This is a genomic window from Skermanella aerolata KACC 11604, from assembly GCF_000936425.1.
Classification (GTDB): Bacteria; Pseudomonadota; Alphaproteobacteria; order Azospirillales; family Azospirillaceae; genus Skermanella; species Skermanella aerolata.
Genome location: NZ_AVFK01000030.1, coordinates 55,942 through 102,666, shown reverse-complemented (window position 1 = coordinate 102,666; position 46,725 = coordinate 55,942). Strand labels below are relative to the sequence as shown.

Sequence of the window (46,725 nt, the reverse complement as noted above, 5' to 3'; positions counted from 1 at the left end):
CCTGAACTTCCCTCAGAAGCTGTGCACACAAAAGAACGAAGAACCCAATCTTTGATGCCGCTGGTATCAGACCAGTGAGTAGACGGCGCCGACCGCGACGAAGGCGAGGCAGATGACGGACCGCATCAGAAGCCCGGTCTTCAGGTAACTGGTGGATTTGTGCTCGCTGGTTACCCGGCCGGCCTTGGGCTGGGAGTGGCTTGCGCCGACATGATCGAGATATTCGCTATAGACTGACATTTGTCCGCTCCACAAAACTTAAGGGGCGGCGCTTCCTTCCCTCGACACCGACAATGCCGGGCTCGAACCCGGTTCATTGTGCGGTGCAGCATAGTAACATTAGTATCGTTACTAACTCGTGAATTGGAAGCCACACCAGCGCATGGCTCGCATGCGTCCGATGTGCAAAAGGACGACCGCCGTCAGGCGGCGAACTCCGTCTTGGGAACGCCGACGATCTTGGCTAGCTGCTTCATGCGTGCCTGGACCGCCTCGCTGTCCGGAATGTCGTCGGCGCCCTCCGCGACTTCCAGCCGCACGGCATCCGTCGTGATGCGGAGGCGTGCGGAATCAAGAATGGCCGGAACGCTGCCCGAGAAGCGATGGCCAAGCTGAAGGGCACGGCCAAGGATCTGGGCGCGCCGGTGAATGCTTGGCGTTATCAGCGCCAGTTCCTTCTGGATCGCCGGATCGTCCGGCTTACCGGCATGCCGGGCGTGCAGAGCGGCGCCGATGAAGACGCGTTCGGGATGGGTAAGGCCGATGAATGGGAAATGAACGATCCGCCGGAAACATTCCTGCGCCTTGACGTCGGCATGATCGGCCCAGGCTATGTCGGACAGCGCGCAGGTCGCCTCCCGCAGTCGCCTTTCCTCACCGGTTTCGTCCGGGAACAGTTGGTCGGTCCAACGTACCAGGGCGGCGGCGAAGCCGGGTACCCGCGCCATCGGCAGGCCGAACGCCTGGGCGCCTTCGATCAGCGGATCGCGATACTGTTCCTCCGGCGTCAGCTGTGAGTACAGCCAGCCTTCCCGCAGCCCCAGGGCGGAGAAGACGACCCGCTCCGGCCGCAGGTTCTTGAGCAGCCTGTCCATCACCAGAGCCGCCGCCGCGATGGTCGACGACCGCCGCGACGAGATGCCGGGCAGAGCGGCCAGCTTTTCCGGCGACATCTTCCAGACCGACTTGGCGAAGTTCCGCAGCTCTCCGGCATCCACGTCGTATCCGTGGGCCACCTTCAGCGGCGCGTCGGTCGCTTCCATATGCGCACGGGCCAGCGCACGCCATCCGCCGCCGACGGCATGGAAGACCGGTTTGGTCAGCAGCGGCGGCAGTTGCTCCTTCATGATCTCGTCGATCCGGCGCTTGGCGCCTTCGCCCAGTTCCGCCAGCATCGATTCGACCGGCAGGGCTCCAAGCGGCAGGCTGACCGACCGTTCCCCGACATGGTCTTCCAGCGCTTCGGCAACCTCAAGGCTGCCGCCGCCCATGTCGCCGACCAGACCTTTCGGCCGGTAGAACCCTGAGATCACGCCGAGCGTCGCGTAGTGCGCTTCTTCCGATCCGCTCAGGATCTGGATGTCCCTGCCGCTTCGTTTCTTGATCTCTTCGATCAGATCCTTGCCGTTGCTGGCACGGCGGACAGCTTCCGTCGCGATGATGTCGAGGCGACTGACGCCCATCGCATCGGCGATGGCGCAGAAGCGGTGAACCGCCCTGGCGGTACACGCCATCGGCCCGGGCGCCAGCTCTCCCGTCCGGTCCAGCCCCGTGCCCAGGGCACAAAGGGATTTCTCGTTAAACCGTGGCAGCGGCGCGCGGCTCAGATCGTTGTAGACGACCAGGCGGACGGAATTGGACCCGATATCGATCACGCCGTAGTGGGTGTGGTTTGCAGCAAGTACCCGTTCCGGATCGAGCATCGTTCCCTCCGAATTCATGACTGGCCCCAAATCTCGACTGCATAGACCACCCATCAACTCTGGAAGCGCAGGTTTGCTCCGTAACCCGGCGTTATTTGCCACGGCACCACTTTTCCGCGCCGCCCGCCGCGCACGCCTAGCTGGACTCAGACATGGCTCAGGTTCAAGTCGCGCAACACCGCGACCTCGCTGGCCTGCTCGTCCAGCCGGGCCTTGACCGCGTCGCCGATGGACACGACGCCGACCAGTTCGCCCGATGCATCGACGACCGGCACATGGCGATGACGACGCAACGTCATCATCTTCATCAGATCCTTGACCGGCTCCGACGGCTGGCAGGTCCTGACCTCCTTCGTCATCATGTCCTCGACGCGCATCGCCAAGGCCGCCGTCAGACCCCTGTCGGCTATTGCCCTGACGATGTCGCGTTCGGACAGGATGCCGGAAAGCTTGCCCCGGCGGTCGAGCACCACCACGGCGCCGATCCGTTTTTCCGTCAGCAGGCGCGCGGCGTTCTCCAAGCTCTCGGAGGGCGTGATGGAGACGATGGTATGGCCTTTGTGTTTCAGTAGGTCGGAAACGCTGGTCATGTCTTCCCCCATTGGCGTTGATACCGCGATGTGCGGCTAACGGCACTTCTTGGTTGGTTCGACTTCTAGAGCAGCAGATTTCAAGACGTATCAGGCGGCCTTGTACAGGCCGTACTCGGGTCGGTGGACTTGACGCCGCCGGATACCAAGCTGGGCGACGTGCGACGAATTAACCCATTTGAGAACTTTATCATCGTCATGCGCCCTCCGGCAATCGCCTTTATTGCCGGCAAGCCTACGCGGGCGACTGGATATTACCTCGCCCAGCCGTTCTCCTCACGCTGCGGCGGCTTATTCACCGTGACGGATGGGATGGAAGCTGTTCTGCTGCCGGGCGGGCACTGACCTAACGATACATATACTATTTAAAGAAATCGGATTCATTTATGCTCGCGAATGCGCAATGCTTTTTCGAAGCCTGGAGTCCGAAATGCATCCCTTTCCATTCATGGCCGATCCAGTGCGGAGCTTCATGGTCGCCACCCTTGAGGAGTTCGAGAAGATCCTGGGCAAGGGCGTCACCGGTGAACCGATCACGATCGGCGCCACCACCGTCATTCCCGTCTTCGTCACGACCTTCGGCGTCGGTGCCGGTGGCGGATCCGCCTTCGGGGAGTCGGTTTACGGCGGCGGTGGCGGCGGAGTCGTTCCCTGCGGAATGATCGTGATCGGCCCTGATGGAGTCGAGTACAAGCCTCTTCAGCAGGATTTCGTCACGAACGCGGCTGCCTCTCACGCCCAGTTGGCGTCGAGCCTAGGCAACCAGCGCCGCACCGAGAAGACGGACGTCGCCGCGACGCCGGTGGCGGCACCGGCAGCACCGGCAACCGCCGCTCAGCCACCGGCGGCCATGACGACCGAGGTCGCGACGGTTTCCGCTTGATCCTACTTCGTGGTGCCGCCGAGATTGGCGGCGGTCTGGCCGAACATGATCTTCTTGGCTTCTTCGGTCATGGTCGGCTGGGAGTTGATCTCGGCTGCGCGCGCATAGGCCCGCTCGACCGCCGGACGTGCCCGGATGCTTTCGAACCAGCGCTTCAAGTTGGGGAAGTCGTCCAGGTTCTGCTGCTGGCGCTCATAGGGAACGATCCAGGGATAGGCCGCCATGTCCGCGATCGAGTACTCGCCCGCCACGAAAGGCCGGTCGGCCAGCCGCCGGTCCAGCACGCCGTAGAGCCGGTTGGTTTCCTTGACGTAGCGTTCCATCGCATAGGGGATACGTTCCGGAGCGTACTGGACGAAGTGGTGGTTCTGCCCCGCCATGGGTCCGAGGCCGCCCATCTGCCACATCAGCCATTGCAGCGTGTCGGCCCGTGCCCGCAGGGCGGTGGGAAGGAACTTGCCGGTCTTCTCGCCGAGATAGATCAGGATTGCTCCTGATTCGAAGATGGAGACAGGTTCGCCGCCGTCGGACGGCGCCTGATCGACGATCGCCGGGATACGGTTGTTCGGCGCGATCTTCAGGAAGTCCGGCTTGAACTGCTCGCCCGAACTGATGTTCACGGGAATGATCCGGTAGGGGAGGCCGGCTTCTTCCAGGAAGATCGTGACTTTATGCCCGTTGGGCGTCGTCCAGTAATGAAGATCGATCATGTCGGCTGCCTCCTGCGATGGAACCGGGGTGAGTTATGGACCGATCATTCCATAACACGCTCCCTCTCCACCGGCAACCACCGTGGCTGCGATCCGTTCCGCCGCTCAGGCGGCGAGCCCCCGGTCGAACAGCGCCATGACCTTGTTGTGGGTCTGCTCGTCGAAGAGGAATTGCACCCGCATCGCACCGCTTCCGGCCTCCACGATCCGGCTCGGAAGGTTGACCCCGTGGATTGCGACGGTCGCCTGCATTCCGACCCGCCAGTTGCCCTCTATCTTCAGCGACGCTCCTCCGTCGGAGATGTCGACCATGCGCCCGCTCACCGACTTGCCCTCGATCTTCAGGATCACAGGCGCATCATGGCTCCGGCGTTCGAAACTCCGGCGCTCGCCGGCCTTGGTCATGGCGGCAAGGAACTGGTCCACTTCACCGCGCAGCGTTTCCGCCTGGAGCGACAGGTCGGAAGCCGCTGCCAGAAGTTGCGAGGCGGCGACTTTCGTGAAGTCGGTGGTTTCGCGGACCAGACCGATGTTCTCGGACGCATGGGTCGTCTTCTCCGCCGCTTCCTGCACATTCCGGCTGATCTCGGAGGTGGAGGCGCTCTGCTCGGTGACGGCCGATGCGATCGTTCCGGAATTGCCGTCGATCGCCTGGATCGTCCGCGAGACCTCCGCGATCAGGGAGGCGACGGCGTTGGCGGCCGTTACGACCGCATCGACCTTGGCCGTGACTTCCTCCGTCGCCTTCGACGTCTGCGTCGCGAGGTTTTTGACCTCGTTGGCCACGACGGCGAATCCCTTGCCGGCTTCACCGGCCCGTGCCGCCTCGATCGTGGCGTTGAGCGCAAGCAGGTTGGTCTGAGATGCGATGTCCTGGATGAACTGGACGATCTGGGTGACGCCGGCGGCGACATCCGTCAATTCATGGGTGACGCCCTGCGCCCGGTTGGCCTGCTCCACCGCGACGCGTGTCGTGATGGTCGTCTTCTCCACCTGCGAGCCGATTTCGTTGCTGGCGCCGGACAGTTCCTCCGCGGCGGTCGCCACGAGATCGGCGTTGCGGCTTGCCGCCTCCGCGCTCTCCGCCGCGAGGCTGGCTTGCTCCGAAGCGCGTTCGGCCTCGGAGTTCAGCGCTCCGGCGGTTGCCTGAAGTTCGGTCGCGGCGGCGGCCACGGCGCGAAGCTGGCCGGAGATCGCAGCCTGGAAGTCCTGGGTCAATGTCTCCAGGGCTTCATGGCGGCGCATCCGGTTGGCGTTCATCCGCTCCTGATCCGCCTCCAATTCCCTGTTGCGGTGGGCGGCATCGCGGAAAATCGCGGTGGCGGCGGCCATGGCGCCGATCTCGTCGCGCCGGTCGACGCCGGAAATGGCACTTTCCAGGTCGCCAGCGGCGAGCCGTTTCATCGCCTCCGTCAGTCCGAGCAACGGGTTGAGCACGCCGCGCCGCACGACCAGAAGCACCACGCCGGAGGCGCCGACGAACAGCAATGCCGTTATCAGCAAGGTCCAGAACTGGGACGACTTGAAGCCGCTGACCCGGTTGTCCAGCAGGCGTTCCAGGTCGGCCGACGTTGCATCGTACATCGCCGTCAGCTTGCCGAGCAGGGCGGTTACGGTGGAAGCGCCGGGCGCTCCCTGCTCGATCGAGGAAATCAGCTTGCCGAGATCGGCCGCCAGCTTGGTTGCCGGGACGTCCAGGCTGGCCTTGACCGACCCGTCGGCGCTGCCGCTGTAGGCGGACGCCAGCGACGCCGCGATCCCGTCGGTTACGGCCTTCAGACCGCCCAGCTCGACGTAGAACGCCACTTTTTCCTCGGCGTCCATAACGCTGTCGGCGAAGGTGCTGCGCGCCAGTGCTACCATGGAAACCGTCCGGTCAAGCGCTTCCGGCAGCTTCACCAGCATGATGTCCATCACGTAGAAGCTGTCGAGATCGGGATCCAGGATCAGGTTGCTCTTGTCGCCGACCCGCAAGATCAGGGCGCGGAGCGCCGCCCGCGCTTCGTCGCCGCCTGCTCCGTCCTGCTTGACGGCGCGCACGGCCGATGCCGCCGCCTTGGCCATCTCGGCGCTTTCCATGCCGTCGCCGAATTCACGTTCCGCCGTCTCTATGATGCCGGCGCCCCCGGTGCCCGCCGTCGTGCCATTGCCAAGGGCAATGCCGGCCAGTTCCGCATGTACCTTGGCCAGCTGCCGCAGATACAGGGTGCCGGTGCGTTCCTTGTCGCTGAAAGCGATCGTCGTATTCTGATTTCCGACAAGGGCTACCAGGACGTAACCGACAGGGGCCAGGAACAGCAGTGCGGCAACCGCAAGCTTCTGCGCGATGCCCAGAGCACGGAACATGAGACTCTCCAGCGGCTTCTATAATATATATCCAAAAGAAGTAACACATAGGGTTAGTAAATTGAAGCGCGCCGGTTGCGACATAATATAGACCGCAGACCGCACTGTTATCCAAGCTGATGGTATCCAACGTAAATGCCGGTCCCTTTCGGGACCGGCATTTACGTTGGCTCTCAGGCCTTCCGGCGGGTAAGTGCGGTATCCAGCGCCAGCATGACCAGCAGCGACGCACCGACCAGCGGGAACACGATGCCACCCACCGCAAGGATGCCGACGACGCCGCGAAGGACGCGCCGATCCGACGGCGCCGGCGGGACGCCGAAACTACCGCGAGGCCGCCGCTTCCACCACATGACGCCGGCCGATACCGACATCAGGACGATCGCGGCGCAGACCGCGAGCATGACCAGCTGGTTGGCCAGCCCGTATTCCTGACCCATGTGGACATTGATGCCCCATTCCAGGCCTTTGCCGAGCGGCCCGTAGTCGGCGAAACTCATGTCGATCAGCGGCTTGCCCGAATACTGGTCGAGATGGACGACACGCTGCTGCGACAGGTCGTCCGGATAGACCGAGCCACTATAGACGCCGGTCGGACCGCCGGGGAGAGCGATGGCGTAACCCTTGGCCAGACCCAGCCGGTCGAAGACGGCGACCGCGGCATCCAGTCCGATGGGACCGCCGCCAGCACTGGCGAGACCGGATTCCGGCATGCGGGCCTGTTCCAGCGACCAGGTCGTCGGGCCGGTATGGGCCAGATGCTCGTCCGACATGGGGACGGCCACGCGGACGCCGGCCGGATAGCCGAAGTTGGAGCCGTTGGCCCACTCGTTGACGTATTTGCCCCAGACGATCGACCAGGGCATGCCGGTGACGGCCAGGAACAGGATGAAGAAGCCGGCGAACAGCCCCGTGACCGCATGGACGTCCCGCCACCACATCCGGCGCTTCGGCGTGCCGCGTACGGTCACCACGCCGCCTGCCTGTCCGCGTGGCCACCACAGGTAGATGCCGGTGGCGACCAGCAGGATGGCCCAGCCGGCGGCGATCTCGATCAGGCCGTTGGCGATCGGGCCGAAGAAGGCCAGGCTGTGGATCTGGCGGACGATCCCTATGACCGTTCCCTTGTCGGGGATGTCTCCCAGGACCCGCCCGTCATAGGGGTTGACGAAAACAGACAGCTTAGACCCAGCCGAGGTCTTGACCACGACTTCGGCGGAAGCGTCCGGAGACGCCGGCGGCAGGTACTTTGCCGCCGTGCCCGGATAGGCGTTCAGCGCCGCGGCGACCATGGCGGATGGAGCGGTCTGCGCCGTCGCCTGGGCTTCGACGCGCTTGAGGTCGGCATGGATTAGCCCGTCGATTTCGTCGCGAAATAGATAAAGTGCTCCCGTGACCGCGAGGACGATCAGGAAGGGCAGGGCGAAAAGACCGGCGTAGAAATGCCAGCGCCAGACCGCCCGGTAGAGGCTGGAAGTCGTCCCCGCCGCCGATGCGGCGCGCGACGAGGTCGGAACGGTGATGTCCGTCATGATATGCGGTCCTGATGGGGGCCGGTCGCACGCGCGTCAGCGCGGCGGCCGCAAGGCTCCGTGTGCCAAAGGAATCGATCGATTGGGAAATCAGGCCGTGACGGGTGGCGCCCTTGCTCCGACCGGCAGCCAGGCGGGTGTTTGGGGCAGGAACTGAACGTTGAAGATCCGAAGTGCTGCATCGCCCCGCGTGATCGGCGGCAAGGCCGCGACGCCGGGAAGCAGCGCCGGGCCGGTCAGGCACCCCAGACCGCAGAGCAGCGTGCAGCAGAGATCGTGCCCGCTGCGCTCGTTGTGCCGCTCATGCTCGTCCGAAGGGGCGGAAACGGGCATCGCCGCCATGTCGTCGTGCAGGCACATCGACGCCATGGCGTCGAAGGACTGTGCATCGGCGGCGGCAGTCGGAACCACCAACTGAAGAGCCGGAGAGACGCCGGAGTGGCTCTGGGCGATCAGGACGCAGGCCAGCAGCGCCGCGATACACGCGCGCTTCAAACCCGTCAAACCTGACCATCTCAGTGCCATGGCCGCTAAGCTCATCCAGTTCGGTCCGACCGTCAACAAACTTTCGACATTTGCTGGACGGATCAGTCCGGCCATTATTCCCCAAGCCGCCGATCCAAATCCGGAACCGCCGTCACGGTCGCCGTGTTCGTCCGGAAAGCCCCCCGGAGGAGATCCACCATGCCGCTACGCACCATCCCCTTTGGCGACGGAGAAGTCCCGACATTGGGTCAGGGAACCTGGTTCATGGGTGAAGACCGCGACGAGCGCGCGGGCGAGGTCCGTGCCCTGCAATTGGGTCTGGACCTCGGCATGACGCTGATCGACACGGCGGAGATGTATGCCGACGGCGGCGCCGAGGAAGTCGTGGGCGAGGCGATCAAGGGCCGGCGGGACGATTGCTTCCTGGTCAGCAAGGCCTATCCGCAGAATGCCGGCCGCCGCAGTGCGATCCAGGCGTGCGAACGCAGCCTGAAGCGGATCGGGACCGACTATCTCGACGTCTACCTGCTGCACTGGCGCGGCGGCATCCCGCTGTCGGAAACCGTCGAGGCGTTCGAGACACTGCGGCAGCAGGGCAAGATCCGCCGCTGGGGCGTCAGCAACCTCGACACCGACGATATGAAGGAGCTTCTGGCCGTTCCCGGTGGAGATGCCTGCGCCACCGATCAGGTGCTCTACAACCTGACCCGGCGCGGGCCGGAGTGGGACCTGCTGCCCTGGTGCCGCGACAAGGGCATTCCGGTCATGGCTTACAGCCCGATCGAGCAGGGCCGCATTCCGGCGAAAGGCGCCCTTCGCACGGTCGCGAACCGGCTGGATGCGACGCCGTTCCAGGTGGCCCTGGCCTGGGTGCTGGCTCAGGAAGGCGTCGTGGCGATCCCGAAGGCCAGCGATCCCGAGCACGTCAAGGCCAACCGCGCTGCCACCGACCTCGTCCTGACGCCGGAGGACTTGGCGGAGTTGGACCGGGACTTCCCGCCGCCCAAGGGACCGCGCCCCCTGGAAATGCTTTGATACACCGCGTCGGTGTTGGGCCACGGCCCAACCTACAGGCTCCTGCTGCGTAGGTTGGGCCGTAGCCCAACAACTCCATCATGGCGGAAGGTCGCACGACATTATGCGGCCTTGCGGCCGCCGCCGATGGCTATGACGGTCACGATGATGACGCCGGTGGCGATCAGGCGCACTCCGGCGCTGAGGCCGAAGGTGTTCAGCATCGTGACGATCAGGAACAGCAGCAGGGCCGCTCCCCAGATTCCGAGCGGCTCCGCACGCCCTCCCGCGACGCTGGTGCCGCCGATTACAGTGACCGCGATGGAGGCGAGCAGGTATTCCTCCCCCATGTTGAGGGACGACCCGCCCGAGAACCCCGCCAGCAGGACACCGCACAGCCCGGCGAACCCAGCCGAGACGACGGAGGTGGTCAGCCGGGCGCGCGACACCGGTGTTCCGGCCAGCCGTGCCGCCCGCTGGTTCTGCCCCAGCGCCAGCAGCGTCCGGCCATAGACAGTACGGGCGAGCACCAGCAGGACGATCGCCGTCAGAACAGCCGCGACCAGCGCCAGGTTGGAGACGCCCAGTGTGCGTCCGGTGCAGAAGTCGGCAAAGGCCGGCGGCGGCTTGATCTTCAGCCCGCGCCCATAGGCGATGGCGATGGACTGCACGATCAGCGCACTCGACAGCGTAGCGATGATCGGCGGGATCCGGAGCAGCCGGATCAGCAGGTAGTTGGCGACGCCGAGCGCCATCGCGGCGCCGAGCGCTGCCGCAAGCCCTGCCACGATCATCCCGTTGGAGCCGTCCATCACCTTCATGGCGATGGCGCCGGCCAGCGATATCGCCGCCGGGATCGACAAGTCCACGTTGCCGGGACCCGACGTGATCACCAGCATCTGTCCCAGCCCGACGATGACGAACAGGGCGGAGAACGTCACCGCCGCCGACATGATGTCAGCAGCGCCCCGCCCGCCCGAATAAATCAATGTCATGGCGAGCACGACAGCAGCGGCCAGCAGCGGCCATACCCAGACCGGCAGCACCAGGGTGCGGCGCGCCGGCGCCACGTCGGCGGGGGAGGGAAGGTCGTTGGTGATCATCGTTCCTCCGCCCGGTTGAGCACGGCGCGTAGCGCCAGCACGATGATGAGGATCGCGCCCTGCGCTCCTATCTGCCAGTCCGGCGGTATGTGCATAAAGGTCAGGAAGGAGCCGGCCAGCGTCAGCGTCATGGCCCCAAGCACCGCGCCGACCGGGTTGACCCTGCCGCCAGTGAACTCGCCGCCGCCCAGGATCACGCCGGCGATCGACAGAAGGGTGTAGCGAAGCGCCATGTTGGCGTCGCCCGATGTCGTAAGCCCCACCAGCGCCAGCCCCGACAGGGCGCCCAGCGTCCCCGCCATCAGGTAAAGCGTCACGCGTGCCCGCAGCAGCGACCAGCCGGCATTCGCCAGCGCCTTGGGGTTCCCGCCGGCTCCGCGCAGGATCGTGCCGAGGGAGGAGCGCATCAGCAGGTGCATTCCCAGTCCCAGGATCACGGCGTAGAGGATCGGCAGCGGGACGAAAGCGGGCTTCCACTTCATGACGGTGGTCAGGAACTCCGGCGCACGTCCTCCCGGCGTCGGCAGGATCAGCACGGCCAGTCCCATCCAGATGAACGACAGCCCCAGCGTCACGACGATGGACGGCAGCGCCCGCCAATGGATCAGCGCCCCGACCAGACCGTAAACGCCGACGGCGGCGACCAGCGCCGCCACGCCCAGCAGGGGCGTATCCTTCAGCAGCGTCGCGGCGATGCAGGCGCACAATCCCACGAAGCTGCCGATGCTCAGGTCCAGGTCGTTGATCGCGATGATGCAGAGCTGCGACAGCGTCGCCAGGATCACCGGCACCGCGAGGTTGAGCAGCAAGGTCAGCCCGACATAGCTCATGGCGCGTGGCTGCTGCGAGAAGATCACCGCCAGCATCAGCGACAGGGCTATCGCCGGCAGCAGCATCCGCAGCAAGCGGACGGCGTCGAAGCGGGCGGGGCCACGAGCGTTCAGGGATGCGGCGGTCATGCGACCTCCCCGGACGCGTCGGCGTAGGAGGCTCGTAGAATGGCGGCTTCCGTCATCTGTCCCCGGTGAAGATGGGCGACGATCCGACCCTGGTGGAAGACGTAGACCCGGTCGCAGTGGAACAGTTCTTCCATCTCGGTCGAATACCACAGGAAGGTCCGGCCCCGCTCCGCCTCCGCCCGGATGAAGCGGTAGACCTCCGCCTTGGTCGAGATGTCGACGCCGCGCATGGGATCGTCCATCAGGATGATCCCGGCTTCCGACGCCAGCGCGCGGGCAAACAGCGCCTTCTGCTGGTTGCCGCCGGACAGCGACAGGATGCCGTTGTCCATGTCAGGCGTGCGGATGCCGATCCGTTCCCGCCACGTCGCGGCAAGGTCCTTTTCCCGCCCCGGATCGATCAGGCCGAACCTCCGCAGGCTGCCGAGCGAGCGGACCGATATGTTGCGGGAGATCGACCACAGCGGAAAGACGCCGTCGGACTGCCGGTCGCCGGGGACCAGCGCCACCGGAGCCGCCACCTGCGTCGCCGGATCGCGCTTTCCCCAGGCATCGAACAGTCGGATCAGCATGGTCGACTGGCCATGCCCGGCCAGCCCGGCCAGCCCGACGATATCGCCCCGGCAGGCGGACAGCTCCATCCCCCCGGTCGCGGCCAGCGGCGTCGCCAGCACCTGCCGGGGTCGGTCCGCCGTGGTGTCCGTCACCCTCGCCGAACTCTCCGCCTCCGACAGTTCCTCGTCAGCCGCTCCCATGCTGCGGACGATGATCCGCCGCGTCAGTTCCGAAGCCCTGCCGTCCAGCACGATCCGACCCTCCCGCATCACCACGACCCGCTCGGCGGCGCTCAGCACCTCCGGCAGGATGTGGGAGATGAAGACGCTGGCGACTCCGCCCAGGTTCGCCCGGTGCAGGTAGGACAGCAGCTGTTCGGCGGCGGTCGCGTCCAGCGACGATGTCGGCTCGTCCAGGATGACCAGCCGGATCGGCGTGTCGGTCACGGTGAAGGCGCGGGCGATCTCCACCATCTGCCGCCGGCCGAGCGACAGGTCGGCGACGATGGTTTTCGGATCGATCCCATGGCCGGGAAAGATCGCGTCGAGCTGTTCCAGGATCAGCCCCTCCGCCCGCTTCCGCCAGCCCCAGCCGCGTAGGCCGGGGTGGAGGACGCGAGCGTTCTCGCCGACCGTCAGGTTGGGGCAGAGCGAGAGTTCCTGGAATACGCAGCGCACGCCGAGCCTGCCGGCCGCCGCCGTATCGTAGTCGGCGACCTGTCGGCCGCCATCGGCGCTGATGGTTCCGCCATCGGGCTTGAGCACGCCCGCAAGGACATGCATCAGCGTCGACTTGCCGGCGCCGTTGTGACCCACCAGCCCCAGCCGTTCACCCCGCCCGACGCGCAGGGTGACACCGGCCAAGGCGCGAACCGCGCCGAAGCTTTTGCGGACATCGTCTAGAAGAAGGGCGGTCTCGTCGGAAACCATCACGCGTGCCTGACTTGATCTTGCTTGCCTTGAGCTTACCTGGCTTGCCACCGTTACTTCTTGCCCCCGATGACGGCCTGAGCATCGCTGAGGGAGTATTCGACGTTGGTCACTCCGCCCTTTTCGGTCTGGTTCAGGCGTTCCTCAAGGTTGCCCTGTTCGACCGACAGGAACGGCACGATCAGGTCCTTCGGCACGTCCTTGCCGTCGAGGATCTGCTGAGCGACCCAGAAGGCCAGCGTGCCGACGCCGGGCGCGATCGAGACCGACATGGTCTCGTAGCCGTTGGCGTCCTTCTGCTCCTTCCACCACAGCAACTCATCCTGCCGGTTGCCCATGATGATGGTCGGGACCGGCCGGCCGGCGCCCTTGAACGCCTGTGCTGCGCCATAGCCGTCTCCGCCCTGGGTCACGACGCCCCGGATCTCCGGCAAGGTCGGGAGCACGCCGGCAACCGCCTTCTGCGCAACTTCCTGGGTCCAGTCGCCATGGACGGACGATACGATCTTGAAGTTCGTGTGCTTCTTGACGCCGTCCTCGATCCCCTTGTGGATCTCGTCATCGACGAACACGCCGGCCAGTCCTCGGATCTCCAGCAGGTTGCCGCCCTGCGGATAGCGCTGCGCCAGGTAATCCACCTGGATCTCGCCCATCTTGCGGAAGTCCACCGCGACCCGCCATGCACACGGCTCCGTCACGATGCCGTCGAACGACACCACCGTAACGCCGGCATCGCAGGCTTCCTTGACCGCGCCATTCAGTGCCGTAGGGGAAGCGGCATTGACGACGATCGCGTCGTAGCCTTGGAGGATCAGGTTCTGGATCTGAGCCGCCTGCTCGGTCGCCTGGTTCTCCGCCGTCGTGAAGGCGGAGGCGTCGGCGACGACCTTGTCGGCCACCGCCTTGGAGGTGACCGTGCCCCAGCTCTTCAGCATGGCCTGGCGCCACGAGTTGCCGGCGTAGTTGTTGGATAGCGCTATCTTTTTCGACGACGTGTCGGCAACCGCTGCACCGGAAAGGCAGGTTGCGGCCACGGCCACGGCTAGGGCGACCCTGATCTTCATTGAGGTTTCCTCACTGGATGTTTCTTGTTTTCCGCTCGCCGCAAGAACAGGCGATAGTTTTATCTGTGATAATTAAGATGTTTAATAAACGCTATTCGCATTCGGGAACAGCGTCAAGCCGGCTCCCTCGGTCTTCCAAAGCCGTACCCCCGAAGTATCCGTCAAGTGCATGCGGATAAGCGTAAAGTGCTAGGACTCAGGATTCTTGGTACTCGGACGCAAAGCGCATTTGACTATCGGCGCAATTAGATCGAGGATCGAACCGACTCCGGTCATGCGCAGCAGCCATGCCGTATCTCAGAAAAAGCCGGTCGAAAATACGGCTGTCCAAAAGGGGAGGAAACAGTGAGAGCATTCACGTCTGTCGTTGCGGCTGTAACGCTTGGCCTTTTCACGCTGGCGCCTCAGGCGTTCGCTCAGGACAAGGGTACTGTCGGCATTTCGATGCCGACGAAATCTTCCGCGCGCTGGATCGCCGATGGCGACAACATGGCCCGGTACTTCAAGGAAAAGGGCTACCAGACCGACCTCCAATACGCCGAAGACGAGATCCCGAACCAGCTCGCCCAGATCGAGAACATGCTGACCAAGGGCGCTAAGGTCCTGGTGATCGCCGCCATCGATGGGACTACCCTGTCCGATGTACTGGCCCAGGCCGCCAGCCAGGGTACCAAGATCATTGCCTACGACCGGCTGATCCGCGGTTCGGGGAACGTCGATTACTACGCCACCTTCGACAATTTCCAGGTCGGCGTTCTCCAGGGCGGCTACATCGTGGATAAGCTGGGCCTGAAGGAAGGCAAGGGGCCGTTCAATATCGAGCTGTTCGGCGGTTCGCCCGACGACAACAACGCCTTCTTTTTCTACAACGGCGCTATGTCCGTCCTTCAGCCCTATATCGACACCGGCAAGCTGGTGGTCGCCAGCGGCCAGACCGGCATGGACAAGGTTTCCACCCTGCGCTGGGACGGCGCCGTCGCTCAGTCGCGCATGGACAACCTGTTGAGCGCCTACTACACCGATAAGAAGGTGGACGCCGTACTGTCGCCCTATGACGGGCTGAGCATCGGCATCATCTCCTCGCTCAAGGGTGTCGGCTACGGCAGCGGCAGCCAGAAGATGCCGATCGTCACCGGCCAGGACGCCGAGGTTCCCTCGATCAAGTCGATCCTCGCGAACGAGCAGACCTCGACCGTCTTCAAGGACACCCGCGAATTGGCCAAGGTCACCGTCGGCATGGTCGAGTCGGTGCTGAGCGGCAAGATCCCCGATATCAACGACGCCAAGACCTATGACAACGGCGTCAAGATCGTCCCCGCCTACCTGCTGAAGCCGGTCAGCGTCGATGCTTCCAACTGGAAGAGCACCCTGGTCGACAGCGGATACTACAAGGAAAGCGAGTTCCGCTGACGCGATTGAGCCTGCGGGAGGGCGTCTGATCCGTCCTTCCGTAAATCGAAGGCAATGCAAGGTGTTCGATGACTGCGATCCTTGAAATGCGGGGGATCACCAAGACGTTTCCGGGCGTCAATGCGCTCGAGAACGTCAATCTGCGCGTGGAAAGCGGCGAGATCCATGCGCTGGTGGGCGAGAACGGAGCCGGCAAATCGACGCTGATGAAGGTCCTGAGCGGCGTCTATCCGCACGGCTCCTACTCCGGCGAGATCTGGTTCCAGGGCGAGGAACGGCGCTTCACCGGCATAGCGGACAGCGAAAAGGCCGGCATCGTCATCATCCACCAGGAACTGGCGCTGGTGCCGCTGCTGTCCATCGCCGAAAACATCTTCCTCGGCAACGAGCAGGCCAAGTACGGCGTGATAGACTGGTCTGCCGTGACGCTGCGGACGCGCGACCTGCTGCGGATGGTAGGCCTCAGCGAATCCCCGGCCACCCTGATCACCGACATCGGCGTCGGCAAGCAGCAACTGGTGGAGATCGCCAAGGCGCTGTCCAAGGAAGTGAAGCTGCTGATCCTGGACGAGCCGACCGCCAGCCTGAACGAGAGCGACAGCGACGCCCTGCTGAACCTGCTGCTGGAGTTCAAGAAACGAGGCATTTCCTCGATCCTGATCTCCCACAAGCTCAACGAGATCTCCAAGGTCGCCGATTCGATCACGGTGCTGCGGGATGGCTGCACGGTCGAGACGCTGGACTGCCGGAGCGAACCCGTCAGCGAGGACAGGATCATCCGGGGCATGGTCGGCCGCCCGCTGGCCGACCGCTACCCGAAGCGCGATCCCAAGATCGGCGAGATGCTGTTCGAGGTGAAGGACTGGAACGTCCATCACCAGATCCACGCCGACCGGCTCCAGATCAAGAACGTCAGCATGAATGTCCGGCGCGGAGAGATCGTCGGCATCGCCGGCTTGATGGGGGCCGGACGGACCGAGTTCGCCATGAGCGTGTTCGGCCGTTCCTACGGCCGGCGCATCACCGGCAAAGCTTTCCTGAACGGCAAGGAAATCGACGTCAGCACGATCCGGCGCGCGGTGGACAGCGGCTTGGCCTATGTCACGGAGGATCGCAAGCATTACGGCCTCGTCCTCAACGACACCATCATGCACAACATCTCGCTTGCCAACCTCGGCGGGATTTCGCGCGGCACTGTTCTGGACGACATGGAGGAACTGTCGGTCGCCAACACCTATCGGCGGCGCCTGAACATCCGCAGTTCCAGCGTGCTCCAGCAGGTCGTCAACCTGTCCGGCGGCAACCAGCAGAAGGTCGTGCTCAGCAAGTGGCTCTTCTCCAAGCCGGAAGTGCTGATCCTGGACGAGCCGACGCGTGGCATCGATGTCGGCGCCAAGTACGAAATCTACACCATCATCAACCAGCTGGCCGACGAGGGTAAGGGCGTCATCATGATCTCGTCCGAGATGCCCGAGCTGCTCGGCGTCTGCGACCGGATCTACGTGATGAACGAGGGCTGCTTCGTCGCCGAGTTGCCGGCAGCCGATGCCAGCCAGGAAAAGATCATGCGCGCGATCATGCGGGGCAGGGAAGCGCCCGCGGATGAGCAGGCACCCAGGGAGAAGATAGCATGAGCACCGAAACAGTCCTTGCACCGGGCAGTGGCGGTGGCGGCGAGCCGCTGCGGGTCTTCATCAAGCGGCACCTGCGCGAATACGGCATGCTGCTGTCGCTGATCGCGATCATGATCTTCTTCCAGTTCATGACCAACGGCACGCTGCTGAAGCCGCTCAACCTGACCAACCTGATCCTTCAGAACAGCTACATCATCATCATGGCGCTGGGCATGCTGCTGGTGATCGTGGCGGGCCACATCGACTTGTCGGTCGGATCGGTGGTCGGGTTCATCGGCGCGCTCGCCGCCGTCATGATGGTCCAGTTCAAGATCCATTACATCCCGACCACGATCATCTGCCTTGCGGTCGGCGGTCTGATCGGTGCCGCACAGGGCTACTGGGTGGCGTTCTTCAAGATACCGTCCTTCATCGTGACTCTTGCCGGCATGCTGGTCTTCAAGGGCCTAAGCTTGGCCCTGCTCGCCGGCCAGTCCGTCGGCCCGTTCCCGCCGGAGTTCCAGAAGCTCAGTTCCGGCTTCATCCCGGACATCTTCGGCGGCATGGCGCTGGACGGCTCGACGACGGTCCATGTCACCTCCGTTCTGCTCGGCATCGCGGTTCCGCTGATCCTGATCGGCCTGAACTACCGCAACCGCCTCAACCGACAGAAGCACGGGGTGGAGGAAGAGCCGCTGCTGTTCTTCGTGGCGAAGAACGCGGTCATCGCCCTGGTCGTGATGTATTTGGGCTTCCTGCTGGCATCCTATAAGGGCCTGCCCAACGTCCTGATCGTCATGGCGACGCTGATCATGCTCTATACCTTCGTCACGATGCGGACGACGATCGGGCGGCGGATCTACGCAATCGGCGGCAACGAGAAGGCGGCGAAGCTGTCGGGCATCAACACCGAGCGCGTCACTTTCTACACCTTCATCAACATGGGCGTGCTGGCCGCACTCGCCGGCCTGATCTTCGCGGCGCGGCTCAACACGGCGACCCCCAAGGCCGGCGTGTCGTTCGAGCTGGACGTGATCGCGGCGTGCTTCATCGGCGGCGCGTCGGCTTCCGGCGGCGTCGGCCGGGTGACCGGCGCCGTGATCGGCGCCTTCATCATGGGTGTCATGAACAACGGCATGTCGATCATCGGCGTCGGCATCGACTGGCAGCAGGTCATTAAGGGCCTCGTGCTGCTCGCCGCCGTATTCCTCGACGTCTACTACAAGAACAAAGCCTGAGAAGCCGTTGGGAGAGCCTCAGTGCCGCGCGCTGAGGCTCTCCAGCAACCCCTTCAACTGTTCGTATTGCTGCCCCTGAAGCCGCTCCAGCAGCCGGCTTTGCTGATCGGCGGCGATCCCCCGTATCCGTTCATAGGTCGCCTTGCCACGCGGGGTCATGAAGATCAGGATACGCCGGCGGTCCTTGGCGTCGGGTGAACGATAGACCAGCGAGTTGGTCACCATCCGGTCCACGATCTTGGTCAGCGTCGGCCCTTCGACCAGGACGATGGTCGCCAGATCGCCCATCGGAAGCCCGGCGCCGTCTGCGAGCGCCGTCAGGATGCGCATCTGCTCGATCGGCATGCCTTCCGCCCGCAACTGGTCGGCCAACTCTTCCTCAAGACGGCGGTTCACGCTGGCGATCAGGTAAGCCAACTGGTCCTGCATTCTCGTGGACACGATATTCGCCCCCGTCAATCTCTCAACTTTCAATATCTGCACTTTCCATCAGCCCGGTATCCGCTGTCGAGCGGGTATTTGGGCCATGAAGCCTTGTGCGAATGGGAAGCTCGAAGGAGACACATTTGTGGAAACAAGTCGGGCATTTGCACAAACAAGAAGCAGATTCCGGTGTTAAGCTTAGAAAGCTATCTTGCACGGCCGTGGATTATCACTATTGCATGTTTCTTGCAAATATCCGGTACCCGAACATTCGCGATGAAGGTTGGCCCGATGTCCGAATTGAAGATCGGCTTGCTGATCCCCTTGAGCGGCCCGGCCGGGATCTGGGCGCCTTCGTCGGAAGCCTGCGCCCTGCTGGCCGCCGCCGAGATAAACGCGGCGGGCGGCATCCTGGACCGGCCGGTCAGGATCATCATTGGCAACGCCGGCTTCGGCGGGTCGCAGGCCGCCGAGGAGGCGGCGTCTCTGGTCGAACTGGAAGGTGTTTCCGCCGTCGTCGGCATGCATCCGAGCGATGCTCGAGCCTCCGTGATCTCCGCCATCCGCGGGCGCGTCCCCTATGTCTACACGCCGCAATACGAGGGTGGCGAAAACGATCTGGACGTGCTGGCGATCGGCGAGACAGCCGATGAATTGATGCAGCCGGCCATCCCGTGGCTGATCGGGAACCGAAATGCGCGCCGCTTCTTCCTGGTCGGCAACGACTATATCTGGCCGGAGGTTGCCCACCGCGCCGCCCGTCGGATCATCCGGAGCAGCGGGGCGGAGGTCGTCGGCGATGTACTGCTGCCGTTCGGGCTGACCGATCACTCCCGTACCTTCGACATGATCCGGAAGGCCAAGCCGGACGTGGTGCTGATGTATCTGCTGGGCCAGGAAGCGGTCGATTTCAACCGCGCCTTCTGCGAAGCGGGACTGGACCGCCACCATATCCGCTATTCGACCGCGACGGACGAGACGGTGATTTACGGCATCGGGCCGGACAATCTGGACAACTTCTACGTCTCGTCCTGTTATCTCGCCAATCTGAGCTACCGGGAAAACGACAGCTTCCTGGAAAACTACCGCACGAGCTTCGGCACCTATGCGCCGATGCCCAACGCATTCGGCGAGTCCTGCTACGAAGGCGTCCATTACTTCGCACAGATGGCGGCCAGTTATGGAAGCCTCGCCATGACGGACGTGCGGAGATCGCGGAGCGACCGGATGGGTTTCCGCGGACGCCGCAGGACTTCTCGGCGGGTGTCGGACTGCGGACGCAAGCTGATCCACATTGCCAGAGCCGACGGAGTCGACCTGGAACACCTTGCCACCTTCTGAGTTTCACCCCCTGGATTGCCGCCCTGCGGAAACCACATCATGGGACAAACCCGGGCCATGGCTGTTACCATGGTATTCCGGTGAATGCATATTCACGGCAAATAAGGGAGGTTACCACATGCCAGTAGATGTAAAATATACCGCCGAAGCCACCGCGACCGGCGGCCGTGATGGCCGCGCTTCCACCACCGACGGCACGTTCGACGTCAAGCTCGCGACGCCGAAAGAACTTGGCGGAGCCGGCGGCGAAGGCAACAACCCCGAGCAGCTTTTCGCTGCCGGCTATGCCGCCTGCTTCATCGGTGCCCTGAAGGCCGCCGGCGCGCAGGAGAAGGTCAAGATTCCGGCCGACACCTCAATCACCGCGAATGTCGGCATTGGTCCGCGATCGGAAGGCGGCTTCGGGTTGGATGTCGCTCTGCGGATCTCGCTTCCGGGTATGGATAAGGCGCAGGCCGAGGCCATCGTCGATAAGGCCCATCACATCTGCCCGTATAGCAACGCTACGCGCGGCAACGTCGATGTCCGCCTGACTGTCGTCTAAGCGGCGGTCGTCAGAGATACCGGTGTTGGGCTTCGGCCCAACACCTCTTTCCTATCCGAAGTTCAGTGCGGCACGCCGGCTTCGTCGGACCGCAGCGCCCTGACGAGAGAGCTGGCGCCACTCGTCCGCAGCACCATGAACGGCTTGTCCAATCGTTGACATAGCCGTTTCACCCGCAGACAGGCGGAGTGGCTGATGCAATCGAGCGGACAGAACACCATGTCCGCCTGTGTGACCAAAGTTTCCAGGATCTTCGGAGCCTGCTCCAGACCGCCGTCATGGTGAAGCAGACGACCCTGTCGCCGTTCGATTGCCGAGCGGATATGCGGCACCAGCGCTTGACGTCCTCCGACATAAAGCACGCATTGTCCTGCGACATCGACCACGGGCCGCTGAGCCGGGGCAGGGGTCTCGGCGCTTTGACTCGGCCGCTCCATCGGCACATCCAAATCCAGCAGTTGAAGCTGCTCCAGCCGGGTTTCCGCCGCGCGGCGACGTTCCCGCTCCGCCGATATCCGCTGTTCGGCGCGTGCCAGCCTTTCCTTCAGCCTGATCGTTTCCCGAGTGTCCACGGTAACGCTGATATTCGATCGACCACTCGCCCGAAGGCGGCATAGCTCATTCTCCAGCTCGCAGATCCGCTTTTCCTTGGCGCGCTCCAGTTCCAGCTTGGCCGACAGGGCGGCGTCGCGGTGGCGGGTTAGGTCGGCGACTTGCTTCTCCGCAGCCGCAAGACGCTGAATGGCGTTGCGGTTGTAGCCGCCCAGCACGTGCGACAGCATGTGGACCTGACCGTAGACGCTGGTCACAAGTTCCGACGGCGCGCATCGCAGGCTGAGAACCGCCCAGTAGGCGCCGGCCACCCTGCCATTGTCCATCGCCTTTTCCCACAAGGCTTCGATCGCGGCTGCATCGCTCGCTACCGCCGAGAAGCGCTTGATGTCGACGGCGTGCTTATCGTCCAGCATCTTGTGAAGCATGCGGGCCAGCTTGGTTTCCGTTCCCGCTTCTCGGACGAAGTAGCTATGGACGCAGTAGTCCGTCGCGTCGTCCGAGATCCGCATGCCGCCCTTGCGCGTCAGCTTGCGCAGGTCGTCCATGGACAGGCAGGTGCCGATGACCGAGCAATGCAGATGGGATGGGACCTCCCACAGCTTGCGGCGGCTCCTGGCCGATTTCGACAATACCGAATGTTCGGCTTCGCACTGCTCGCACATACGACCTCACCAGAAAAGAGACGGCCGCATGATACCAGTCGCGACTGATAATGCAAATGATTCGCAATATCGCATTCGACGTCGTCACATGTGAAAATATGTGAAATTTGGCTTGTGAACTTGAAGATTTGTGATAATTAGTCAGCCAAGCAAACATTCTGCCGTAAGCAAACAACCCCGGAGGGACCGTCGTGGCGTCAGTCAGCGCTTTCCACGTCTGCGTCGTCGGGCTTGGCTCCATGGGCATGGGGGCTGCGAAGTCCTGTGTCCGGGCCGGCCTTCAGACCTATGGTATCGACCTGAACGAAGCCGCCCGCGCCGAACTCAAACAGGCCGGCGCCGCTGATGTCGCGGCCGATGCCGCCGGTTTCGCGGAAAAGCTCGATGCCGTCCTGCTCCTGGTCGTCAACGCGGCGCAGTGTAAGGCCGTGCTGTTCGGCGACAACGCCCTGGCTCCCAAGCTGAAGCCCGGTACCGCCGTCATGGTGTCGGCGACGATCTCCGCCGAAGAGGCCCGCTCGATCGAAGCCGGTCTCAAGGAACACGGCTTGCTGATGCTGGACGCCCCCGTGTCCGGCGGTGCCGCAAAGGCGGCGGCCGGCGACATGACCGTGATGGCGGCAGGCTCCGCCGAGACCTTCGCCAAGCTCCGCCCCTTGCTCGACGCCGTCGCCGGCAAGGTCTACGAGATCGGGGTCGAGATTGGCCTGGGCGCCACCGTCAAGATCATCCACCAGCTCCTCGCCGGCGTCCACATCGCGGCGGGAGCGGAAGCAATGGCGCTCGCGGCCCGCGCTGGCATTCCGCTCGACCTGATGTACGACGTCGTGACCAACGCGGCCGGCAATTCCTGGATGTTCGAGAACCGGATGAAGCACGTGGTGGACGGCGACTATTCACCGAAATCCGCCGTGGACATCTTCGTCAAGGACCTGGGGCTGGTGACCGAAACCGGCCGAACCCTTAAGTTCCCGCTGCCGCTGGCCTCCACCGCCTACACGATGTTCGCCAACGCCAGCAATGCCGGATACGGCAAGCTGGACGACAGCGCCGTCATCAAGACCTTTGCCGGCATCGACCTTCCTGACCGGAGCAAGTCATGATGCGCCTCGGGATCATCGCCGACGACTTCACCGGGGCGACCGACATCGCGGGCTTCCTGGTCGCCAACGGCCTAAGCACGATCCAGCTCAACGGCGTGCCCGACAAGGAGCTTCAGGTCGAAGCCGACGCTGTCGTCATCAGCCTCAAGTCGCGTTCCTGCCCGGTCGACGAAGCGATCTCCATGAGCCTCCAGGCTCTTGATTGGCTGGTCGCACGAGACTGCGAACAGTTCTTCTTCAAATATTGCTCGACCTTCGACAGCACGGCCAAGGGCAATATCGGTCCGGTGACCGACGCGCTGCTCGACGCGCTGGGTGAAGACTTCACGGTCGTCTGCCCGGCCCTGCCGGTCAACGGCCGGACCATCTACAACGGCTATCTCTTCGTCAACGGCGTGCCGCTGAACGAGTCCGGCATGCGCCACCATCCGGTGACGCCGATGCTCGACGCCAACCTGATGCGCTTGATGGAAGCCCAGTCCAAGGGCAAGTGCGGCAACGTCAAGAGCGACGACGTCGACTTGGGAGTCGAAGGCGTCCGCGCAGCACTCGACAAGCTGCGGGCCGACGGCAACCGCTACGCCGTGCTCGACGTTCTGAACTCCGCCCATGTCGAAACGGTCGGCCGCGCCGTCGCCGGCATGAAGCTGGTGACCGGCGGCTCGGGCCTCGCCGACGGCATGGCGAAGGCCTGGACCGAACGCCTGTCCGATCCGGAGCAGGCGGCTGTCGCCGGCAAGCCCTCGGGCAAGCGCGCCGTCGTGCTGTCCGGTTCGTGCTCGCAGATGACCAACGCTCAGGTCGCCCTCTACAAGCAGTCTGCCCCGTCGCAAGCCGTCGATGTCGTGCGCTGCATGAACGACGCCGGCTACGCCGATGAGCTGTTCGCCTGGATCACGTCCCAGCCCGCCGGCGACCTCGCCCCGCTGGTCTACGCCACGACCGATCCAGCCAACCTCAGCGAGATCCAGAAGAAGTTCGGCGCCGATCAGGCCAGCGCTGCGGTCGAGCGCATCTTCGGCAAGCTGGCGACTCTTCTGGCAGGCGAGGGCTTCGACACCTTCATCGTGGCCGGCGGTGAGACGTCCGGCATCGTCGTGCAGTCGCTGGGCGTCACCGGCTTCCATATCGGGCCGCAGATAGCGCCGGGAGTGCCCTGGGTCCGCGCGGTGGACCGTCCGATCTCGCTGGCGCTCAAGTCCGGCAATTTCGGTAAGGAACGCTTCTTCTTCGACGCCCAGCAGGCCATCGGCTGAAAAGCCAGCATTTCAGGAGACTGCACATGCCCCGGTTCGCCGCCAACCTGACCTTGATGTTCACGGAGGTTCCCTTCCTCGACCGCTTCGGCAAAGCCGCCGAAGCCGGGTTCGAGGCCGTGGAATTCCTCTTCCCCTACGACTTCGACCGCAACGAGATCGCCGAGCGCCTGAAGCACTACAATCTCACCCAGGCCCTGTTCAACATGCCGCCCGGCAACTGGGCGGCGGGCGAGCGCGGCATGGCGGCGATCCCCGGCCGCGAGGAGGAGTTCCGCAAGAACCTCCAGACCGCCCGCGACTATGCCCTGACCCTCAAGGTGCCGGTTCTCCATGCGATGGCCGGCATCACCCGCGATCTCGACCGCGCGGCGTGCGAGGAAACCTTCGTCGCCAACATGCGCCACGCCGCCGACACTCTGGCCGGCGACGACATCACCGTCCTGATCGAGCCGCTGAACAGCCGTGACATCCCCGGCTATTTCGTCGCCCATCAGATGGACGCGGTCGGCTGGGTCGAGAAGATCGACCGCCCCAACGTCGCGGTACAGCTCGACCTGTACCACGCGCAGATCATGGACGGCGACCTGACCCGCCTGATCGAGCGGATGGGCGAGCGCATCGGCCACGTCCAGATCGCTTCCGTCCCGCTCCGCAACGAACCGGACGGGGGGGAGACCAACTACCCGCACCTCTACGAGACGCTGCACAGGGTCGGCTACAAGGGCTGGATCGGCTGCGAGTACAATCCGCGCAACGGCACGGAAGCCGGTCTCGGCTGGTTCCAGCCCTATCGCCGACGGAGCTGAGCGGACGGCGATGGCCAAGGCGCCGATGATACCGGCGGAGCGGCAGAGCTTCATCGCGTCCCGTCTGGTCGGGCGGGGCGTGATCAGCATCGCCGAACTAACCGACATGCTGGGCGTGTCGCACATGACGGTGCGGCGCGACATCCAGCAGTTGGAGCGGGAAGGGCAGGTCATGACGGTGACCGGCGGCATCTGCCTGCCGGAACGGATCTCCAACGAGCCGTCGCACCTAGTCAAGGCCCGCCTTCAGCACGCCGAAAAGGCCGCCATCGGCCGCGTCGCCGCCGGGCTGATCCCGGCGGACGCCGTCGTCTACCTGGACGCCGGCACGACCACGCTGGAAATCGCCAAACTTCTCGCCGACCGGGATGATATCAAGGTCGTCACCAACGACTTCGTCGTCGCCGCCTTCCTGGCCAAGAATTCCGCCTGCCGGCTCTACCATACCGGCGGGGAGGTCGAGCGCGAGAACCAGTCCTGCGTCGGCGACACCGCCGCCCAGGCCATCCGCCGCTTCAACTTCGACATCGCCTTCCTCTCGACGTCGAGTTGGGGCATGCGCGGCGTCTCGACCCCGGCGGAAAACAAGGTTCCGGTCAAGCAGGCGATTGTGCAGAGCGCCGTCCGCGCCGTGCTGGTCACCGACAGCAGCAAATACGGCAAGGTCGGCACCTTCAACGCCGTCCCGCTGGAAGCGCTAAGCGCCATCGTCACCGACGCCGGTCTCGCCGACAGCGTCCGCGAAGCGATCTGCAAGACCGGCATAGCGGTGCATATCGCGGAGTGATCTCCGCCACACCACCATAATCAATTCCACCGCATTGGGAAGTTCACCCATGAAACTCGTCGTCACCGGCGGCGCCGGCTTCCTCGGCGCCCGCCTGATCTCCACCTTACTCTCCGATCAGCCGCCCGCCGGGTTCCCACAGTTCTCCTCGATCGTCTCGGTCGATCTGGCGGCTTGCCCGGTCGATGACACCCGCGTCCAGTCCGTCATCGGCAACATCGCCGACGCCGCCTTCGTCAATTCCGTCATCACACCCGACGTCACCGCGATCTACCATCTCGCGGCCGTCGTCAGCGGGCAGGCGGAAGCCGAGTTCGACGTCGGCATGGCCGTCAACCTCGACGGCACCCGGACGTTGCTGGAAGCCGCCCGCAAACTGCCCAATGCTCCCCACTTCGTCTTCGCAAGCTCGCTCGCCGTGTTTGGCGGCAAGCTGCCCGACGTGGTGCCGGAAGACATCGCCGTCCTGCCGCAGTCGTCCTACGGTGCGCAGAAGGCAATGGGCGAGCTGATGGTCAACGACTTTTCCCGGAAGGGCTTCATTGACGGCCGGGTCTGCCGCCTGCCGACCATCGTAGTGCGTCCGGGCAAGCCCAACGCCGCCGCGTCTTCGTTCGCCAGCGGCATCATCCGCGAGCCGCTGGCCGGCATCGACAGCGTCTGCCCGGTGCCGACCGGCACCCGCCTGTGGCTGTCCTCCCCCGCCACCGTCATCCGGAACCTGATCCATGCCGGCGCCGTGGACGGCGACAAGCTTGAAGGCCGCCGCACGCTCAACCTGCCCGGCATCTGCGTGACCGTCGCCGAAATGCTCGCCAGCCTGGAGCGGATCGGCGGCGCGGAAACCCGCGCGCACGTCACCCTGGCGGAAGACGAGCGGATCAAGAAGATCGTGCTGAGCTGGCCCGGCGACTTCGACGTGTCGCGGCCCCTGTCCTTGGGTTTCACCCGGGACCAAGATTTCGACAGCGTCGTCCAAAGCTACCGGCAGGACCAATTGCGCTGACCCAACAGCGTTCGCGCTTAAGCAATCAATAAGTAAAGCCCAAGGAAGTACGTCATGAACGACGCGGTATCCGCAGTCGGTCCAACGGCCATCTATGGCCTTGCCTTCGCAATCTTCATCCTGATCGTGCTGGTGCTGCGCACCAAGATCCACCCCGTCCTGGCTCTGGTCATCGCGGCGTCGATCTCCGGCATGTCCGCCGGCATGGCGCCCGATGCGGTCGTCAAGTCGATCACGACAGGCTTCGGCGCCACCCTCTCGACCATCGGACTGGTCATCGGCTTCGGCGTCATGATGGGCCGCATCCTGGAGATTTCCGGCGCTGCGGAACGCATGGCGCTCAGCTTCGTCCGCTTCCTCGGCGAGAAGCGGGAGGAATGGGCGATGACGGCGACCGGCTACATCGTGTCGATCCCGATCTTCTGCGACAGCGCCTTCGTGATCCTCAGCCCGCTCGTCCGCGCTCTTTCCCAGAACACCGGCAAGTCGCTGCTGACGCTCGGCATCGCCCTGGCCGGCGGCCTGATGCTGACCCACCACGCGGTTCCGCCGACTCCCGGCCCGCTCGGCGTCGCCGGTATCTTCGGGATCGACATCGGCCTGATGATCTTCTGGGGCGTCGTGCTGACCCTGCCCAGCACCTTCGTCCTGATCTGGTACGCCCGCTTCATGGGGCCGCGCATCGAGGCGATGATCCAGCGCGACACCGGCGAGACCCTCAGCGTCGCCTACCAGCAGTTCGCCGAGGCCGAAAAGGCCCGTTCGCCGGAACTGCCGCCGCTGTGGCTGTCGGTCATGCCGATCGTCGTCCCGATTGTCCTGATCTTCGTCAACACCCTGATCGGCGGCATCGTCAAGGCCAGCGGCGATACCGCGCTGGCATCGGCCGCCTGGGTCCAGATCGTCGCCTTCGTCGGCAACCCGGTCATCGCCGTCGGCCTTGGCGTCGTCGTAGCGGTCTACGGTCTGGCGAACCGCCGTCCCCGCAGCGAAGTCATCGCGGAGATGGAAAAGGGCGTCGAGAGCGCCGGCATCATCCTGCTGGTCACCGGCGCAGGCGGCGCGCTGGGTGCGGTGCTCCGCGACAGCGGCACCGGCCAGTACATGGGCGAGCTGGTCGCGACCTTGCCGCTGCCGGCTGTGCTGATCCCGTTCGTGATCTCCTCCCTGGTCCGGCTGATCCAGGGCAGTGGCACCGTCGCGATGATCACGGGGGCGTCGATCTCCGCGCCGATCCTGATGCAGATCCCTGACGTCAACATGGTGTTCGCGGCCCAGGCGGCGGCAATCGGCTCGATGGTTTTCGGTTACTTCAACGACAGCTATTTCTGGGTCGTCAACCGCATGCTCGGTGTTAAGAATGCCAAGCATCAGATGCTGACATGGTCGGTCCCGACCACGCTCTGCTGGGGCACCGCCATGGTCACGCTGCTGATCGCCGACGCCGTCTTCGGCTGAGAATTCCAAGGGAGGAGAGAACCGGATGATGAGGGAAAACCAAGCCCGTGAAGTGCTGTGCCGGATGGGCGACCTTTTGTACCGGCGCGGTCTCGTTCACGGATCGTCGGGCAACCTCAGCGTCCGGCTCGACGACGGCTGGCTGGTGACGCCGACCAACAGTTCGCTGGGGACGCTAGACCCAGCCACCATTTCCCGTCTGGACGCGGAAGGCCGCCACGTCGGCGGCGACCCGCCATCGAAGGAAGCCTTCCTCCACACCTGCGTTTATGATGTCCGCCCGGATGCCGGCGCCATCGTCCACACCCACTCGACGCACTCCGTCGCCGTGTCGTGCCTGGACCACAAGCCGGGCGCTCCGGTAATCCCGCCGCTGACGGCGTACTATGTGATGCGGGTCGGCGACCTCGCCCTGGTCCCATACTACCGCCCCGGTGACCAGCGCCTCGCCCTGGCGGTGCGGGATGTCGCGGTCAAGCACGCGGCAGTCCTGCTGGCGAACCACGGTCCCGTGATCGCCGGCAAGACCCTCAACGACGCGCTCTACGCTCTGGAGGAACTGGAGGAGACGGCCAAGCTGCATTTCCTGCTGCATGGCCACCACACCAGACCGTTGACGCCCGAACAGGTCGCCGAACTCGGCGTCGTCTTCAAGAGCTGATCACTCGGTCCTGAAGACCGGCTCGACCACGATGGGGAAGTTGACAGAGTTGGCGATGAAGCATTTCTCGTGGGCTTCATGATGCGCCTTCAGCACCGCCGCCTCGTCGCTTCCCGGCGCCAGCGTCACCTCGGGACGCAGCGTGACGCCGGCGAACCGGCCGCCGCCCTCGGCGTCCTCGACCATCGTGCCCTCGGCATGATCGACATATCCCGTCACGACGATACCGCCTGCGGAACACAGGTGCAGGTACCAGAGCATGTGGCAGGCCGACACCGATCCGACCAGCAGGTCTTCCGGATTGTAGCGCGCCGGGTCGCCCCGGAACGACGGATCGGAGGAGCCGGGGATGACCGGCTTGCCTTCCGCGACGATGGTATGAGCCCGCTGATACGTCCGGTAGCCGGAGGTTCCCGATCCTGTGTTGCCGGTCCACTCCACCGTCGTCGCATAGGAATGCTCTTTACCGGACATGCCGCCCTCCAGCGCCTTCAGTCTCGGCGCGCAGAGTAGTTCCGGAACATATCGAAGTCCACGTCGCAGCGGACGCTTATCAAACCGGCATCGGCCATCGCTCGCTCGATGATCTCGGGCGGGACGCACCGGTCGATGGTTTCCCAGTAATACCGCATCAGCCGCATGCCGTCCGACCCGCCGCCGGATACCCTGGAAATCAGCGGCACCAGCCCACCCAGATAGGCGTGGACGGCGTGCCGGACCATCGGGCGGGTAGGGCGCGCGATCTCGAGCAGCAGGACGGTGCCGCCGGGCCGAAGCACGCGCCGGAACTCGCGGAACGTCCCGGTCAAGTCGGAAACGTGGCGCAGCGCGTAGCCCATCGTGACGAAATCGACGCTGGCGTCGGCCAACGGCAGGGACTCGGCGGTCCCTTGCACCAGCGGGATGTCCAGTGTCCGGCGTGCTTCCCGCAGCATGCCTTCGCTCAGGTCGAGACCGATGACGAGGCCCTGGGGGCCGGTGATCGCGGCGGCCTGCCGCGCCACCAGACCCGTGCCGACCGCGACGTCCAGCACGCGATGACCCGGCACCAAGCCGGCGCGCACCAGGGAGTGCTTCCGGTACCAGTTGCCGGATCCGATGGAGAACAGGCCGTTGATGCGGTCGTAATGATGGGCGGTATCGTTGAAGAGCGAGCGGACGAAGCCGGCCCGTGCGTCCTTTTCGCCGTAGAACTCCGTCATGACAGGATGCGGCTCGACCGGCGCCCTTCTCAGGGTCTTCTCTTCAGCGTCCAAGACCAGTGACTCCATGATCCGCCGCCAGAACGCGCCGGACTATTCGACTGCCTCAAAGTGCGATGCGCATTGTGGGTGGCTAGTAATCGGCGATCAAGCCGATTCCCAACTTCTCGATCCGCTTACCCTCCTCGGATATTCGAGGTTCCGAACGGCTCGATAGTACCTATTATGACTTTCGGTTAGTTTATAGGCCTAACGGGATTGACCGGATTTTGCTTCTGGTCGCTTCTCGGGCAGTTTTGGTAAAAGCTGCACCTATCCAAGCCTTCACGGGTCAAAGCCCTCGCGGGCCGGCGGCAAACTGGAAAGCGGTCAAACTGATGGTATCGACAAATCAGCAATTCGATTGCGACGTTCTGGTCGTCGGCGGCGGGCCTGCCGGATCGACCGCTTCGGCTCTGCTGGCGGGGAAGGGCCACAAGGTCATCCTGCTGGAGAAGGAGCGGCATCCCCGCTTCCACATCGGCGAATCGTTGTTGCCGCTCAATCTCCCGTTGCTGGAACAGCTCGGCGTGCTGGAAGAGGTCGAGCGGGTCGGCATGCTGAAATACGGTGCCGAGTTCGTCTCGCCCTACCACAACAAGGCGGTTACCTTCGACTTCGCCAAGGCTTGGGACAAGGGCAAGCCCTACGCCTTCCAGGTTCGCCGGTCGGAATTCGACCATATCCTGATCCGCAACGCCGCCGCCAAGGGCGCTACCGTCGTGGAAGGCTGCAAGGTCACCGGGGTCGAGTTCCCGGAAACCGGCGGCGCCGTCGCGACCGCCCGGGACGAGGACGGCGGGACCCGTACCGTCCGTGCCCGATTCCTTGTCGATGCCTCCGGTCGCGATACGCTGCTGGCGTCGCGCTTCGGCATCAAGAAGCGCAACCGCAAGCACAACAGCGCCGCGATGTTCGGCCACTTCACGGGCGCGCACCGGCTGCCTGGCAAGGCGGAGGGCAATATCACCGTCTTCTGGTTCGACCACGGCTGGTTCTGGTTCATCCCGCTGGCGGACGGCACGACCAGCGTCGGGGCGGTCTGCTGGCCTTATTACATCAAGTCGCGCAAGACCGACCAGACGACATTCTTCAAGGACACGATAGCCTTGTGCCCGGCGCTGGCGGAGCGGCTGAAGGACGCCGAGCTGACCGGACAGGTGACAGGGACCGGCAACTTCTCCTATCAGGCCGACCGCATGACCGGGCCTGACTACCTGATGCTGGGCGACGCCTTCGCCTTTATCGATCCCGTCTTCTCGACCGGCGTCTATCTCGCGATGAACAGCGCCTTCCGGGGGGCTGACGCCGTCGATACCTGCCTGCGCCATCCAGAAAAGGCGGAACTTGCGCTGAAGAACTTCGACTCCGAGATCCGGCGCGGCATCGGCACCTTCTCCTGGTACATCTACCGGGTGACGACGCCGGCGATGCGCAACCTGTTCATGGGGCCGCGCAACGTCTTCCGGGTGGAGGAAGCGCTGCTGTCGCTGCTGGCCGGCGACGTCTTCCGCCCGTCTCCCATCCGCTCCAGGCTGCGTATATTCAAGGCGATCTACTACATGAACGCGGCGCTCGACCTGAAGGCCAATGTCCGCGCGTGGCTCCGGCGCCGCCGCAACGTCCGCGTCGCAACGGGTGAGGTCACATGACGATGCGGGACGGCGCGGCTGAGCGGGCCGGCTGGACAGCCGCCCGCCCGGCCGGGCCGGTCCGCATGGTCTGGGAATACGTCCTGTTCTACGGGCTGCTGCTGTTTTTCGGCATCGTGTGTCTGGCCTGGAACTTGCCGGCTACCGTGCTGGACGCGGTCCTGCCGCGCCGATACGGGCGTCCCCTCAGCCGCTTCATGATCCGCCTCGGTTTCCGCACCTACCTGAATGCCATGAAGGCTTGCGGCATCCTGAAATGCGACCTCGGTGCGCTCGATGCGCTGCGGGGCGAAGGCGGGCTGGTGATCTGTCCCAACCATCCATCCCTGCTGGATGCGGTGTTCGTGCTCTCGCATCTGCCCAAGACAGTCTGCATCGCCAAGGCCAACGTCTACGACAACCTGTTTCTCGGCAGCGGCGCCCGGATGGCGGGTTATATCCGCAACGACGCGGCGACGGCGCTGGTGAAATCGGCAGCCCGCGAGGTCGGGGACGGACACCAGCTCCTGATCTTCCCCGAGGGAACCCGGACGGTATCCGCGCCGGTCAATCCGTTGAAGGGCGGCTTCGCCTTGATCGCCCGGCATGCCGGCGTGCCGGTCCAGACCGTGCTGATCGAACCTAACTCCCGGTTCCTCGGCAAGGGCTGGAACTTCTTCCACAAGCCCGAGTTTCCGCTGGTCTACACCGTGCGGCTCGGACGCCGGTTCGAGCCCGAGGCCGATGTCCGCGCCATGGTGCGTAAAGTCGAAGACCACTACCGGGCCGAGCTCCGTTCATGACGCCCTCCAAGACGCATATCGTCCTGATCCCCAGCTACAACACCGGCGCTAAGGTTTTCGAGACGGTACAGGCGGCGCGCAGCCAATGGGACCCCGTCTGGGTCGTGGTCGATGGCAGCACCGACGGCACCGGCGAAGCGTTGCTGCGCATGGCAGAGAACGATTCCGGCCTGCGCGTGCTGGTCCTGCCGGAGAACCAGGGAAAAGGCTCCGCCGTCCTTCACGGTCTTCGGCAGGCCGAAGCACAGGGCTTCAGCCATGCCCTGACGATGGACTCCGACGGACAACACCCGGCGGACCTGATTCGGCGCTTCCAGCGAACTTCCCAGGACAATCCCGATGCGCTGGTGCTGGGAGTTCCGGTCTTCGCCGCCGATGCGCCGCGCCTTCGGGTCGGCGGCCGCAAGATCTCCAACTGGTGGGCCAATTTGGAAACTCTGTGGGGCGGCATCGGCGACAGCCTGTTCGGCTTCCGCGTCTATCCCATCGCGGAACTTCGCGCAGCCATGGAAGCCAACCACTGGATGCGCCGCTTCGACTTCGACCCGGAAGCCGCCGTCCGGCTGTGCTGGAAGGGCCTGCGCCCGATCAACGTCCCGGCTCCCGTCCGCTACTTCCGTCCGGAAGAAGGCGGAGTCTCCCACTTCAACTACTACCGCGACAACGCGCTGCTGACCTGGATGCACACCCGCCTGATGCTCGGCTTCATCGCCCGCCTGCCGCTGCTGACATGGCGGCGGGTGAAGGGAAGCCGGCTCAGATCATCGCCCCGTTGATCGAGATCACCTGTCCAGAGATATAAGCCGCGTTATCGGACGCCAGGAAGCCGACCAGATCGGCGACCTCTTCCGGCTTGCCCGCCCGCTTCATCGGGACCATCCGCTTGACCGTTTCCGCGTCGAACGCCTCCGCCGCCATAGGGGAGGCGATGATGCCGGGAGCCACGGCGTTGACGGTGATGCCTCGTGGCGCCAACTCCAGCGCCAGCGACTTCGTGGCGCCGTGCAGGCCGGCCTTGGCCGCCGCATAGTTGGTCTGCCCCCTGTTGCCAGCCACGGCGGCCACGGAAGACAGGTTGACGATCCGCCCCCAGCGCGTCCCGATCATCGGCATCAGCAGCGGCTGCGTTACGTTGAAGAAGCCGTTGAGCGACACGTCGATCACCCGTGTCCATTGCTCGCGTCGCATGCCCGGCATGACGGCGTCGTCGTGGATGCCGGCGTTGTTGACCAGCACCTGGATCGGTCCGGCTTCCAGCAGCATCTCCAGCGCCGCCGCCGACGCGTCCGCGTCGGTCACGTCGAATGCGACCGCTTCGGCCGAGCCGCCGCCGGCGGCGATTTCCCGCGCCAACGCCTCGCCCTGGGCGATGCCGTGGTTGGCATGAACCACCACATGACAGCCGCCGACCGCAAGCCTGCGGCAGATCGCCGAACCGATCGCGCCGCTGCCGCCCGTCACCAGAGCCCGCCTCACGGCACGCCCGCGTCGATCACGACCGCCGCACGCCCGCTCAGCAGCTCGCGGCCGCCGGCGCGGACCATGAAGCTATAAATCACGCTGCTTCCTTCGCCCATCAGCCTGTCCGCTTCGATAATCAGGTCTTCGGCCACATCATCCAGCCGACCGACATGGCAGGTCAGGTCGCGCACGCTAGCCAGATAACCCGCCGCCGGACGCTTGCCGCCGCCGGCGAGGCCGCCATGCACCGCCATCGCCTGAGCGGCATACTCGACGCCGCACACGGCGGCGAGACGCCCGCCGTCCAGCAAGGGATTATCCGGGGCGCGGTGGCTGATCGCCGTGCAGCGGATCGACGCGTCATCCCAGGCCACGACGCCATCGAGCAGGCACATGGTACCGGCATGCGGGATCAGCCGCGCGATGTCCGCCTTGGTCAGCGGCATGACGGCGTCACTTCCACGGTGATACGGCTGCGCGGGCTGAGTTCCAACTCGACCGAAGCAGCACGCTCGCCGGCCAGCGCCGCCAGCAGCGGCAGCCCCCTGCCAGCGGGGTTGCCGGTCCGCAGAACCTCAAGCTCGGGATCGGCCATGCGGGTCGGCTCGGCCGTCCCCCGGCTCAGCGCGATATTGAGCTCCGCGATCGTCCGTTCCGTTGGCTCCGGCGTCAAGACAAGCGCGATCCCAAGCGGCGCCACGATCCGGCGGACTGCGGCCAGCGGCTCCGGATAGGGTAGGTCGTAGGCGATCAGCGCCACGACCCGTTGATCGACCACGACCTGCGTGACAGCCTCCAGTAGCCCCGCCTGGAAGCTCTCGTCGTCGCGGCACAGGCTGGTAGACGGCTCCCGGCAGCCGGTCGCGATGCTCCAGTAACCGGCGGGCGCGTTATGGACGGAGTTGTGGAACCGCGTCGGCGACAGTTCGCGATCGGTAGAGGCCAGCGTCTCCAGTATGTTATGCAGCGTGTCGGGATCGCCGCTGGACGAGGTAAAAACCGTGGCGACCCCAGTGGGATCGCGCCCCGCACCTGCAATCGCTTCCGCACCAACCGCCATGGCAAGCCTGACCGTGGGCACACACCGGCGGCGTTCCGCCGGCGGGAGCAGGGCACTGGCGGTCAGGGCAGCCGGCGACGGGACATAAGGCGACCGACCCGCCAGCACGCTCCGGCCAGCATTCCAGCCGCATAACCCCGGCCCGAGCAGACCCACGGCCTCGACGAAGACGCGCATCAGGCCGCCCACCCGAAGATCAGGCTGCAATTGGTTCCGCCGAAGCCGAAGGAGTTGGTCATGACCCTGTCCATCGCGGCGCTCTCGTTCACCAGCAGGTAGCGGCTCCGCAGTGCCGGATCGAGCGTCCGGGTCTGCGCGCTGCCCGGCATGAACCCCGACTGAAGGCTCAGGATCGAAATGACCGCTTCGACGATCCCGGCAGCGCCCAGCGTATGCCCCGTATAGCCCTTGGTCGAACTGCACGGCGTATCGGCGCCGAACAGTTCGGTGATCGCCCGGTCCTCGGAAGCATCGCCGTAAGGCGTCGCCGTCCCGTGCAGGTTGACGTAGCCGATATCGTTGGCTCGCAGCCCGGCGGCCCTCAGCGCGCCTTCCATGGCAAGCCGGGCGCCCAAGCCTTCCGGATGAGGCGTGGACATGTGATAGGCGTCGTTGCTTTCACCGACCCCCAGCAGCCGGATGTCGTCCCGGCGGTCGTCCGGCCCAGCCCGCTCCAGCAGGGCGAAGCCGGCGGCTTCCCCCAGCGACACGCCGTCCCGGTCGATGTCGAACGGCGCGCAGGGCCGCTTCGACACCAGTTCAAGCGAATGGAAGCCGTACAACGTCGTCAGGCACAGCGAGTCGGCGCCGCCGACAACGGCGGCGTCGCAGACGCCCGCCTGGATCATCCGCGCCGCATTGCCGAACACCTTCGCCGTGGTCGAGCAGGCGGAGGATACGACGAACGCCGGCCCCTCCAGCCCCAGATATCGTCCGACGAAATCGGCCAGCGACGACGTGCTGTGCGTCGCCGCGAAATCGTACGAAGCGGGCAGGGCGCCGGTCTGTGGATCGCGATGCCGGTAGGCCTGTTCGGAACTCAAGATGCCGGATGTGCTGGTGCCCAGGAACAGGCCGATCCGGTGCGCGCCGTACTTCTGGACGGCACACTCCACCGCCGCCGTGAAGCCGTCGCTGAGCAGCGCCATATGCGCCAGCCGGTTGTTCCGGCAGTCGAAGTTCGCCAGCCGCTCCGGAATTACGGCATCGTCCACACCCGGCACCTCGCCGACAAACGTATCCAGATCGACCGTCTCGAACGTGCAGGGTCTCAGTCCGCTGCGCCCGGCCCGCAGAGCCTCCAGCGTCGCATCCCGCCCGATGCCGAGGCTGTTCACGACAGTCGCATGTCTTACTGTAAGTGGCTGCAAGTCCAGAATCTTCACGGCTGCGAGAGAGGGGGCGGGTCCACCGGACCGCGACGGTTAAAGAGCGAAATGGTCCGGATGGCAAGCCGTTCAATGGAAGGGTTCCACAGGCGAAGCCGGCGCTACCGGCGTAGCGCCACGAACAGGACGTTGCCGAACGGCGTTCCCTCGCTCATCGGGCGGGCTTCCACCGTGAAGCCCACCGCCTCCAGCAAAGCCTGCCATTCCCGCGCGTGCCGGTACCTGAGGGATTGCCTGATCTGGCCGCGCGACCAGCACGCCAGCTTTTCCGCCCAGCGGGTGACTTGGAAGGGCAATCCGGCTCCGGCATCCGCCTCCCGCAGCACCAGTACGCCGCCGGGGCCGAGCGCCTCGGCGCACCGCGCCAGCACATGGCGCTGGTCCGCGTCGTCCAGGTAAAGCAGCACGTCCAGGATCACGATGGCAGCACAAGCGGGAAGCGGCGCATGGCGTATATCGCCCCTCTCCACCACCGCGCCGCCGTCCAGCGCTTGTCCTGCCACCTCGGCCCGCCGCCGGCTCAATTCGACGCCGTGCAGCTTCAGCGATGAGGGCGGCGCCGGCCACTCCCCCGGCCAGTCGCCGCGCGCGTGGCAGGCACCGGCCGCCCGAAGCAGCGCCATCAGCACGCCCTGCCCGCAGCCCAGGTCGAACAGCACGCCGGCGGAAGGCAGCACGCCGCTGCTCAGCAGGAACCGGAACACCGGATCGCCCCACAGCTTGCCGCGCGCGAAGTGCCAGGCATAGCGCCCGCTTCGCCGGTACGGTTCCGCCGCCGCCTCGACAAGTGCCGCGAACTCCCGGTCAGTCATCGGCCACCGCCTCCAGCGACACCGCCGTCAGGCCGCGTTCGGCCAAAGCCTCGAGCAGCACTGGCAGGACCGCGAGGACGACGGGAACACCCTCGGCCGTCCGCGCCGCCGACCCGTCGTGAAGCATCAGCAGGTCGCCGGCGGCGAGGCCCCGAGTCAGACGGCCAGCCACTGCCGCCGGGCTTCGCCACACCGTGTCGAAACCGCGCCGCGTCCAGGTGGTCAGCCGCAGCCCTTCGCGGCACAGAACGGGTTCCAGCAGCGGATTGCGCAGACCGGCCGGAGCCTTGAAGAACCGAGGCCGCCTGCCGGAGAGCTCCCCGATCACTTGTTGCGACTTGGTCACTTCCCTCCGGAGCGCCCGCACCCCGAAGGTCGAGAACGCCGGAGAATGCCGCCACGTGTGGTTCTCGACCGTGTGTCCGCCCGCCACGATGTCCCGGACAAGACCGGGATGCCGGGATGCCCTTTCCCCGATGCAGAAGAAGCTGGCCTTGGCGCCGTAGCTGTCCAGCAGGTCGAGCACCGCCGGCGTCACCGCCGGATCGGGACCATCGTCGAAGCACAGGCCGACTTGACCAAGCCGCGCGTTCCGCTCCGGCATCCGCCGCAGGTTCGGGCCGAGCAAAGTGCTGCGCGGCCACAACCCCGCCGCCGTCAGCAGCAGGTGATTGCCGGCCACCGCCGCGATCCCCCATGGCCACACGGCGGGCATCGCTATGACGCCCAGCGCCGCTGCGGCATGGAGCGCCACCGAACCACGGATAGCCAGGGAGGGCGCCCAGCGCTCAGCCATGCGCCGCAGCCTCCCGTGGGCCGCTGAGGATGGCCGAAAAAACCAGGCTCAGGAAAGCGCCGACCGCGACCGTCATGCCGATCCCATGTAGTACCGGAATACTGGAGAACGACAGCGTGCCAAAGCCGATCACCGTGCAGAGATTGGCGATGGCGACCGAACTCACCGTCCGCTCGCGCAACTGACCGGAGGGCTCCGGCCGCTCGAACAGCAGCGAGTAGTTCGACCCGACGCCGACGACCAGCAGCAGCCCGACCAGATGGAAGATGGAAAGCTGCTGTCCCGCCGCCGTCAGCAACGCCACTGTAATCAGCACGGACGCCGCCAGCGGAACGACCACGCCGTTCAGCGACCGCGCCGACCGCAGGCTGACGGCCAGCAGCGCCACGATCGCGACCCCGCCCGCCAGCGCCAGCATCAGGGCCTCCTGACGATAGGTACGGTAGAGCGAATCCGACTCCGTCTTCAGGTCCAGCAGCACCGCCTTGCCGCGCAACGCCTCCCCCAGCGCCTGTGGATCGGAAACACCCCGCAATGGCAACATCGCGGCCCAGCCGTCGCCGTTCCTCACCAGCAGGCTGTCCAGCCTCAGCAGCAGCGACGTTCCTTCCAGGCTTTCGCGCTCCAGCAGCGGCGCGTTCCTGGCGGCCTCGGCATCCTTCAGGAACGGCTCGAACACGTCGGCTCGGAACGGCAATCCCTCCGACGCCCGCTCAAGATCGGCGCGCAGACTGTCCGGTCCCGGCAGAGCTTCCTGCCGCGCCCGCTGCGCCGCCTTGGACGGCAGATAGTTCGCCGGCGACTCATAGCCTGCAAGCGCGCCGGCGGCGATCATGCCGCGAAGTGGCTCCTCCAGCGCTTCCGCAGCCGCCAGGGCCACATCCTGATCCACGGCGCTCACCACCAGAAGGTGACCGGGATCGGGAGCGCCGATATCGCCTCGCAACCGCTCGTCCATGTCCTGGTCGGCCTTGGAAACCGGGCTCAGGCTGGCAAGCTCGCCGCTCCAGATATCGCCGCGCTGGAACGCCAGCCATCCCACCGACGCGACCACCGCCACCAGCAGCAGCGGGCGCAGCCGAGGCGCCGCCGCGACGAAGCGCATCAGGACTGGCCCCAGCCACCTCGACTGGGCCGTCGAGAACCGCGCGGGCAGCAGCACCGGCAACACCCAGCGAGTCACCGCCAGCGCCACGATCAGCCCGACAATGGAGAACAGCCCAAGCTGCGCCAGTCCGCTGAAGCTGGACAGCAACATCGTGCCGAAACCCACGACCGAGGTCAGCATGCCCAGCAGCAGCGTCCGCCAGATCCTCGGCAGCGTCCGGTCCGCCCGCTCGCCCGGCATCGTCTGGGCGAACAGGTAGATCGCATAGTCCACCGTCTCGCCGAGCAGCGTCACGCCGAAGCCCAGCGTGATGCCATGGACTGTCCCGAACCCCAGGCTGACCGCCGCGATCCCCGCCAGCGCCCCGCTCGCCGCCGGCAGCAGCGACAGCGCCAGCACGCGCGGCGACCGGTAGACCACCAGCAGCACCCCCGCCACCAGCAAGGTCGCCAGGATCGACGATCGCTTGACGTCGGCCTCTATCGTGTCGCGGGTCGCGACCGAGAATACCGCCGGCCCCGTCATCACCGCCCGCACCGGCCCGGCCTCGGCCACCGCATCCCGGATGCGCTGGATGATCGCTGCCTGCGCCGCCATGTCGAACCCCGCCGCCCTGGTCTGGACCAGCAGCAGCGCCCGTCCGCGATCGGCGGAAAACCAGACGCCGTCCCGCGTTGCCGGCCCGCCGCCGCCTCCGGTCAGGCGGTCCGTCAGGTGAAGGATCTCCGCCGTCGGATCGTTCGGCAGCGCCCGCTTCAGGAACATCCCGCCGGGCGATTGCAGCAGCCGCAGATCCTCTTCCAGCGCCGCGCGCAACCCCTCGGCGGTGAACCTCTCCGGCGTCACCGCCGAACTCAGCAGATAGCGGTTGTTCCAGACATAAGCCCGGTCCGCTTCCAGCCCGGTCCCGTCGCCGTTGGTGACCGCCGCTATCGCGCCGTCCTGCCGCAGCTTCGCGGCAACCTCCCGGCTGGCCTTCGCCAGCACCTCGGGCGGCGCTTCCTCCAGCCCGACCAGGATCAGCCGGGAAACCACGCCGTCGCGCAACTGGTCCACCAGCAGGCGCTGCTCCGGCGAGGGCGAACCGGGCAGGAAGGCGGAAAGGTCGGCGGTAAATTCGGAGCGCGCGATCACCAGTGCGCACAGTACCAGCCCCGCGATCCAGACGATCAGCGCCCAGCGCCGCCCAATGCTCCTCATCAAGGTTCCGGCGTGATCGTCATGACGGAACGGTCGCCGTCCGTCTGGTAGACCGCGACCTCCCCGATCTTGTTCCGCTGGCCTGAGATTACGATCAGCCGGACCATCTCCCGCACATCCGCCCCGAGCGGTGTCAGTTGCAGCGTCCAGCCGTCCTGCACCCCCTCCAGCGCCACGTTATAGAAGTGCCGCAGGGTAGGGAGGTCGCCGGCCAGAGTGGCGCGGATGCTCTCCACATAGGCCTCGATCTCCGGCATCGACGACAGCGAAACGCTCCGCACCGTGCCGTCCGCCTGGGTCAGCGTCAGCTTGTCGCCCTCGACCTTCAGGCTCTCCGACCTTGGCTTCTCCGTCCGCTTCTCGACCTTGTCTGGCCGCTCGTAGGACAGCGTGCCCGACGATTCGACCGGCTCCTTCAGCAGACTGACGAAGCCCTTCTCGACGAACCTAGCCTTGTCCGACCGCACCTCCGCGAGCGACGCCATCAGGTCCGCGACGCCCCACTCCGCCGCCCAGGCGGGTCCGATCGGCGACAGCGCCAGCATCACCGCCAAAGCCGCTGCGGCACGTCTCATGTCATTTCCAGAAATCATAGAAGTTGAACCAGTTGTAGGGCGACAGCCGCGCGAAATGCTCCAGCCTCTTGGCGAAACGGCCGGCGGCCTGCCGCACCTCGCCGGCCCGCTCCGGCGTCGTAACAGTCGAGAAATCCGCAAGTTGCTCGAAATGCACGTCGTAGCGCCGGCCGCCGCCATACAGCCCGACCATCAGCACAACAGGCCGTTTCAGCAGGGCGGCAAGCTGGAACGGCCCCGTCGCGAAACTCGCCGGCTCTCCCATGAAGGGCAGGCGGATCTCCCCCTCGCCCTCCAGCGTCCTGTCGCCCAGCATCCCGACGAAGTCGCCGCGGTCCAAGCTCTCGCGCACCTTCAGCATGCTGTCGGGCCTGCCCAGGGCGATGACCTCCAGCGCCAGATCGGGGTTGATGGCGCCCAGCACCGAGTTGATCTTGCGGGCGTTCTCCTCGTACATGACGAGGCTGACCTTCAGCCCCGGCTGCTTGCGTCCCAGCGTCCGGATCGCCTCGAAACTGCCCATATGGCCGCCGAGCAGCAGACACCCGGTGCCGCGCTTCAGCATCTCGACCGCGACCTCCTCGCCATGGACATGGATATCGAACTGCTCCGTCTGGTCGTTCAGGAAGAAGACGCGGTCCAGCAGGCAGGCGGCGAAGACATGATAATGCCGGAACAGATCATTGAAACCCGGACGCTGCCCCAGCGCCCGTTCCAGGAACTTCGCCGACGCCCGGCGCGGCTTCCGCGAGAATACGACGAAGTACAGACAGATCGGATACAGCAGCAGCCGCGCCGCCGGCCTTCCCAGCCGCAGCGCCACCCAGACGATGAGGCGGATGGCGGCGACGCTGCTCCGCTCCGGCCTCGCGACCCACTCCTTGCCCCCGATCTCCTCTGCGCCAGCCAGCGCCCCGGCCTTTTCCGCCTCAACCGCCACCTTCATCGCCGCACGCTGCCCGTCAGCACCGGCCGTTCGCCGACCGCACAGTCGAAACGGATCGAATCGCCCTCGTTCCAGCGGATCGACATCACGTCCCCCGGACGAACCGGATGGAGGAACTTGGCCGACCGGACCTCGCAGGCTCCGAGTTCGCCACCAAAGACAACCCGAAGGACGACGTCCAGCAGCACGGCGCCCGGTATCACCGGGTTGCCGGGAAAGTGGCCCGCCGCCGTCGGATGGTCGACGGGGAAGGCGTGTTCGATCCGATGGGGCATTCTGGGCCTACCCTATTTCCCGAGAAGCCGCTGAATCGCCTCGGCGGTCAGCTTGCCGGTGGCGTTGCGGGGCAGGGCATCGACGAAGTGGAGCGGACGGGGCAGGAAAGCCGGTTCGATCCGCTCGCGCAGCCGCGCCAGCAGCGTTTCGGCTGTAAGGTCAGGCGCCACCACGAAGGCAGTCAGCCGCACCGTCCCCCCACCCTCGCGGACGCCTTCCGGCATGACGAACACGCCGTCGCGGACACCCTCGATCGAGTTGAGATGATGGTTGAGATAGGCCAGAGAACTGCGCTTGCCAGCGATGTTGACCTGATCGGCCGACCGTCCATGCAGGATGAAGCGGTCGGGCGCGTTCAGTTCGATGACATCGGCCAGCAGCGTTTCCCCCTTCAGGAAATCGCCCGACGCCCAGGTTCCCTCGTCGTCCTGCCGAAGCCGGATGCCCTCGATGCACCGCCATTCCGCAGACAGCTTGGGACGCCGGACCGCCACCTGTCCCGTTTCCGAACAGCCGTAGATCTCGTACAGCGGCGCGTCGAACATCCATTCCGCCTCGCTCGCAAGCTGCGGCGCCAGCGGCGCCGTGGCGCATAGCAGGAAGTCGACCGCTGGCAGCCTGCCGCCGTCGGCCAGCAAGGTCTTCAAATGAACCGGAGTCGTCACCAGCATTCGCCGGCCGGGCAACTCGTCCAGGGCCGCCGCGATGTCGCCGGGATAGAACGGACGCTTCGCCTGCAAGGCCATGCCGTGCTGAAGCGCCAGCAGGATGACCGATTCCAGCCCGTACATGTGCTGGTGCGGCACCGTCCCGACAAGGAAAGCCCCTGCCAGTTCGGCCATGCCCAGGGCAGCACCTTCGCCATGGACGCTGCGCACCAGCGTTCCCCAGGTCTTTACCTGCGGCATCGGTTGTCCCGTCGATCCCGACGTGAAGGCGATGGCGGCCACCTGATCCTCGGGAAAGGATGGGATCTCCCGCATGCCGCCGCCGGATGGCGGCTCAGGGACCTGGACGCAGGTCATTCCCTCATAGGCTACGCCTGCATCCGTCAGGCAGACCGCACCCGGATAGGCCTGCGCCAGTTGGCGCAGCATGACTGGCCTGTCGTTGGGCGGCAGCAGGCTGACCTGCTTGCGCATCAAGGCCGCCGCAAGACCTGCCGCGAAGTCGAACCGGTCGGTACAGAGATTGACGATATGGTCGCAGTCGGGCAGGGCCTCAGCGAGCGCCGCCGACGTGGCCAGAAAGCGGCATACGTCGATTCGCTCGCCGTTGCGCCAAGCCATCGCAGCGCCGGCATCGGCGTAGCGCATCAGCGGAAGCGTGCTCATGCGGCGTCCCTGGAGCCGGACTGCTGCTCCTCCATGAACACCCGGACGATGTCCAGGATGCTGCCATGGGGATAGTTCCAGAACAGATAGAGCCTCCAGCAGTATTCGACCGCGAACATCGTCAGCAGCAGCGGCAGATCCATGACGTTGACGAAGAAAGACCAAGTCTCGTCGGTCGCCGTAGCCAAGAGAACCAGCGAACCGGCCAGCTGCGCCCCGCAGAACAAGCACCATGCCCAGGTGACTCGGCGGGTGTAGATCTCCATCTCCGGCGTCAGGTAACCCCGCACCTTGCGCGCGATTGCCGTGATCAGGGGCTCGCGACCCGCAGCCAGCGAGTTCCCGAACAGAGCCAGCAATCCTAAATAGATCATGGCATGGCTGATGCCCGACGCCGCCAGCAACCCGTCGCGCGCGGAATACCAGGACGTGACGGCAAGTCCCGCCACGCCGATCAGCGCCATCCATCGGTAACGCTTGGCCGTCCGCGCCAGTGCCAACCCGGTGACACCGGCCTGGACCAACGCGAACACCGTCGCCGGCCCGGTGCCTGCGCCGGACACGACAGCCGTATGGATCAGCACAGGATACAAGCCAAGAGCCAGCAGCCCGGCGCTCAACCCGGCCCAAGCCGCCGCCGGTTTCATTACGCTGCTTTGAGGTGCTGGATATGGTTGCTCAAATGGCGCAGCGAGGAGAAGATCCTGACATTGCTCTCGTCGTCGGAACGCAGCTTCACGCCATGGGCCTTCGAGATTGCCAGCGCAATCTCGAGCATATCGATAGAATCCAGCCCCAGCCCCTCGCCGTACAGCGGCGCGTCCGGATCGATGTCTTCCGGCGAAACCTCAAGATTGAGCGTGTTGACAATCAAGGTTGCCAACTCAAGTTCGGGTCGAACCATCGAATTCACTTCACCCATCATGCCCTGCGCCAGTTTTCAGTCAGTCTACTGCAAAAACATTTAGTGCTTACGTGCTAATCCCAAAGGTATAGGCCTCACACGTTCGCGAAGAGTAGCGAGCTTTCCAGATCGGAAGATAACGTTATTTAGTCTGCTTTGTCACCAGCCGCGTGAACCCTTGAAATGTCCTATTACGGATTCTCCGAAGGCGCGGTAATTTAGCTTCACAGATCCAATCCGAAGGAGAATTCCGGTGAGACGTGTCATCCCCCTCATCCTCGCCCTGGTGAGCTCGGTGGCACTGTGGACCCTGCCGGCATCAGCCGAGCGGGTCGTCCGCTTAGGCGTGCTGAACGACGGCTCCGGCCCTTATTCGGACCTCTCGGGCCGCAAATCCGTGATCGCTGCCGAACTGGCGGTGGAGGATTTCACCGCTGCATCACCGGACGGGCGGGAACAGGTCAAGGTCGAGATCGTCTATGCCGATCACCAGAACAAGGCCGATATCGGGGCGGAGATCGTCCGGCGCTGGATCGACAGCGAGCATGTCGATGCCGTCGTGGATGTCCCCAACACGTCGGTCGCTCTGGCCGTCAACGAGATCATGCGGGCGAGGGACCGGGTGTTCCTCGGCTCCAGCGTCGCCTCATCCGACCTGACCGGGCCGAAATGCGCTCCGACCACCGTGCAGTGGACCTTCGACACCTGGGCGCTGGCGCACGCGACCGGATCGACCGTGGTCAAGCGCGGCGGCGAGAGCTGGTTCTTCCTGACGGCAGACTACGCCTTCGGCCAAGCGCTGGAGCGCGACGCGTCGGCCGTCGTGCTGGCGAGCGGCGGCAAGGTCCTGGGCGGCGTCCGGCATCCCCTCGGCACGTCGGATTTCTCCTCCTTCCTGCTCCAGGCGCAGGCTTCGGGCGCCAGAGTCATCGGCCTCGCCAACGCCGGCAACGACGCGGTCACCGCGATCAAGCAGGCGCGCGAGTTCGGCATCCTGCGCGACGGCCGCTCGCTGGCGGGTCTGCTGGTCTTCCTGTCCGACGTCCACAGCCTGGGCCTCGAAGCGGCGCAGGGCCTGCTGCTGACCGAAGCCTTCTACTGGGACCTGAACGACGCGACCCGCCGGTGGAGCCGCCGCTTCGCCGAGCGGTCGGGCGGTACGATGCCGACGATGAACCACGCGGGCGTCTATTCCTCCGTGCTGGCGTGGCTGAACGCGCTGGCAGAGACCGGTCCGGACGCGGGCGGCACGCGGATCGTCGATCGGATGAAGCGCGATTCCATCGACGACCCGCTGTTCGGCCCCGTGACCATCCGCCCCGACGGCCGCGCGGTCCACGACATGTTCCTGTTCGAGGTCAAGGCTCCCGGCGAATCGACCGGTCCGTGGGACTATTACAAGCTGGTTTCCCGCATCCCAGCCAACCAGGCTTTCCGCCCGATGGCGGATGGCGGCTGCCCTCTGGTCGGCACTCCGGTCAAATGACATGTCGGGCTGAAGAGGCCCGACCTACAAAAGCACGCTCACGTAGGTCGGGCCTCTTCAGCCCGACATTGAACGCCCCAGGCCGGTCGATGCTTGATACCAGTGGAGTAATCAACCCTCTACCGCTTCCCCATCCTTCTCCCGTTCGGCCGGGACATGTGGGCCCAGGCTTCGCCGGTTGTGCTCGACGGTGAAGACGTGGCTGTACAGGTTGGCGATCCACTGCTTGCCGGAACTGGTCAATTCCAGATACCGCAATCCCGCTCCAACGAACGGCTCGATCCTGGTCCAGAAGAATTCCGGGTAGAAGTCCACGATGTCGGCTGGCGACTTGTACCCCAGCCGATCCGCCACGCCAGTTTCCTGGAACTCGTAGAACAGGCCGGTGATCTTCCGCATATACATCGGGTCAGCCAATTGCCCGATCAGATCGGCCGCCCTGACCAGCCCCGCTTCGGTATCGACCGCAGCGTGGTCGCTGTCGTCCGGCACGGGAAAGCGCGTCAGCTCGATGCTGCGCGTCACCCGCTCCACGTCTAGGTCGTGGTAATCCGCGAATCGTGCCCGAACGAAGATCTTGGATCTCTCGACATGGTAGGGCGCCAGGAACGCGTCCGTCGCCCCCCTCGGCAGGAGGATTGAGTTCCCGGCCTGATCGATCACGCAGGTATCCCGCTCGTCGCCCGGACACACGCCCCGGACATACCCGATGTCGTGGGTCAGCAACGCCAGCAGGAAATGTTCC

General features: G+C 65.0%; 48 protein-coding genes (1 of these 48 only partly in view). 19 read left to right on the top strand and 29 right to left on the bottom strand.

Annotated elements, in window-relative coordinates; genetic code table 11:
- Window positions 1-66: 66 nt before the first annotated feature.
- From N826_RS43420 to N826_RS27920, 3 genes are all read right to left on the bottom strand, one after another.
- A complete protein-coding gene (locus tag N826_RS43420) occupies window positions 67-240 on the bottom strand; it encodes a hypothetical protein (RefSeq protein ID WP_157599373.1) in 174 nt (57 codons plus the stop codon).
- Between the two features lie 182 nt (window positions 241-422).
- Window positions 423-1,922: a Ppx/GppA phosphatase family protein gene (locus tag N826_RS27925; RefSeq protein WP_044434242.1), complete on the bottom strand. Its 1,500-nt coding sequence runs from the start codon at window positions 1,920-1,922 to the stop codon at window positions 423-425.
- 146 nt (window positions 1,923-2,068) lie between these two features.
- Complete coding sequence (locus N826_RS27920) at window positions 2,069-2,512, bottom strand: CBS domain-containing protein (protein ID WP_044434207.1); 444 nt, start codon at window positions 2,510-2,512, stop codon at window positions 2,069-2,071.
- Between the two features lie 129 nt (window positions 2,513-2,641).
- On the opposite strand from N826_RS27920, the gene N826_RS44425 reads away from it, so the two are divergent.
- Window positions 2,642-2,857: a hypothetical protein gene (locus tag N826_RS44425; protein ID WP_169789425.1), complete on the top strand. Its 216-nt coding sequence runs from the start codon at window positions 2,642-2,644 to the stop codon at window positions 2,855-2,857.
- Window positions 2,858-2,942: 85 nt separating this feature from the next.
- Entirely contained in the window at window positions 2,943-3,395 is a 453-nt protein-coding gene (locus N826_RS40590; protein ID WP_052832174.1) for a GerW family sporulation protein, read from the top strand.
- Between the two features lie 2 nt (window positions 3,396-3,397).
- Here N826_RS40590 and N826_RS27910 read toward each other — a convergent pair whose 3' ends face one another.
- From N826_RS27910 to N826_RS27895, 4 genes are all read right to left on the bottom strand, one after another.
- Window positions 3,398-4,105, bottom strand: a complete 708-nt coding sequence (locus N826_RS27910) for a glutathione binding-like protein (protein ID WP_044434205.1) — start codon at window positions 4,103-4,105, stop codon at window positions 3,398-3,400.
- A gap of 105 nt (window positions 4,106-4,210) precedes the next feature.
- Window positions 4,211-6,451 (bottom strand): methyl-accepting chemotaxis protein, encoded by a 2,241-nt coding sequence (locus tag N826_RS40585; RefSeq protein WP_052832172.1) that lies wholly within the window; start codon window positions 6,449-6,451, stop codon window positions 4,211-4,213.
- Window positions 6,452-6,624: 173 nt separating this feature from the next.
- Window positions 6,625-7,983: a PepSY-associated TM helix domain-containing protein gene (locus N826_RS27900; protein WP_084721239.1), complete on the bottom strand. Its 1,359-nt coding sequence runs from the start codon at window positions 7,981-7,983 to the stop codon at window positions 6,625-6,627.
- Between the two features lie 90 nt (window positions 7,984-8,073).
- A complete protein-coding gene (locus tag N826_RS27895) occupies window positions 8,074-8,478 on the bottom strand; it encodes a DUF2946 family protein (protein ID WP_044434203.1) in 405 nt (134 codons plus the stop codon).
- A gap of 189 nt (window positions 8,479-8,667) precedes the next feature.
- Here N826_RS27895 and N826_RS27890 point away from each other — a divergent pair, with 189 nt between their 5' ends.
- The gene (locus tag N826_RS27890) at window positions 8,668-9,504 is read left to right on the top strand and encodes an aldo/keto reductase (protein ID WP_044434201.1); all 837 of its coding nucleotides are present in this window, start codon (window positions 8,668-8,670) and stop codon (window positions 9,502-9,504) included.
- 101 nt (window positions 9,505-9,605) lie between these two features.
- Here the strand turns inward: N826_RS27890 and N826_RS27885 are convergent, their stop codons facing one another.
- Genes N826_RS27885 through N826_RS27870 form a run of 4 tightly spaced genes read right to left on the bottom strand, consistent with a single transcriptional unit; the run spans window position 9,606 to window position 14,093 of the window.
- Window positions 9,606-10,586, bottom strand: coding sequence for an ABC transporter permease (locus N826_RS27885; RefSeq protein ID WP_044434199.1), 981 nt, complete (start codon window positions 10,584-10,586; stop codon window positions 9,606-9,608).
- Window positions 10,583-11,545: an ABC transporter permease gene (locus tag N826_RS27880; protein WP_044434197.1), complete on the bottom strand. Its 963-nt coding sequence runs from the start codon at window positions 11,543-11,545 to the stop codon at window positions 10,583-10,585. Before N826_RS27880 ends, N826_RS27885 begins: the two co-directional genes overlap by 4 nt.
- Window positions 11,542-13,029, bottom strand: a complete 1,488-nt coding sequence (locus N826_RS27875) for a sugar ABC transporter ATP-binding protein (protein WP_044434195.1) — start codon at window positions 13,027-13,029, stop codon at window positions 11,542-11,544. Before N826_RS27875 ends, N826_RS27880 begins: the two co-directional genes overlap by 4 nt.
- A gap of 53 nt (window positions 13,030-13,082) precedes the next feature.
- Window positions 13,083-14,093 carry an ABC transporter substrate-binding protein gene (locus N826_RS27870; RefSeq protein ID WP_044434193.1) on the bottom strand — a complete coding sequence of 337 codons (1,011 nt, stop codon included), beginning with the start codon at window positions 14,091-14,093 and terminating at the stop codon, window positions 13,083-13,085.
- Between the two features lie 345 nt (window positions 14,094-14,438).
- On the opposite strand from N826_RS27870, the gene chvE reads away from it, so the two are divergent.
- The 3 genes from chvE to mmsB all read left to right on the top strand — a co-directional run bounded on the left by chvE (window position 14,439) and on the right by mmsB (window position 18,354).
- Complete coding sequence (gene chvE, locus N826_RS27865; protein WP_044434191.1) at window positions 14,439-15,503, top strand: multiple monosaccharide ABC transporter substrate-binding protein; 1,065 nt, start codon at window positions 14,439-14,441, stop codon at window positions 15,501-15,503.
- A 68-nt stretch (window positions 15,504-15,571) separates the two neighbouring features.
- Window positions 15,572-17,137: a multiple monosaccharide ABC transporter ATP-binding protein gene (mmsA, locus tag N826_RS27860; RefSeq protein ID WP_044434188.1), complete on the top strand. Its 1,566-nt coding sequence runs from the start codon at window positions 15,572-15,574 to the stop codon at window positions 17,135-17,137.
- Window positions 17,134-18,354, top strand: coding sequence for a multiple monosaccharide ABC transporter permease (mmsB, locus tag N826_RS27855; RefSeq protein ID WP_044434186.1), 1,221 nt, complete (start codon window positions 17,134-17,136; stop codon window positions 18,352-18,354). The genes mmsA and mmsB overlap by 4 nt, the downstream gene beginning before the upstream one ends.
- Window positions 18,355-18,372: 18 nt before the next feature.
- Here the strand turns inward: mmsB and N826_RS27850 are convergent, their stop codons facing one another.
- Window positions 18,373-18,795, bottom strand: a complete 423-nt coding sequence (locus N826_RS27850) for a MarR family winged helix-turn-helix transcriptional regulator (protein ID WP_211099403.1) — start codon at window positions 18,793-18,795, stop codon at window positions 18,373-18,375.
- A 273-nt stretch (window positions 18,796-19,068) separates the two neighbouring features.
- On the opposite strand from N826_RS27850, the gene N826_RS27845 reads away from it, so the two are divergent.
- On the top strand, window positions 19,069-20,118 hold the full coding sequence (locus N826_RS27845; protein ID WP_044434182.1) for a substrate-binding domain-containing protein: 1,050 nt from the start codon (window positions 19,069-19,071) through the stop codon (window positions 20,116-20,118).
- Window positions 20,119-20,236: 118 nt separating this feature from the next.
- Window positions 20,237-20,662 (top strand): organic hydroperoxide resistance protein, encoded by a 426-nt coding sequence (locus N826_RS27840; RefSeq protein WP_044434180.1) that lies wholly within the window; start codon window positions 20,237-20,239, stop codon window positions 20,660-20,662.
- A 62-nt stretch (window positions 20,663-20,724) separates the two neighbouring features.
- On the opposite strand, the gene N826_RS27835 is transcribed toward N826_RS27840, so the two are convergent.
- Window positions 20,725-21,879, bottom strand: coding sequence for a DUF2325 domain-containing protein (locus N826_RS27835; protein WP_044434178.1), 1,155 nt, complete (start codon window positions 21,877-21,879; stop codon window positions 20,725-20,727).
- A gap of 191 nt (window positions 21,880-22,070) precedes the next feature.
- Between N826_RS27835 and ltnD the strand changes: the two genes are divergently transcribed.
- From ltnD to otnC, 7 genes are read left to right on the top strand one after another with little or no spacing between them, the layout of a single operon-like run.
- Window positions 22,071-22,982 carry an L-threonate dehydrogenase gene (ltnD, locus tag N826_RS27830; protein ID WP_084721237.1) on the top strand — a complete coding sequence of 304 codons (912 nt, stop codon included), beginning with the start codon at window positions 22,071-22,073 and terminating at the stop codon, window positions 22,980-22,982.
- Entirely contained in the window at window positions 22,979-24,238 is a 1,260-nt protein-coding gene (gene otnK, locus N826_RS27825; protein ID WP_211099402.1) for a 3-oxo-tetronate kinase, read from the top strand. Before ltnD ends, otnK begins: the two co-directional genes overlap by 4 nt.
- Window positions 24,239-24,264: 26 nt before the next feature.
- A complete protein-coding gene (gene otnI, locus N826_RS27820) occupies window positions 24,265-25,047 on the top strand; it encodes a 2-oxo-tetronate isomerase (RefSeq protein WP_044434176.1) in 783 nt (260 codons plus the stop codon).
- A 10-nt stretch (window positions 25,048-25,057) separates the two neighbouring features.
- Entirely contained in the window at window positions 25,058-25,834 is a 777-nt protein-coding gene (locus N826_RS27815) for a DeoR/GlpR family DNA-binding transcription regulator (protein WP_244619658.1), read from the top strand.
- Window positions 25,835-25,883: 49 nt separating this feature from the next.
- Complete coding sequence (gene denD, locus N826_RS27810) at window positions 25,884-26,840, top strand: D-erythronate dehydrogenase (RefSeq protein WP_044434174.1); 957 nt, start codon at window positions 25,884-25,886, stop codon at window positions 26,838-26,840.
- 54 nt (window positions 26,841-26,894) lie between these two features.
- Window positions 26,895-28,298 carry a GntP family permease gene (locus N826_RS27805; protein ID WP_044434173.1) on the top strand — a complete coding sequence of 468 codons (1,404 nt, stop codon included), beginning with the start codon at window positions 26,895-26,897 and terminating at the stop codon, window positions 28,296-28,298.
- A gap of 25 nt (window positions 28,299-28,323) precedes the next feature.
- Complete coding sequence (otnC, locus tag N826_RS27800; protein ID WP_084721236.1) at window positions 28,324-28,959, top strand: 3-oxo-tetronate 4-phosphate decarboxylase; 636 nt, start codon at window positions 28,324-28,326, stop codon at window positions 28,957-28,959.
- Here otnC and N826_RS27795 read toward each other — a convergent pair whose 3' ends face one another.
- Both N826_RS27795 and N826_RS27790 read right to left on the bottom strand, forming a co-directional pair.
- Window positions 28,960-29,433 (bottom strand): OsmC family protein, encoded by a 474-nt coding sequence (locus tag N826_RS27795; protein WP_044434171.1) that lies wholly within the window; start codon window positions 29,431-29,433, stop codon window positions 28,960-28,962.
- Window positions 29,434-29,450: 17 nt separating this feature from the next.
- Window positions 29,451-30,230, bottom strand: coding sequence for a class I SAM-dependent methyltransferase (locus N826_RS27790; protein WP_044434169.1), 780 nt, complete (start codon window positions 30,228-30,230; stop codon window positions 29,451-29,453).
- Between the two features lie 308 nt (window positions 30,231-30,538).
- Between N826_RS27790 and N826_RS27785 the strand changes: the two genes are divergently transcribed.
- From N826_RS27785 to N826_RS27775, 3 genes are read left to right on the top strand one after another with little or no spacing between them, the layout of a single operon-like run.
- Window positions 30,539-31,852, top strand: a complete 1,314-nt coding sequence (locus tag N826_RS27785) for an NAD(P)/FAD-dependent oxidoreductase (protein ID WP_044434167.1) — start codon at window positions 30,539-30,541, stop codon at window positions 31,850-31,852.
- A complete protein-coding gene (locus tag N826_RS27780) occupies window positions 31,849-32,634 on the top strand; it encodes a lysophospholipid acyltransferase family protein (protein WP_211099401.1) in 786 nt (261 codons plus the stop codon). Before N826_RS27785 ends, N826_RS27780 begins: the two co-directional genes overlap by 4 nt.
- On the top strand, window positions 32,631-33,410 hold the full coding sequence (locus N826_RS27775) for a glycosyltransferase family 2 protein (RefSeq protein ID WP_044434165.1): 780 nt from the start codon (window positions 32,631-32,633) through the stop codon (window positions 33,408-33,410). Before N826_RS27780 ends, N826_RS27775 begins: the two co-directional genes overlap by 4 nt.
- Here the strand turns inward: N826_RS27775 and fabG are convergent.
- From fabG to N826_RS27710, 13 genes are all read right to left on the bottom strand, one after another.
- Window positions 33,391-34,110, bottom strand: coding sequence for a 3-oxoacyl-ACP reductase FabG (gene fabG, locus N826_RS27770; RefSeq protein ID WP_044434163.1), 720 nt, complete (start codon window positions 34,108-34,110; stop codon window positions 33,391-33,393). The two genes, N826_RS27775 and fabG, sit on opposite strands and share 20 nt — an antisense overlap.
- Window positions 34,107-34,541: a hotdog family protein gene (locus N826_RS27765; protein ID WP_044434161.1), complete on the bottom strand. Its 435-nt coding sequence runs from the start codon at window positions 34,539-34,541 to the stop codon at window positions 34,107-34,109. The genes fabG and N826_RS27765 overlap by 4 nt, the downstream gene beginning before the upstream one ends.
- The gene (locus N826_RS27760) at window positions 34,532-35,362 is read right to left on the bottom strand and encodes a beta-ketoacyl synthase chain length factor (RefSeq protein WP_211099400.1); all 831 of its coding nucleotides are present in this window, start codon (window positions 35,360-35,362) and stop codon (window positions 34,532-34,534) included. Before N826_RS27760 ends, N826_RS27765 begins: the two co-directional genes overlap by 10 nt.
- Entirely contained in the window at window positions 35,332-36,492 is a 1,161-nt protein-coding gene (locus N826_RS27755; RefSeq protein WP_244619657.1) for a beta-ketoacyl-[acyl-carrier-protein] synthase family protein, read from the bottom strand. The genes N826_RS27760 and N826_RS27755 overlap by 31 nt, the downstream gene beginning before the upstream one ends.
- Before the next feature lie 152 nt (window positions 36,493-36,644).
- Window positions 36,645-37,355, bottom strand: coding sequence for a class I SAM-dependent methyltransferase (locus N826_RS27750; RefSeq protein ID WP_044434157.1), 711 nt, complete (start codon window positions 37,353-37,355; stop codon window positions 36,645-36,647).
- The gene (locus N826_RS27745) at window positions 37,348-38,151 is read right to left on the bottom strand and encodes a polysaccharide deacetylase family protein (RefSeq protein WP_044434155.1); all 804 of its coding nucleotides are present in this window, start codon (window positions 38,149-38,151) and stop codon (window positions 37,348-37,350) included. The genes N826_RS27750 and N826_RS27745 overlap by 8 nt, the downstream gene beginning before the upstream one ends.
- Window positions 38,144-40,459, bottom strand: a complete 2,316-nt coding sequence (locus N826_RS27740) for an MMPL family transporter (protein ID WP_044434153.1) — start codon at window positions 40,457-40,459, stop codon at window positions 38,144-38,146. The genes N826_RS27745 and N826_RS27740 overlap by 8 nt, the downstream gene beginning before the upstream one ends.
- Complete coding sequence (locus N826_RS27735) at window positions 40,459-41,034, bottom strand: outer membrane lipoprotein carrier protein LolA (protein ID WP_052832170.1); 576 nt, start codon at window positions 41,032-41,034, stop codon at window positions 40,459-40,461. Before N826_RS27735 ends, N826_RS27740 begins: the two co-directional genes overlap by 1 nt.
- Window position 41,035: 1 nt before the next feature.
- Complete coding sequence (locus tag N826_RS27730; protein WP_084721235.1) at window positions 41,036-41,980, bottom strand: lysophospholipid acyltransferase family protein; 945 nt, start codon at window positions 41,978-41,980, stop codon at window positions 41,036-41,038.
- Entirely contained in the window at window positions 41,977-42,255 is a 279-nt protein-coding gene (locus N826_RS27725) for an ApeI family dehydratase (protein ID WP_044434149.1), read from the bottom strand. Before N826_RS27725 ends, N826_RS27730 begins: the two co-directional genes overlap by 4 nt.
- 12 nt (window positions 42,256-42,267) lie before the next feature.
- Complete coding sequence (locus N826_RS27720) at window positions 42,268-43,590, bottom strand: AMP-binding protein (protein ID WP_044434147.1); 1,323 nt, start codon at window positions 43,588-43,590, stop codon at window positions 42,268-42,270.
- A complete protein-coding gene (locus tag N826_RS40580; RefSeq protein ID WP_052832169.1) occupies window positions 43,587-44,237 on the bottom strand; it encodes a COG4648 family protein in 651 nt (216 codons plus the stop codon). The genes N826_RS27720 and N826_RS40580 overlap by 4 nt, the downstream gene beginning before the upstream one ends.
- The gene (locus tag N826_RS27710; protein WP_280178483.1) at window positions 44,237-44,515 is read right to left on the bottom strand and encodes a phosphopantetheine-binding protein; all 279 of its coding nucleotides are present in this window, start codon (window positions 44,513-44,515) and stop codon (window positions 44,237-44,239) included. Before N826_RS27710 ends, N826_RS40580 begins: the two co-directional genes overlap by 1 nt.
- Window positions 44,516-44,747: 232 nt before the next feature.
- On the opposite strand from N826_RS27710, the gene N826_RS27705 reads away from it, so the two are divergent.
- Window positions 44,748-45,980, top strand: coding sequence for an ABC transporter substrate-binding protein (locus tag N826_RS27705; protein ID WP_044434145.1), 1,233 nt, complete (start codon window positions 44,748-44,750; stop codon window positions 45,978-45,980).
- A 111-nt stretch (window positions 45,981-46,091) separates the two neighbouring features.
- Here N826_RS27705 and N826_RS27700 read toward each other — a convergent pair whose 3' ends face one another.
- On the bottom strand, window positions 46,092-46,725 hold the 3' portion of the coding sequence (locus N826_RS27700; RefSeq protein WP_044434143.1) for a hypothetical protein. Its footprint extends 251 nt past the window's final position; 634 of the gene's 885 nt are visible here — the last part of the coding sequence; its start codon lies beyond the right edge, outside the window; the stop codon is at window positions 46,092-46,094.

Excerpts from the sequence above, each read along its gene's own strand:
- N826_RS27920 (WP_044434207.1), bottom strand. The coding sequence starts at position 2,512 with ATGACCAGCGTTTCCGACCTACTGAAACACAAAGGCCATACCATCGTC.
- N826_RS27725 (WP_044434149.1), bottom strand. The coding sequence starts at position 42,255 with ATGCCCCATCGGATCGAACACGCCTTCCCCGTCGACCATCCGACGGCG.
- N826_RS27835 (WP_044434178.1), bottom strand. The coding sequence starts at position 21,879 with ATGTGCGAGCAGTGCGAAGCCGAACATTCGGTATTGTCGAAATCGGCC.
- N826_RS27795 (WP_044434171.1), bottom strand. The coding sequence starts at position 29,433 with ATGTCCGGTAAAGAGCATTCCTATGCGACGACGGTGGAGTGGACCGGC.
- N826_RS27880 (WP_044434197.1), bottom strand. The coding sequence starts at position 11,545 with ATGACCGCCGCATCCCTGAACGCTCGTGGCCCCGCCCGCTTCGACGCC.
- N826_RS27790 (WP_044434169.1), bottom strand. The coding sequence starts at position 30,230 with ATGGAGTCACTGGTCTTGGACGCTGAAGAGAAGACCCTGAGAAGGGCG.
- otnI (WP_044434176.1), top strand. The coding sequence starts at position 24,265 with ATGCCCCGGTTCGCCGCCAACCTGACCTTGATGTTCACGGAGGTTCCC.
- N826_RS27740 (WP_044434153.1), bottom strand. The coding sequence starts at position 40,459 with ATGAGGAGCATTGGGCGGCGCTGGGCGCTGATCGTCTGGATCGCGGGG.
- N826_RS27710 (WP_280178483.1), bottom strand. The coding sequence starts at position 44,515 with ATGATGGGTGAAGTGAATTCGATGGTTCGACCCGAACTTGAGTTGGCA.
- N826_RS40580 (WP_052832169.1), bottom strand. The coding sequence starts at position 44,237 with ATGAAACCGGCGGCGGCTTGGGCCGGGTTGAGCGCCGGGCTGCTGGCT.
- N826_RS27840 (WP_044434180.1), top strand. The coding sequence starts at position 20,237 with ATGCCAGTAGATGTAAAATATACCGCCGAAGCCACCGCGACCGGCGGC.
- otnK (WP_211099402.1), top strand. The coding sequence starts at position 22,979 with ATGATGCGCCTCGGGATCATCGCCGACGACTTCACCGGGGCGACCGAC.
- N826_RS43420 (WP_157599373.1), bottom strand. The coding sequence starts at position 240 with ATGTCAGTCTATAGCGAATATCTCGATCATGTCGGCGCAAGCCACTCC.
- denD (WP_044434174.1), top strand. The coding sequence starts at position 25,884 with ATGAAACTCGTCGTCACCGGCGGCGCCGGCTTCCTCGGCGCCCGCCTG.
- N826_RS27745 (WP_044434155.1), bottom strand. The coding sequence starts at position 38,151 with ATGGCTGAGCGCTGGGCGCCCTCCCTGGCTATCCGTGGTTCGGTGGCG.
- N826_RS27735 (WP_052832170.1), bottom strand. The coding sequence starts at position 41,034 with ATGAGACGTGCCGCAGCGGCTTTGGCGGTGATGCTGGCGCTGTCGCCG.
- N826_RS27875 (WP_044434195.1), bottom strand. The coding sequence starts at position 13,029 with ATGGTTTCCGACGAGACCGCCCTTCTTCTAGACGATGTCCGCAAAAGC.
- N826_RS27815 (WP_244619658.1), top strand. The coding sequence starts at position 25,058 with ATGGCCAAGGCGCCGATGATACCGGCGGAGCGGCAGAGCTTCATCGCG.
- N826_RS40590 (WP_052832174.1), top strand. The coding sequence starts at position 2,943 with ATGCATCCCTTTCCATTCATGGCCGATCCAGTGCGGAGCTTCATGGTC.
- N826_RS27925 (WP_044434242.1), bottom strand. The coding sequence starts at position 1,922 with ATGCTCGATCCGGAACGGGTACTTGCTGCAAACCACACCCACTACGGC.
- N826_RS40585 (WP_052832172.1), bottom strand. The coding sequence starts at position 6,451 with ATGTTCCGTGCTCTGGGCATCGCGCAGAAGCTTGCGGTTGCCGCACTG.
- N826_RS27765 (WP_044434161.1), bottom strand. The coding sequence starts at position 34,541 with ATGCCGCTGACCAAGGCGGACATCGCGCGGCTGATCCCGCATGCCGGT.
- N826_RS27910 (WP_044434205.1), bottom strand. The coding sequence starts at position 4,105 with ATGATCGATCTTCATTACTGGACGACGCCCAACGGGCATAAAGTCACG.
- N826_RS27775 (WP_044434165.1), top strand. The coding sequence starts at position 32,631 with ATGACGCCCTCCAAGACGCATATCGTCCTGATCCCCAGCTACAACACC.
- N826_RS27890 (WP_044434201.1), top strand. The coding sequence starts at position 8,668 with ATGCCGCTACGCACCATCCCCTTTGGCGACGGAGAAGTCCCGACATTG.
- N826_RS27845 (WP_044434182.1), top strand. The coding sequence starts at position 19,069 with ATGTCCGAATTGAAGATCGGCTTGCTGATCCCCTTGAGCGGCCCGGCC.
- N826_RS27885 (WP_044434199.1), bottom strand. The coding sequence starts at position 10,586 with ATGATCACCAACGACCTTCCCTCCCCCGCCGACGTGGCGCCGGCGCGC.
- N826_RS27900 (WP_084721239.1), bottom strand. The coding sequence starts at position 7,983 with ATGACGGACATCACCGTTCCGACCTCGTCGCGCGCCGCATCGGCGGCG.
- N826_RS27720 (WP_044434147.1), bottom strand. The coding sequence starts at position 43,590 with ATGAGCACGCTTCCGCTGATGCGCTACGCCGATGCCGGCGCTGCGATG.
- otnC (WP_084721236.1), top strand. The coding sequence starts at position 28,324 with ATGATGAGGGAAAACCAAGCCCGTGAAGTGCTGTGCCGGATGGGCGAC.
- N826_RS27780 (WP_211099401.1), top strand. The coding sequence starts at position 31,849 with ATGACGATGCGGGACGGCGCGGCTGAGCGGGCCGGCTGGACAGCCGCC.
- N826_RS27730 (WP_084721235.1), bottom strand. The coding sequence starts at position 41,980 with ATGAAGGTGGCGGTTGAGGCGGAAAAGGCCGGGGCGCTGGCTGGCGCA.
- mmsA (WP_044434188.1), top strand. The coding sequence starts at position 15,572 with ATGACTGCGATCCTTGAAATGCGGGGGATCACCAAGACGTTTCCGGGC.
- N826_RS27750 (WP_044434157.1), bottom strand. The coding sequence starts at position 37,355 with ATGACTGACCGGGAGTTCGCGGCACTTGTCGAGGCGGCGGCGGAACCG.
- N826_RS27785 (WP_044434167.1), top strand. The coding sequence starts at position 30,539 with ATGGTATCGACAAATCAGCAATTCGATTGCGACGTTCTGGTCGTCGGC.
- mmsB (WP_044434186.1), top strand. The coding sequence starts at position 17,134 with ATGAGCACCGAAACAGTCCTTGCACCGGGCAGTGGCGGTGGCGGCGAG.
- N826_RS27805 (WP_044434173.1), top strand. The coding sequence starts at position 26,895 with ATGAACGACGCGGTATCCGCAGTCGGTCCAACGGCCATCTATGGCCTT.
- N826_RS27870 (WP_044434193.1), bottom strand. The coding sequence starts at position 14,093 with ATGAAGATCAGGGTCGCCCTAGCCGTGGCCGTGGCCGCAACCTGCCTT.